The organism is Streptomyces sp. SS7 (assembly GCF_037993025.1).
Taxonomy (GTDB): domain Bacteria; phylum Actinomycetota; class Actinomycetes; order Streptomycetales; family Streptomycetaceae; genus Streptomyces.
Window position 1 is genome coordinate 7,928,186 of sequence record NZ_CP141223.1, and the last position, 57,671, is coordinate 7,985,856.

Below are 57,671 nucleotides of genomic sequence, written 5' to 3' on the forward strand. Positions count from 1 at the left end.
GACAGCGGACGTCGTTCACCGCGTCGAGCTGACCGGCGGCATGGACAGGTACGACTGGGCCATCAACGGTCGCCGGTTCGCCATGGAGAACCCGGACGCCGACCCGTTCCTGGTCGAGACGGGGCAGCGGGTCCGGCTGGACTTCGTCAACACGACGCAGATGTGGCACCCGATGCACCTGCACGGCCACACCTTCCAGCTCGGCAGCGGCGGCGCCCGCAAGGACACCACGATCGTGCTGCCGAAGAAGACGGTTTCTGTCGTGTTCGACGCCGACAACCCCGGGCAGTGGATGCTGCACTGCCACAACGTCTACCACGGTGAGGTGGGGATGATGGCCCTCGTCGCGTACCGGGCCTGACGGCCCACCGCGGCGTAGCCGAAGCAAACAGGCCAATCGTATGGCTCATTGACTCGACGACTCGGGGAGTCGGTGGATCGACGTCGTCGAGCCGTTAGGATCACGGCATGATCACGGCTCGGTCGCCCCGGCGCACAGCGCGCAACCGCGTGTCCGCCGGGCTGCCGCGTGTCCTGGCCCTCGCCGTCATGCTCTTCGGTGTCCTTCTCGCCCACGGCGTGCACGTCGAGGGCTCCGGAGGACACCTGCCGACCGGCGCCGCAGCCGCCCCGGGCCTGCCCGGGGCGGAACGCGGAGTCCAGGGGGAGATAGCCCTCTTCGCTGTCGTGGCGACGGACGGCGACGACGACGGTCATGCTTCGCCGAACCCTGCCGAGCACTGCGCTTCCGGGCAGACCCAGCAGGGAACGACAGCGGTGTCTCCCTGCTTTGCCGTGTCGGTTCGCGAACCGGTCACTGCCGTCCGTTCCGGTGTGAAGCCGGGTCGTGCCGGTGCGGAACTCCACGGGGCGTCGGCGCAGGCCATCAGAGCTGCCGTGGTCCAGCAGGTCTAGGAACCGCGGCACCCTCCACTCGGCCGTTCCGCCACCGCACCCGTCCATGCCGGTCGGGAAGCCGGGTGCCTCGGCCGGTGTCCTGCGCAACGAGATCCTGCACGACGAGATCCTGCGCGCCGAGACAGCCCGTCCGCCCGAGGCGAGACCCGCATCACGGTCAGGTTCGTCGAGGCGCCCTTCCCCCACCACCCATGCCCGCCGCATCCCTCCCCCCGGATGGAGGGCGGCGGACGCACGGAGGACCTGTGCCACCCCGTTCCCCTGCGGTCGCGCGTGCCCGGAGCGCTCCGAGCGGCTCGTCAAGGCCGCGCCGAATCGTCACCGTGATCCAAGGTGTCCTGCTCCTGGCGATCATTCTGTGCGCCGTGGGGCACGGCGGGACCGCCGAACCGCAGCACCGACGGATGCCCAAGGCCGTCGCGGCTTCGGCGGTGACGTCGGGCGGGGCACAGCCGCACGCGCCGCACCGTGCTCACCCGTGCCCGTCGGATGCGGTCGTCCGCACGACGGCCCCGGCGCTGGACCAGCCGGTTGCCGTTGCCGATGCCCCGTCGGCCATGGCTGCCGGTGTGGCTGCCCTGAGGCGTCCGCTCGTCCTTGACGCGGCGCGCAGACGCCGACGACCACGCAGCGGCCGGGCGGCGCTTGTGCGTACGTCCCGGTGGCGCATCTAGATCTCCCGCACCGCGGTCGGCACGGCCGACCGCCGCGTCCTGACGGCGCCGAGCGCGGACCCGGGTCCGGGCTCGGCGCCGCGACGCGTGATGAATCACCCCCACCGTGCGTTCATCGAGCGAGAGCGAAGCATGCAGTCACTCACATCACTGACGAAGAACCCCCTCACCTCCGGCCGGTCCGCACTGTCGGCGCTGGTCGGGAACACGCCGCTGCTGCGCGTGTCGGAGCCGCTGGCTCCGGCAGGGCGCGGTTTCTGGGCCAAGCTGGAGGGCTTCAACCCCGGCGGCATCAAGGACCGTCCAGGGCTCCACATGGTCGAGCGGGCCCGGGCGCGGGGCGATCTGCGGCCCGGCGGACGGATCATCGAGTCGACCAGCGGAACGCTGGGTCTGGGGCTCGCGCTGGCCGGCATGGTCCACGGCCATCCGGTCACCCTGGTCACCGACCCGGGGCTGGAGTCGTCCATGACCCGGTTGCTGACCGCGTACGGCGCCCAGGTCAACGTCGTCTCCGAGCCCCATCCCACGGGCGGCTGGCAGCAGGCCCGCCGCGAGCGCGTGCAGCAACTGATGCAGCAGCACACCGATTCCTGGTGCCCGGACCAGTACAACAACCCGGACAACGTCGCCGCCTACACCCCGCTCGCCCTGGAACTCGCCTCAGAAATGGGCCACATCGACGTGCTGGTGTGCAGCGTCGGCACCGGCGGCCACTCCGCGGGCGTCTCCCGGGTACTGCGGCAGCTCTACCCGGAACTGGCCGTCGTCGGCGTGGACACGATCGGCTCGACGATCTTCGGCCAGCCCGCGCGGACCCGCCTGATGCGTGGCCTGGGCTCCAGCATCTACCCGCGCAACGTCGCCTACGAGAACTTCTCCGAGGTGCACTGGGTGGCCCCGCACGAGGCGGTGTCGACGTGCCGCCAACTCGCCGCCTCCCACTACGCCACCGGCGGCTGGAGCGTGGGCGCGGTCGCCCTGGTGGCCGGCTGGTTCGCTCGCACGATGCCCGCGGACGCCCGCATCGCGGCCGTCTTTCCCGACGGTCCCCAGCGCTACCTGGGCACCGTGTACGACGACGACTACTGCGCCGCGCACGGTCTGCTGGACACGCCCCCTGCCGCCGAACCGGACGTGATCGGCCGCCTGGACGAGAAGGAGGTCACGCGGTGGACCCGGTGCACCGCGGTGGCCGATCCCCTCACCCTGCGGGACACGCGGCAGGACGTCACCGCGGACGACGACACCGACGCCGCGTCCGACTCCGTGGAGGCGGGCCGGTGAAGGGGCTGCTCGCGCAGGTCCGCTCGTACGAGCGCAGCGTCCAGTTGCTGATGGTCAATCAGTTCACCATCAACCTGGGCTTCTACATGCTGATGCCCTATCTGGCGGCCCACCTCTCCGGCACCCTCGGACTGTCCGGCTGGGTCGTCGGACTCGTCCTCGGCGTACGCAACTTCAGCCAGCAGGGCATGTTCCTGGTCGGCGGGACGCTCGCCGACCGGCTCGGCTACAAGCCGATGATCGTGGCCGGGTGCGTGCTGCGCACGGTCGGGTTCGCCGCCCTCGGGCTGGTGGACTCGCTGGCCGCGCTGCTCGCCGCCTCGGCGGCGACGGGCCTGGCCGGGGCGCTGTTCAACCCGGCGGTGCGGGCCTACCTCGCGGTGGACGCGGGGGAGCGAAGGGTCGAGGCGTTCGCTCTGTTCAACGTCTTCTACCAGGCCGGGATCCTGCTCGGCCCCTTGGCGGGCATGGTGCTCACCGGAGTGGACTTCCGTGTCACCTGCCTGGTGGCAGCCGCGATCTTCGCCCTGCTCAGCATCGTCCAGATCCGCGCACTGCCGGCCCGGCGCAAGGACGTGGAGCAGGAGCGGGGCGGAGCGCGCGAGAGCGTGCTCGCCCAGTGGCGGGGCATCCTCGCCAACCGGCCGTTCCTGCTCTTCTCCGCCGCCATGATCGGCTCGTACGTCCTCACCTTCCAGGTCTACCTGTCCCTGCCGCTGGAAGTGCGACGGCTGGGCGGCGACGGAGAGTTCGGGACCGCTGCCGTGGCGGTGCTCTTCGCGGTGTCCGGGCTGAGCACCATCCTCGGCCAGACGCGGGTCACCGCCTGGTGCAAGGCCCGTTACGAGCCCGGCCAGGCGCTCGTGAGGGGGCTCGTGGTGATGGCCCTGGCGTTCGTGCCCCTGCTGCTCGCCACCGCCGTGCCCGTACCCGGGTCCGGCGCGGGGCGGTGGCTGCTCGCGGCACTGCCGCCGTCGCTCGCCGCCCTGCTGCTGGCCGTGGGCACGATGATCGCCTATCCCTTCGAGATGGACACCATCGTCCGACTCTCCGGGGACCGGCTCGTCGCCACCCACTACGGGCTCTACAACACCGTCTGCGGCATCGGCATCACGCTCGGGAACCTGCTCACCGGCGCCGCGCTCGACACGGCACGCTCTGCCGGGATGCCGGCGCTGCCGTGGATCTCCCTGACCGCGCTCGGCCTCGCCTGCGCGGCCGCGCTGTACGGCCTGCACGCCGCGGGCCGTCTGAGGGCTCTCCCCGAGCAGCAGCCCGCCACGGTGTGACACCGGCCCATGAAGGACGCCGGGGCGGACACTCCGTGCCCGCCCCGGCTGGGCCCCATCCGGCGTCCGGCGCGACCGGTGTGACCGAGAACTCTAGTTGGCAAATCATGGACTGAGACGCGCAGGTCGGGGGTGAGTGGAGAATCCTTGTTGGCAAATCATGAGAGGGATAGTTGGCAAATCATGAATACACTCGGTAACTCTCTGTCACTGGAGGTCGCTCTATCAGCGACGATGCCGGCGAGCGGTTGAGTGTGCCGCACAAGGCTTGCGAGATGATGGACTTTAGTAGCTAAGCCATCACTCGGCCGCGCTGGTCGTGGGTAGGCTGGGGCACCGGCCGCTGTGACTTTGATCGGTCGTTGGCGGATTTGATTTCCAGTTGACGGCTGTTCGGTTTGGTGGCTGTGGGTTGTGGTCAAGTCCGGAGAACGTGCCGAGCGCGTGCGCCGAGCTGTTGTGCTGGTCGGGTGGAGGCGACAAGGGCCCGGATCCGTTCTGATCTGCGTGGGCTTGACCAACTGGTCGTGTCGCACGGCGTTGGTGACGCTGTACGGGGTCGGTTGCGGCTGATGGATGGGTGGCCTTATCGGTGGTCGACGGCTTGCCGGTTCGACGGAGACGAGGTGTTCTGGCCGGTCCGGGACCTGGCCGTGGCGCCGGTACTGTCGTCCGAGCCTGTTCGCCGGTTCACATGGCGGGCCCGTCAACGTCACCGTCCGGGGCTGCAGTTCATGGTGTCCACCGGGCGTCATCACGGGTTCTAGTGCTGGAGGAGGCCTGACCGGTGAACGAGCACGCCCCGCTGCCCCGCAGCCTTCTCCCACTGCCCGGCGAGAGCCTTCCGGGACTGCTGCTGAGGCTGGCTCATCGGCTCGACCAGAGGCCCGCCGACATCGCGCTCCGCGCCGGCCTGGCCATCCGGATCACCGCACAACCGGTGAACCACGTCCTTATGCTGGCGCCCCAGTTCCGGCCGGTGTTCACCCACGTCACCTGGATTCCCGAACGCCGGATTGACGACCTCACGCTGCGTTCCTTCGTTGCCCACTACCCGCCCGTCGCCGAAGCGCTGACCCGGCCAGGAGGAAGCCCGCAACTTCGTCCACGCTCATACTTTCCGCCCTGGCTCCTGGGGGCGAGCACCCGTTACTGCCCCCTCTGCCTGATTGGCCACGGCAGCGAGATCCAGCGGCGGCACGGAGGAGCCTGGAAGACACAGTGGAGGCTGGGCGCGATGTTCGTCTGCCTCGAACACCGGCTCTTCCTCCAGGACATCTGCCCGGCCTGTGGTGTTCCCGCCCTCGGCGGAACCCGGAAGAGACTCGTCCTGTTGCCCGCCCCCACCACCGGCGGCCTGCACCCCGCCCAGTGCCGGAGCATCCGCGCCGACGGAACTGCCTGCGGCCACCGCATGGACAACCCCGACCACCTCAGCGAGATGTCCAGCCCCAGCCCTCGCGTGATCGCACTCCAACAGCACATCCAGGACCTGCTGTCGCCCGCCCACGACCCGGCCGACGCCTTCGCCGTCTTCAGCGACCTGCAAGTCATGTCCGCGATTATTCAGGCAACCTGGCCCGCGACTGCCACCGTCACACCCGAACGCCACCTCGCACAGGCCCTGGACGCCCACATCACCGAGCAGCGGCAGCTGCAATTCGAGACCTTGCCCGGCGTCCGGCGCAGCAACTTCTGGGTGACCCCACCTCTGTCCGCATCCGCTACGGCCTGCCTCTTGGACATTGCCACACGCCTCCTCAACCTGAGGCCTCGCACCGCCCGGCGTCTCGCCATCACAGCCCTGGCCGACCGCATGCCCCTCCCCACCTCCACCGGCTGGGGCAAGACCTGGACCATTCTGCGAAGGGACTGTTCCTCTGCCTTTCGCACACAGATGATCGAAGCGCTGCCCCGCCCCTTCCACCCCCATGGGGCCTCCCCGCTCACTGCCTGGCGACGAGCCCGACAGCCGCTTCTTCCGGCCCGCAGGCGCGGCTACCTGCCCGAGCACATCCCGCAGTGGCTGCCCGACGACTGGTTGACCGCTGCAGGACTCAACCCCTCCGAGCGGTTCCTGGGGCGCAGCGTGGTCTTCCGCCGCTTCGCCGCAGTCCAACTCGTCCAGATGGTCACCGGCATGCTGTTCGAGAAAGCCGCGTACTTCCTCGGCATCCCTGATTCCTGGCACCAGAGCCCCGACCAGCTGCAAAGGCTCACTCCACGCGACAGCTTCACCCATCACACCGACCGACTCCCCGCTGTCATCGAGCAGTTGGGCCGGTACGCCGCCCAACTCACCACGCCCGTGGACCACCGCTCACGACGACTGCGGTTCGCCGACTGGACACTCAGCTCTGAGGACTGGACAACCCTCAACGCATCGCTCGGACGTTCCGCATGCACCCGGCCGCGGGCACCCGACATGCTCAACCACACCTGCGCATCGAGCATGATCTGGACCCGGCTCACCGGCAGCGAGTGGCGCCTCGCCCCCAGCGTCCTGGTCCACTATCTGGACAGCGACCCTGCCGAAATCGACTCCGATCAGGCCACCAAGATCCGCTGGCTTCTCAGCCGTCCAGACACAGCCCACAGCTACTACCAGCGGCTCCGCCAGCTCCTCATCCGACACAGCGATGATCTCATCGAAAACGCTCACACTGTGTGACACAGCGGGCTCCACGGCTCGCCAACTACGGGTCAACGAAGTCGCCAACCAGAAATCAAAGAACCCCAGCGGCCAGCAGATCTAGACCGGGCGCGCCGCCATCTATCGAGCAAAGTCACAGCCGAGGTCCGTGGCGTCATCCGCTTTGGGTCTCTTGGGCGGTGGTGTTCCATGCGAGACCGCCGAGGTCGAGTCGGTGACGGGCACGAGTGACGGCGACGTAGGCGAGACGGGCGTCGGCGTCGCTTACCTCCGGGGCCTGGGCAGCCGTGCTTGTGCCGGGGTCGGTGTCCTGCGGCTGGGGAAAGTCGTTGCCGATCCTGACGGCCGGCCATTCGCGGCCTTTGGCTTTGTGAGCGGTGGAGACGGTGACGTCGGCGTGTGCTTCCTCGGAGAGTTCGGACACGGCGGCGAGGATGGCGTTGGGGCCGTGGGTGTCGATGAGGTCGACGAAGGGCTGCAGGTCGTGGCCGGCCGGATCGTAGGCGGCGTAGTCCTGAAGATCGCCCCAGGAGGCGAACAGCACCAGTTCGGGGTGATGGGTGCGGCGTCCTTCCTTCAAGTTTCTTGCAGCAGAGGCTAGTTGGGCCAGTTGCTGGCCTCCCCGAGTGAGGGCGACGCGGTGTCCTTCGCCGAGCAGGCGCATGACCTCTGTCATGGCGCCGATGTTGGTGCGGCACAGCACGGCGTCGGGGTGGTCGATGCTGCTGACCTCCGCGGGGACACTGGTGGTTCCCGTCAGGCGGATGGGAGCGTCGGCGAGCGCGAGCCACCGGTTGGCCTCGTCGGCGATCCGCGGTCCGAACCGGAAGGAGCGGGTGAGGGTCAGCTGTTCGGCGTCGAAGCCGGTCATCACGTCGGTTGCGCCCCGCCAGCTGTAGATGGCCTGCGCGGAGTCGCCGACCATGACGAGCTGTGCGTGGTCACGCTGTGCGGTGAACACCTGTTCCAGGACCGGGTTGGTGTCCTGGGGCTCGTCGAGGAAGAGGAAGTCGGCCTCGATCTTCGGGCCGGTCAGCGCCCACATCTTGAGGTAGTGGTCGTGCTCGAAGCGGACGACGCCGTGGTCGGGGCGCTGCAGGTCTGCCCAGGCCTTGGCGGCGAAGGGGAGCACGAGTTCGGCGAACTGCCGGTGGTCGGCGGGAGCGTCGAGGCCGCGCAGGCGCGGTACGTGGTGGCGGGCCAAAGCGGTGTCGGCGGAGTGGCAGAAGCGGGTGACCGTGCGCAGCACGTTGTGGGACAGGGTTCTTGGGCTGACCTCGTGGTCGGTGATCCGCGCTGGTCGCAGGATGCCGAGGGCCTGGCCGGTCTTCCAGGCCGGCTGGCGGGGGCTGTTGAGGCGACTGGTGTAGCGGTGGCCGAGTGCGGCGAAGGCGGTGGCGTGGGCGGTGCGGCACTGCACGCTGGAGGGGAAGCGGGCGGCGGCGTCCCGTGCGATGTCCTTGTTGAAGGCCATGTAGCGGCCGCGGCGTTTGGTGTCGGCGGCGAGCAGGCACAGGGTGCTGGTCTTCCCGGTTCCGGCTCCGGCCTGCAGCGCGAGGTGGCGGCCGGAGCGGAAGGTGTCCGCAGCGTGGACCTGTTCGGGGGTGGGGGTGTGCAACTGGGGCTCCGTGGGATGGGGAGGGCCGGTACGAGGCGCAGCGTGTGCCTCCGTCGGCTTGGGGATGCGACGGTGGGTTCAGCGCGGTAGACGCACCTGCAGGAGGAGGCCTGCCGCGCAGGCCAGGACTTCTTCCGAGGTGTGATGGGTGAGCAACTGCTGCAGCTGCGACTCGAGGCGGTGGTGCCGCTGGCGTTGGCTTCGCGTGAGGCCGGCCGTGATCCGCTCGGCCAGGACGTCACCGGGACGCCGGCCAAGCTCGGCTGCCTCCCGGCGGATTCGCGTGTCGGCGCGGCGGCTGAGGACGACATTGAGCAGGACGTGGCCATGGCGGTCGGGGTAGTGAGTGGTCAGCACGTCGATCGGCAGGACCGTGTCCAGCCGGCGCCGCAGGCGCTGCAGGGCACGGCCCGGGCTTTTGCCGCTCTGCACCGTCATCAGCCGGGTGCGTTCGGCGTTCGGGGCGAGCGTCACGCGGTGGCGGGCCCGGTGAATCTCCCGGGCGGTGGCGGGCCGGGTCAGGATGATCTCGACGGCGTACTGATGCGTCACGACCAAACCCGCCGGGTGCGTGGCCGCCGGGGCGGCGCCTGTGCGCGGGCAGGCGGGTACGGATGTGTTCGTGGTGGCGGAGCGGGTCGAAGGGTTCCCAGTCCGCGACGGCGAGGTCACCCGCGGTGGATGCGGCGGCATGGTCCCGACACCGTTGGGTGCGCCAGCGCAGCTGTTCCTGGTACGGCAGCGCGGACAGGCTGTAGACGGCCATGACATCCGACGGCAGCGTGAGCTGACCGTGGCGCACGGTCACGGGTACCAGGGTCCACACCCCCTGCAGCGCACCGGGGCCGAGGATCTCTGCGGTGCAGCGGGTCCGGCGCCGGGTCTGGGCGACGCACTGGATCTCATCGACGGGGCGGGAGGCCAGATAGCGGACGAACAGCATTTGCACGACGGGCCGGGCCGGACGGCAGACGGCCTCGCCCGACGGCCCCTTGGCCGGTGTGGCTGGAGGAACGAGGACTCCCGTGTCGAGCAGACGGCGGCTGCGCAGGGCGAGAGCCCTGCGCAGCCCGGACAACTGCGGCATGGCCATCGGCGCCGGGAGGGCAGGGCACAGCAGGTCATGGGCCAGCCGGCACCAGCTGCTCCCGTCACCTGCGGGATGGGCAATGCCGCGGCTGACGTGCCAGCGGCAGGACTCCGGCACCCCGGTCACCGGCAGTTCGATCGGATGCAGCTGCACCAGTCGGTAGTCGGCGCGCAAGTAGGACTCGACTGTATTGCCGCATGCGCGGCAGGAGGTGGTCTGGCCGCAGCGCAGCAACCGGCTGGCGCTATCGGGGGCGATACGCAGGGACCGCCGCTGAGGCGCGCTCGCGCGGCTGCCGGCCCAGCGACGTGCTGAAGGAGAAGAAGAGGAGCACATGCGGGCGAACCTGCCAGCCGACACGCCGTATCGGCGACGCCCGGCCCTGATGATCCCCCGGGCAGAGCAGAGTTGGGCAACAGCAGTGCGAACCACTGCTCGCACATTCGATATGGCATTGCCGGATCGGGTGAATTGCCGCCGGTGCCGGACGGGCCCGGATCAGCTGTCGGGGCTGCCGTCGGCTCCGGGCAGGTCGTGCTCGCGGCAGAGGGTGGCGAAGAGCTCGTCGAGCGGTGTGTCCAGGGCATGTGCGAGGGCGTGCCATGTCTTGAGGGTGCCGACGGTGCGGCCCTGCTCGATCTCGATCACAGTGCGCCTGCTCAGGCCGCTGCGGGAGGCGAGCTCGTCGTAGCTCCACCCGCGCTCAGCCCGCAGACGCCCGAGCTCCAGTCGGAGGGCGTCGAGGTCCGGATCGGGTGGCAAGATCGTCACCAGACCATCCGACGGTGCAGACCCCTGCCCTGTCAGTGCAGACATCTGCCCTGTTTCTCCCGATGGCTCCACCGGCGGGAGGGCAGGGGTCTGCACTACGGTGTCGGCCGTCCCGCCGTACCGCGCGGTGGGGCTGGCGCCGGACCGGGAAGGGAGGGATACACGCCCATGAGGCTGCGCACCCTGTGTCCTCAGGCGGCGCGGAACTGGACGGTGGAACTGCGATGCCAGACCGGCGGGCTCGTTCTCGTTTGCCAGCACTGTCCCCAGGACGGCCGGCGGGTCACCGCGCAGTCCGCGCGCTCGGCGGCCCTCGCTCACCTCGCCCGGCATGCCCGCGGTGACCTGAGGGCGCCTCACCTGCGGATCTGTCAGTGTCATGAACGCGGCTGCCGTTGGCACCGCCGTCACCGCGGGTGCGCGGGGCCCATCCGCCTGCTCCTGGCTTGCGAACGCGGTGGCCGTGTCTGGCGCCTCGCCGACGCCTGCGGCGCCTGCGCCGCGGCAACCGCCCAGGCCGCCATCGTGCCCGACACCGTGCTGGCCGCACCCTTCCGCCTGCCTTCCGCGCGGCCGCGCGGTCCCCGGCCCAGCCGGGGGCCGGGGGAGCATGTCCGCGTGAGCGAGATCCTCAGCTATTTGGCCGCGGCCCTGCCCGCGGACGTGTCCGCCGGGGCGAGGCTCCTCGCCCTGCAGTGCGCCCTGCGCATGAACGCGTACCTGCACGTCGAACTCCGTGCGGGCCTGCTGCGCAGCCTTCGTATCGATCCGGTGCAGGCCTGCCGTGAGTTGGAACAGGCGCGGTGGGCAAGCATGGTGAACGGTCCCGGAGCGGCCGGGGTGGCTGCGGAGCTTCGCGACGCCACGCTGCTCGCCCAGTCACCGGCCCGCCCCGACCGGCGGCGCGCGGCCGACTGGGCGTTGCGCACTGGGTCCCCTGCCCGGATCGGTGGGGCAGAGCCGCAGCTGCGGCTGTCGGGCGTCTATCTCGTGGCGCGCAGCGATCCGTCCTCGGGAGAGGGGCTGAGTGAATGCGACCGGATCATTCGTGACTGTGGCCTCCGCGACCAAGGGTTCCACGGTGTGCTCAGCCGTCTGACGGCGAACGGCGTTCTGGAAGGGTGGCGGATCTGCCCGGATTCAGGCGACGTGCACTGGACGCTTGCACTGGGGCGATGACCGGCAACCCCTTTGCGAACCGTCAATCGTCGGCCGCGGCGGTCACCGCCGGTTCAGCAAGAGCATCCTCCGGTCCTTGTCCGGTGGAACCCCCAGGTATCGTCGTTTCTGTCTGCTATCCATGCGGCATATCCCGTCAGTCACAAGGGCATCAATGGGGACGCCGTGCTCTGCACTGCCCGCATGCGCCGAGAAGAAGTGTCACGTCGGCAGGCCGACGAGCCACCTTCTGCTCCTGCGGTAGGTCAGTGACGTCCATGAGGGCGCCTCGGCGGGTCGTATCCCCACAGGTGGCCGCACGATGCCGTAGCGTGCCGCGCCCGCTGGTCCTGGGGAACCGACGGAATGCGCTGGTCAAGAGATATGCCGCGCTGGCGAAGATCGTCTCCCGCGATCACCAAGATCTGCTCCCACGTGGCAGGTGAGTGGCCTGCTCGTCGGCCGACGCCGCCTGCGGGCAAGCCCGGTCACCAGTACCTGCTCAGCAGGTCGTCGATACCCTGGCGGAAGCGAAGTGGCCAGCGGTGTACAGCAGCCGAGCGGGCAGCGCACGCTCGGTCGGCGGCTTCGTGCCGCCCGGTGACAATCACAGGGGTGTGATCGCCGAGAGCGCGGAGCTGTCCGTCATAGAGGCACCCTGCGTCGCAGCCCTCCAGGTGTTGGTCGATGGTCCCGGTGGTCAGGTGGTAGAGGTGGGCACCGGTGTCAGCGATGCCGCTCGGCGCCGTGACCATGGTGAGGAACTGGTTCAGCTGTGCGGCGGCCGCGCTCGCGGAGAAGACGAAGACGTTCTCTTTCCGACGCAGCGGATGATTCCCCGAGAGGCCCTTGATGTAGGCGGGGGCGTCGAGCAGTCCGTCGCGTTCCACGGAAACGTGGGCCGGGTCGTACTGACCCAGGCATTCCATGCACGCGCGGCCCGGTGCGGCAACGTGGGCACGCCAGTCGGTGCCCTTCAGACGCCCACCGCGCGCATCGACCGAGATTCCACCGTCCACGACAGGGATGAGGTGGGCGTAGGCGAGGAGGTTGAGGGCGGCGCGTGGCCAGGGCCGGTCGACGCAGGAAAAGAGCAGGTCACAGTCTGGCAGCGGCGAAGCCGTCCGGTTCCACGACGCTCAGCTCGTACGGCGTGACTCGGATGTTCGCGCCGGTGGCCGATTGCCGTGCAGCGCGCGTGGCGATGTCCACTTTGTAGGTCAGATCGCGCTGGAGTTCGCCTGCGGCGAGGATTCGCACCAGGAACTTCACCGTGGACAGCAGTTCTCCGCGGCGCGGGTGGCGGGCGGTGAGGTCCATTGCGGAGAACGCTCCGCAATGGATGCGCAGGGCGAGACGGTGGCGGTGGAAGCCTGGAGATGCCCTCCTTTCCTGCGCTGATGCGTGTCGTGAGAACAGCAGTCATCGCAGGAAAGGAGGGCATCTCCAGGGTGGATCCAGGCTCAGTGGGCCATCACGGGCTCGCCCTCGGACGGCTCCAGGGCCCGGTTCGGGATCAGGAGCGCGGCGATCACCGCACCGACCACGAAGAATCCGGAGCCCCAGGCCAGGGTGGCCGTGTAGCCCTCGACCCCGGCCTGTGCCGCGGCCAGCGCGCTGGGCTTGTGCGACGTCAGGTAGTCGGTCGCGGCCGACGAGGCAACGGTGGTCAGCAGCGCCGTACTGATCGAGCCGCCCACCTGCTGACCGGTGTTGATCAGCGCCGAGGCGACACCCGAGTCCTCGTGGTGCAGGCCTGAGGTCGCCCCCTGGAACGCGGTGGTCATCACCGCGCCGATGCCGAGACCCATCAGGATCATGCCGGGCATGATGTGGGCGGCGTAGGTGCTGTCCAACTCGATCTGGGTCAGCATGGCCATACCGACTGCGGCGACCAGGAAGCCGGCGGTGATCACGATCTTAGGGCCGACCCTGGGCAGCACCAGCACAGGCATGGTGGTCGACGAGGCGACGACGGCCGCGACCATCGGCAGGTACACCAGACCGGTCTTGATCGGCGAGTAGCCGAGGCTGGCCGCGAAGTAGTAGGTCAGGAACAGGAAGATCGAGAACATCCCCATGCCGATGACGAACACCGCCATGAACGAACCACCGCGGGTCCGGTCCAGCACGACGCGCAGCGGCAGCAGCGGATGCGCGACCCTGGTCTCCAGCCAGACGAACACCGCGAGCAGCACCGCGCCGGTGATCATGGAGCCGAGCGCTACCGGGTCGGTCCAGCTGGTGGACTCGACGTGCGCGAACCCGTAGACGACGGCGAACAGCGCGGCACTCACCACCAGGATGCCAGGAATGTCGAGTTTGGGCTTCTTGGTGATCGCGGGCTTGGCCAGCAGCAGCAAGGCACCGATCAGGGCGGGGACCGCGAAGACGACGTTCACGTACATCACCCAGCGCCACGACGCCCATTCGGTGAGCATGCCGCCGACCAGCAGCCCGACCGCGCCGCCCGCCCCGCCCAAGGCACTGAAGATACCGAAGGCCTTCGCCCTTTCGGACGGTTCGGTGAAGGTCACGCTGAGCAGGGAGAGCGCCGCGGGCGCGAGCAGTGCGGCGAAGAGACCCTGGGCCACACGTGCCGCGACGAGGATCTCGAAGCTGCCGGCCGAGCCGCCGACGACGGACGCGGCCCCGAAACCTGCCAGGCCGATCACGAAGAGGGTACGTCGGCCCAACAGGTCACCCAGTCGGCCGCCGAGGAGCAGCAGGCTGCCGAACGCCAGCGCGTAACCCGTGATGACCCACTGCCTGCTGCCGTCGCTGAAGCCAAGATCCTGCTGCGCCTCGGGCAGCGCGATGTTCACGACGGTCGCGTCGAGCATGACCATGAGCTGTGCCATGCCTATGACGGCCAGCACCCACCAGCGCACGGCATGTGAGCCGCGAAGGCCCGAGTCTTTCTTCCCGGAGGCGGGCGCCTCGTGGTCAATGCTGGTACTCATTTTCTTCCCTTGCTTGGTGGGCATGACTGAAAGCCGTCTGGAATCTGATGGGTTTCCTCGCCGGTGAAGGTGAGGGTGGTGGCTGGGGATTTCAGCCCTGGAGGGCCGCGTCGGTGTCCGCGATGGCCAGCTTCTTGTTGATGTCGATGCCTGCCAGTGCTCCGGCCGCTGCGGAGGCACCGACCTGGGCGACCGGATCGGTGACGTTGCCGGCCACCCACACACCCGGCACCTCGGTGGTGCCGTCCGGGCCGGAGGCGAAAGCGCGGCCCACATTCGGCAGGTCCCGCACCGGCAGGCCCAGTCCTTCCAGGCCCTGGGTTCGGGCCTGCATCTGCGGGACGACCGCGAGGACGCGGCGGGCCACGACCTGGCCGTCGGCCAGGCGCACCCCGGCGAGGGCGCCGTCCGCGTCGTCGACGATCTCGGTGACCGGGGTGTCGATGACGCGGATGCCGCGGGCGGCGAAGCGGGCGCGGGTGTCCTCGTCCAGGTCGGTGCCGTGGGTGAAGTAGGTGAGGTCCTCAGTCAGCTGCCGGAACAACAACGCGGGGCCGATGGAGGCCGGGCTGGTGGCGAGGATGCCGATGGGCTCGTCGCGCACTTCCCAGCCGTGGCAGTAGGGGCAGTGCAGCACACTGTGTCCCCAGTGCTTGGCGAGCCCGGGCACCTCAGGGAGCACATCCTTCAGGCCGGTGGCCACCAGGACGCGGCGGGCGGTGATGCGGCGGCCGTCGGCCAGGGTGACGGTGAACCGCAGGTCCCCGTCTGCCGCCGGGGCGGCAGGCTCGGCCGAGACCACCTTGCCGTGGACGACGCGTCCCCCGTACTGGCGCACCTGCTCCCGGCCCCGTCGAAGGATCTCGGACGGTGGGGTGCCGTCGAGGGCGATGAGGCCGTGCACGGCATCGGCGGGCGCGTTGCGAGGGGAGCCACTGTCGATCACGACGACCGAGCGGCGGGAGCGGGCCAGGATCAGTGCACCGTTCAGCCCCGCGGCGCCCCCGCCGATCACCACCGCGTCGACGGTCCCCTCGGCCAGGGCGTCGCTCGCGTACGCAGAAGTCGTCATAGCTGTCGCCTCCTGCTTTTCCTTTTCGGTCATGGTTCGCTCAACCCTTCGAGTTCCGGGTGGTTTGCAGGGGCCAGCTGTTCAGGAAGTCCAGGAAACAGGCGGGCACGCAGCCCATTCGGTGAGCTCAGGACCGTTGTGTACTGGACTGTCAGAAACCTAAGCGGTTCTGTACTGAGATGTCAAGTAAGGCAGGTCGCCCCTCGTTCGCCACGATGATGCCCGGAATGTCGAGTTTGGACCTCTGAGTGATCGCGGGCTTGGCCAACAGCGGTAAGGCGCCGATCGGGGCGCTCGATGGCTACGGGCCCGTAGATGCCGGCGGAGTCTTCGCCGGGGCGAACAGCAGAAGACCGCAGGGCCACGCTCTGATCGAGACTCAGCTGGTGCTGGAGCGCCGTGCCGAGTACCCGATCAAGTGCCGCGGCGGTGCCGACTGAATCCAAGCTGCGCGGAGCAGGCGGTGCAGCATGGCCCGGGGGGGCGACGGTCGGCCTCCCCAACTCACGCTCCAGTACGGCCCCGCCCATCCGGGCCAGCCAGCCGCCTTCGGGTCCTGGACGCCTTCGTGCGGAAGCTCATCTACAAGTGGGCAACCCGCACACACCCACAAGCCGAAGCCCCGGTCACCGCCCGCCACCTCGGCATGTTCAGCAGGGCCAGGCGAGGCCATGGGGGGCTTCGGCGGCCGCGACAACCGCCGCTACCTCGCCAAGTTCTCCTGGACCAAGATCGTCTGGGGCTCGTCGAGGGGCCAGGGACGGATGAACGTCGGCGGTGAGAACCTCGCAGTGAGCGCCGCCCACCCCGCCCGCTGTAGCGGGCGGGGTGGGCGCTGAGGTGAGAGGCGAAGCCGGGTCAAGGGACGAGGCGGCGACGGCGGTGAGCCGTGGGCCTCACAGTTCGTCCTTGATGTTGGAAGTAACGGGTCGGATGGCGAGCGCGACCATCAGGACGGCGGCAGCGGCCGAGCGGTCGCGGATGTCGCCCCAGCCGACCGTGTGCACCCAGTTCAAGGCGCCGCCGGGGTTGGTGAAGACCCGGCTGATGCCGCGCCAGTTGCGGATCAGCTCGATGTAGCGGGCCATGCGGGTCTGGCCGCCGGTGGTGAGCTGATGGCCGAGGTCGGCGGCGATCGGGCGGAAGCGGGTGCCCTCAGAGATGGCCATGATCAGGCGGAGGATGCCGGCCGACTTGTTCCTCACGTAGTTCGCCGGCGCATGCGACGGGTTCTGATGCAGGTCGAAGACGGCCTGCCGGAGGTTCTGGTGGCTCAGGCTGAGGTCCTCCAGCGACGTGTTGGCCGATCTGGCGAGGTCGTTGTAGTTCTCGTGGCCGTTCATGTCGCCGTACTGCGTAAATCCGTTCTGCGTGGGGCTCAGGACGGCCGCGGGTATGTCCTCGGGGTGGTCGCGGCTGAGCGGGATGTACACATTGCCGGCCTGGGGCGAATAGAAGTGCCACCCGACGACGTACATGTCGCTGACTCTGATGATCAGGTGGATGGTCGCACCGGCTGTCGTCACCGTGAGGTCGATGTACGCGTGGTCAGCGCCGGCGCCCGGGGTGACGTCGACGGCGAGGTTACGGCCGCCCCGCTGGACGTTCTCCCGGTGACCGCCGTGCGCGTCGATGATGGACCGCAGGTGGCTGATCGTGTGGGCGTAGCCCTCCCCGCTGGCGTCGACGTCCCAGTGGGCGAGGTACCAGGTCGAGGCCGAGAGTTCGGTGTCCTTGGTGCTCAGGTTGAGAGTGCTGGACGCCTTCGAGGACGTCGAGTGCGTATGCGAGGGGTCGGCCAGCGCGAACGCGCCGACCACGAGAGCGGGCACGGCGAGCGACGTGCCCACGCGCTGCAACAGACGAGAGGCCATGGGAGGTCTCCGTTACGTGAGAGAGGGACGGGTTCCGGAATTCCGGATTCCTGTCGATCGTCAGGGCCGGAATGTTGTCCGGCGAGCCCCTTCCATCACCCAGAACAATCCGGGGGCACAGCGAAGTGCCCGCCGGCGTCGGGCCGGCGGGCACTTCGGATCTCAGGGGTGCCGCCACGGGTCAGTGGCAGTCGCTGTACTTGTTGGCACGCCCGTGGAGGATGAAGCGGAACTGCGGCTGCTTGCTGCTGTTGAGGACGTTCGCCGTGCCGTCGTAGTAGTAGTCGTGGTCCACGAGGGCCCGGTAACCGTAGCCGCCCCACACCTGGGAGGTGTGGTAGCCGTTGCCGTCCTTGACGGTGTTCCATGTGAAGCTGTCCAGCCAGAAGTGCGGGTTGACCCGCACCACGCGCATGATGGGCCTCGCGCCGAACCATTCCGTCCTGCCGGCCGGGACGCTCATGCCGACAGTGCGCGACCAGCCGACGGACTTGCCGTAGGACCACGAGTACGAGAACTCGGCGCCGGCGCCGACATCGAACAGCTTGCCGATGGAGCGCTCGCCAACGATGGAGCCGCCCACCGTCTTGGTGGTGATCGTCGTGGTGGTGTAGCTCTGGGAGACGTTGTAGTTGAGGGGGCCGCCGTTGTCGCAGTTGCTTGCCGTCTCGGACCAGGCTGTTTCGTCCCCCTCTTTCGTCCAGGAGGACGACTGGGGGTAGTAGCAGTGGCCCTTGAGAATCTTCCAGTTCGGGTTCAGGTAGTACTTGATCGATCGAGCCGGGCCGACCTGGTCGTAGACCGGGGACCTGTATTGGTAGCTCTTGTCGTAGAGCTCGTGCGTGGCGGTGTTGTAGAACCAGACGCTCTGGCCGCCCCGGTTGGAGCCGTCCTGGCAGATGCTCGGGAGCAGGTTGTCCCATTTCCCGTTGAGGTCCGTCTCGTTGGCCGCGCTCGCGGGCGTGGCGGAGGCCAGGCCCAGGCCACTGAACGCCAGGCCGCAGGCTGCGACGGTGAGCAACCACTTCTTGACAGGGGTGCGGATCATTTTCGAATTCCTTAGCTCGGTGACCAACCGTGCGTGAGATCGAGAGGTGATGATCAGTGCGGGTGAGAGTGATCTTTAGCGGCCGTGAATTGTCCGGCAACCCGGTTCATGGGCGTAAACAAACAGGTCAGCGACGCGTTCCCTGGAATCCGGCCCGTCGTGTCACGCGCGCGATCGCGGGAGCTGGAACGGCATACGTGTCACGCCACGCCACGGTCAGGGAACGCCAGCCGTCAGGGAATGCAGTGGTCACTGTGGACGGGGTGTGTCGCAGACGGGGTGGTAGGGCGCGTCGGGGATGTACAGGTGCCATTGGGCCGCGGTGAAAGTGGTGCCGGTGCGTGCGCAGGCCTGGGTGATGGCGTGGGAGGGGGTGATGGGGTACCGCTGAAGCGGGGTGTGGTCGCTGGTGGCGTAGAGGGTGGCGCTGTCGGGGCTAAAGGCGAGGGAGCGGATCGGCTCGCCGGGGGTGGGCAGGTTGCCGCCGAGGGGTTGTTGGGTGGCGGTGTCCCAGAGCTGGAGGGTGCCGGAGTCGCCGGCGACAGCGAGGGTCCTGCCATCGGGGCTGAAGGCAAGGGCGTTGACCGCTTCAGGGGTGTCACCGAGCGCCGCCGGGAAGAGGTTCGGCAGGACGCCCGTGCGGTGGTGGAGGGTTCCGTCCCACAGCGCCACGCGGCCGGTCATGTCACCCGCCGCCATGCGGGAGCCGTCCGGGCTGAAGGCCACGGCGTTGATCTGCTCGCCCTGGCTGAGGGTGCGCCGGGTGACCGGGCCGGACGGCAGCTCGGTGAAGTCCACGTCTCCCGCGAGCAGCCGGCCGTCGGGGCGAACGGCCAGGTGGACACTGCCGAGGTCGTTGAGCATGGCCGCTCTGCTGCGGCGTGCGGTGTTCCACACCTCGCCGCTCACACGACCGATGCCGCGCGTCCTGGAGGCCGGCAGTGTCCGGCCGCCGGGACCGAGCACGACCATAAGGACCGCTTCGGTGGATGACTGGTGCGCCAGGTCCAGCGTGGTCCGTTCGCGGTTGCGGGTCAGGTCCCAGATGACAAACCGTTGAGGGGAGGTTTCGCGGCCCGGGGCGGAGACGCTGTAGGTGAAGGCCGTGCTGTCGGGGCTGAAGGCCATCAGCGACATGGTGTCCTGTGTGTCCAGCTCCACGGCCGGCTCGGCGGGATCGAGCGACGCGGGCAACGGGGGCGAGGGCAGCGTACGGATCAGGTGCCCGTCACGGGTGTCGCGCAACTGGAACCGGTAGCCGCTCCCGGACGGCTCGGCGGTCGCGAGCGTGCCGCCGTCCGGGCTGAGCAGCGCGTTGTCCAGGGGGTAGCTGCTCCACGGGGCGGTGAGGGCCGCCCCGAGGTCGAGGGAGTGGACGGTGCTGCCTTCGAGGTAGCGCAGAATCGGCCGACCGGGATCCCAGGCGAGACCGCCGCGGAGCAGCTGGCCGTTCAGAGGATGGCGGAACACCGGGGCATTGGGGGCGGACAGCCGCCACGCCATGATCTCGTCATGTCCTGAGACCGCCAGGAATGCCCCGTCGTGGCTGAAGGCGATGTTCTGGATGTCCGGTTCGGCGATATCGGCGAATTGCCGTCCGGAGGCGGTGTCCCAGACGCGCACGCCCACGGACGAGACGGCGGCGAGCCGGGCGCTGCCGTCATCGAACGCGAGCCACGAGTTGTCGTCGTCACAGTGGTTCGCTCCGGGACTTTGCCAGCCGCCGGGGAGGCTGCGGTGGCGGGCGATGTCCCGGACCGTCATCGGACCGCCTCGGGGGCAGACGGCCACCAGCCGACCGTCCGAGCTGAGGGCCACGTTCGTCGGGTCGGCCGCCGCCGTCCGGAACAGCACCCGGCCGTCCGCGACGGAACGCATCTGCACCTGATCGTCTTCGAGGTGGCTCACCAGGTAACTGCGGTTGCTGGAACCGAAGCTGGGAATGTCCGACGACGGCAGACGCTGCCCGGTACCGGTCCACTTCCCGGCCGACACGTCCCACAGGCCCGCGCCGCTGTCCGCATCGACGGCCAGCACCCGGCCATCCGGACTGGCCCCTGTCACCTGGCCGTCCGGCAGTAGCCCCGAGGCGATACGGCGGTGCGTGACCACGTCCCAGGTCCGCCACTCCCGGCCGTTCGAACTGAGCAGCGTACGGCCGGAATCGACGAGCAGGCGCACGGCTCCGCTGCCGAACCCGGAGTCGGTGAAGGCGTCCAGTTCGGTCTGGGCGGCGGCGCCGAGCAGAGCCGAACGGGTTTCGGGGAGAGGGGCGATCCGCCAGGCGGCGACGCTGAGCAGCATGGCGGTCCTGGGGTCGGTCGTCCGCGTCGCGTCGGCCACCGCGGCGACCCGGCGGGCCGCCGTGTCGGTCGCTTCCTGCCGGCTGGTCCCGTGCTGCTGCCAGGCGACCAGGCCGGCGATCAGCGCCACAGCCAGGGTGGCGGAGAGCGCGGCACGAGGCGACGTGCCCTACGGGTGGTCTGGGTGGCGGCCCGGCGTTCGGCTTCGCGGGCATCGAGCGCGGCGGTGAGGAACGCCCGCTCGGAGGAGGTCAGCTCGCCGTGCTGCCCGGGCCCCCCGAAGAACTCCTCAGCGCGTACCAGGTGGGTGCCCCGGTACAGGGTTCCGGGGTCGCGGCCGAGTTCCTGCCAGGTGCGGGCGGCCTCGGTGAGGCGCCGGTGGTGGCGCAGCCGCTCGCGGTCCTCGTCGATCCAGCCGCGCAGCCGCGGCCAGCAGCTGATCAGGGCCTCATGGGCGAGTTCCACGCCGTCCGCGTCCGCGGTCACCAGCCGGGCGCGGGCCAGTTCCTCGACGACCGCGGGCACCTCGGGGTCCGCCCACTCCTCCAGTTCGGCACGCTTGACCGGGCGGCGTGTGTCCGCGGCGTCCTGTCCGGGTTCGATGAGCCGGAGCAGCACCTGCCGGGCCGTCCTTGCCTGGGCGGGCGACAGCTGTCCGTAGACCTGCTCGGCGGTGGCGGCGATCGCGCCGAGCACGCCGCCGACCGCTTCGTAGGCGGCCATCGTCAAGGTCCGGCCCCGGCGCCGCCGCCAGGTCTCCAGCAGGGCGTGCGAGAGCATCGGCAGCCCGCCGGGCTGATCGGCGACCTCTTCGACGAGCCTGGCGGTCAGCGCCCGCTCCACCAGCAGCCCGGCGGCCGCGGCCGGCTTGACGACCGCCTCCCGCAGCTCCGCCGGTGTCATTGGCCCGACCAGCAGTTGGGCGTCTCGCAGCGCGTCCACGAGCCCCCGGTGTTCGGCGCACCGCCCGTAGAAGTCCGCCCGCACCGCGATGACCACCCGCAACCGGCTGCCCGGCTCCCGGGCGGCCAGGAGCAGATCGAGAAACCGGGCCCGCTCGGCCCGGTCCCGGCACAGCGTGAATATCTCCTCGAACTGGTCGACGACGACCCAGCTGTCCGGCTCGCCCTCCTGCGGGGTCAGCAGCCGGCCATGCGTCGTCGCCGGAGTGGCCCCCGGTGTGAGCACCCGGAGTACGGCCGTGCCGCCCAGCTCCCGCACGGTCCGCTGAAGCAGCGGTATCAACCCGGCCCGCAACAGCGAGGACTTCCCGCTGCCGGACGCACCGAACACCACCGCGAACCGGTGCTCATGCACCAGATCCGACAACTGCGCCACAAGCCGGTCGCGGCCGAAGAACAGCCCGTGGTCACCGGGCTCGAACCGCACCAGCCCCCGGTAGGGCGCCTGCTGCTCCTTCTCCTCCTCGCGTGCTGCCGCCTCCTCGTCCGCTGCTTCCTCGGCCGCGGCCTTCCACCGCAGCTCCCACTCGGCCGAGTCCGCCCCGCACGCCTGCGCGTACGCCAGCACCACCGCCAGCGACGGCAGCCGCTCACCCGACGCCGCCTGCGCCAGCACGCTCACCGAGAAGTCCGTCCGCCCGGCCATCACCCGGTACGTCGGCTTCCCGGCCGCCTCGCGCAGCACCCGCAACTCATGAGCGAGACGCTGCAGAGCACCGGCCCGAGGATCCACCGGTCGCTCAGGGCGTCCCATAACCGCTCCGTTCACTCGCCTCGCACATGGCGCTTCCTCATGTCCTGACGGGAATGGGCGCGGGTGCCGGTCGTTTTGGGGTCAGGCGGCGTCGAGCAGGATGCGTGCCATCTCGTCGGGGCGCTCCAAGGCGGAGAAGTGGCCGGTGCGGGGCACGGTGATGCGGTGGACGTCCGTCAGCGCGTCGGCCACGCGGTCTCGTTCGGCGGGCTTGGACCAGTCGTTCTCGCTGTAGACGAGGGTGACGGGTGCCGACACGCGCGGATAACGCTCGCGGGCCCGGTCGAATCCCTTGAGGCTGCGGAAGATCCCTCGGCCCACCTTGTCGTAGCCCTGGCGGCGGCCGCTCCTCAGCAGCTCGGTGATGAAGTCCTCGGGCAGCTTGGACTTGTCGACGTAGCCGCCCTGCAGAATGGCCCGGAAGATCGGCCGCGGCTCCTGGGTGGCGAAGAAGGGGCCCAGCACGGGCATCCGCACGCTGGAGATGATGAGGCGGGCGATCAAGTTTCCGCGTTCGCCTCCTTGGGGGTAGTCGTAGCTGTTGAAGGCCACGACCCGGCTGACCCGGTCCTTCAGGTCGATCGATGCCTGCAGGGACAGGGCGCCGCCGAGCGATTCGCCCGACAGGGTGACGTCGTGCAGGTCCAGTCCGCGGACGAATTCGACGACCGCGGCCCGCAGCTGCGGCTCCTCGTACTGGGCGCCGGGGACGATGTCGGACCATCCCATCCCGGGCAGGTCCAGCGCGTAGACGGTGTAGTGGTCCCACAGCAGCGGGATCACGCGCTGGAAGTAGTCGAGCTGACCGCGCACAGTGTGCATCAGCACGAGGGCGGGGCCGGTGCCCACCGTGTAGTAGCGCAGCCGCGAACCGTCGGCCCGGGTGAAGAACCGCATCTCGCCGCGGCCGTCGCTCCAGGTTCTCGCGTACGTCGCGTCGGGAGACTCGTTGCGCTCCATGGTTCTGTCCTTTCAGGCGAGGAGAATGCCGCAACACGGGCAATCCGCTCATTTCTTTGATCTGTGAAGTTGATCAGGGCGCAAAGAGGTACGGTCGCCCGAAGTGTCCTGTCTCAGCGGCCCGCGAGGGCCGTGCCGGTGATCCGGTGAAGCGTCGGCCGGTAGCACTGCTCGGCCATGACCCGCAGCCCGGCGCGGATGTTCTGCAAGAGGCCCTGGTCGGCCAGGCTCAGCGCAGCGTGTCCGCCCAGTTCGCCGGCACACGCCCCGCCGGGCCCGGCGCGGGCTGGTCGGCAGGGTGGGCGTCCGGGGGAGCCAGGTCCGGACCGGACTCGTACAGCTCGGACGTCTCGAAGTTCCAGAACCAGGTCTCCCCCGGCTCGTAACTGCGGATCACCGGATGGCCGGTGTCCCGGAAGTGGCCGGTGGCGTGCTTGGCGGGTGAGTCGTCGCAGCAGCCGATGTGACCGCACTGGGCACAGCGCCGCAGATGGAACCACCAGCCGCCGTCGGCGTCGCACTCGACGCAGCCGGCACCGCTGGGCGGGACGCTGGGGTCGATACCGGTGTCCTTGGTCATGAGGGCTCCTGGGCCGGGTCGGGAGAGGTGTCGGGCTCGGTGGCGGTGAGGGGGAGCAGCACCTGGAAGCGGGTGTCGCCGGGTACGGACTCGACTTTCAGGTCACCGTGGTGCTTGTTGACGACGATCCGCCAGGAGATGTCCAGCCCCAGCCCCGTGCCCTCACCCACCGGCTTGGTGGTGAAGAAGGGATCGAAGATCCGTCCCCTGACGTCCGGCGGCACTCCGGGTCCGGTGTCCCGGAACTCCACGAGCAGCCGGTCGTGTTCGAGGGCGGTCCGGACGGTCAGCGTCCCTTCTCCGCCGGCGCTCTTGATGGCGAAGACCGCGTTGTCGATCAGGTTGGTCCACACCTGGTTCAGTTCGGCCGGGTAGGCCGGAATCCGCGGCACCGAGCGGTCGTACTCCTTCACGACCTTGACCTGTGGACCGATCTTGCCCGACAGCATCAGCAGCGTGCTGTCGAGGAGTTCGTGGACATCGGCGACCTGGTAGGGGGCGCGGTCCAGCTGCGAGTACTGCTTGGCGGCGTCGACGAGGTGCGAGATACGGCTGGTGGAGTCCTCGATCTCGGACATCAACAGCTCGGCCTCGACCGTGTAGGTGAGCCACCCGATGGCACTCTGCAGGATCTCTTCCTGGTCGCATGCCGCCGCGATCTGCTCCAGCCACTCGACGTCGAGACCGCCCTGCACGAAGGTCGGCGCGATCTGCCAGCCGTTCGGGACACCGTGGTCGTCCAGCCAGTCGGCGAGTGCGTCCTCCCGGTCGGACGCTTCGAGCGGGCCGAGTGCCGGCGCCTTGGAGACCCGCTCGGCCGTACGCTCCTGGAGGTCGACCAGGGCCTTCAGGGCGTCGCCGTGGTAGGGGCCCGAGGCGATGACGCCGAGCTTGGTGCGCATGTGCGCGACCCGGTCCCTGAGCGATGCGGTGGCCCGTACGGCGGCCGCGGCCGGGTTGTTGAGCTCGTGGGTGAGACCTGCGGACAGCGAGCCCAGCGCGAGCAGCCGTTCGCGCTGCCCGACGGCCCGCTGAAAGGTCTGCGAACCGAGAAAGAGCCCCTCCAGGAGATGGATCGCCATCGGGAACCACTCGTGCATGAAGTGCGCGAACGCTTCGGCGGGCAGGACGAAGAACCGCGTCGGCTCGGTCACCCGCAGCGAGTTCATGTACCGCTGCGGCTTCCCGTCCCCGACGTACGCCATCACGGCCCCCGCGTACACCCCTGGCTGGGACGTGCGGCTCACCTCGATGTCGTCGCTGCCTACCCGGCGCGACATGACGACCGCGCCCTCGATCATCACGTAGAAGCAGGCCGCCGGGTCACCTTCGGTGAACACCGGCCCGGGCTCGAACAGTTCGACCCGTCCCTCGCTGCACAGCCTGTCGATCTGCTCGGCGCTGAGCTTCTCGAAGAGGAACAGTGAGCTGATCTCCGCCGCATTGCACGGCATCAACTGCCCGCTCATGACTGTTCCCGATACCGGTGGACGAGCATCACGGCCATGGCTCCCTCTCCGACGGCGGACGCGACCCGCTTGGCGGACTCCGCGCGCGCGTCCCCGGCGACGAACACGCCGGGGATGTTGGTTTCCAGGTGGTACGGCGGCCGGTCCAGCTCCCAGTTGGCCGGTGGCCGCCCGTCGGGGGTGAGGTCGGGCCCGGCCAGGATGAACCCGCGCTCGTCCCGCAACACGGTGCCCTCCAGCCAGTCGGTCAGCGGGGCCGCGCCGATGAACACGAACAGCCACTGGGCGTCGACCCGCTCGGTCTGACCGCTCGTCGTGTCGCGCAACGTCAGCTGTTCCAGTTGGTTTTCGCCGTGCGCGGCCTCGACGACCGTGTGGGCCCGTACCGAGATGTTCGGTGCCTCGGCGATCTGCTGGATGAGGTAGTGCGACATGGACGCGGTGAGGTCCGCGCCGCGCACCAGCAGCGTGACCGACTTGGCGCCCCTGGCCAGGTACATCGCCGCCTGCCCTGCTGAGTTGGCGCCGCCGACGATGTACACGTCGTGCCCCTGGCAGGCGGCAGCCTCGGTGAGCGCGGAGCCGTAGAACACCCCGCGGCCCGACAGCTCGTCGGCACCCGGCGCCTGAAGCTTCCGGTAGGACACACCGGTTGCCAGGATCACGCTGTGCGCCGCGATCTGCGACCCGTCTGCGAACCGTACGAGCCGCGCCGCCCCGCTGCTCTCCAGACCGGTCACCTCCCGCGCGGAGAGGATCTCGGCGCCGAACTTTGTGGCCTGGCGTCGCGCCCGGTCGGTGAGCTGGCCACCGGACACCCCGTCCGGGAAGCCCAGATAGTTCTCGATCCGCGAACTCTGTCCGGCCTGTCCGCCGGTCGCCGACCGCTCCACCAGCACCGTACGCAGCCCCTCCGAGGCCCCGTACACGGCCGCGCCCAGCCCGGCCGGACCGCCGCCGATGACGACCAGGTCGTAGAAGTCGGCCGTGGGTGTCGTCGCCAGCCCCACGTGCGCGGCCAGTTCGGGCACCTCCGGCTCGACGAGCGCCGTACCGTCCGCCGTGATCACCACCGGCAGCCGCTCCCCGTCCGCTCCGGCCGCCGCGAGCAGCCGCTGCCCCTCGGGCTCCTCCGTGGAGTACCAGCGGTAGGGCACCTGGTTGCGGGCGAGGAACTCCCGGACGTCCGAGGAGCGCGCCGACCAGCGGTGGCCGATCACCTTGGTGGCCGGGACGGGCCGGTAGTCGCTGGACCGCCACGCCTCCAGCAGATCGTCGATCACCGGGTAGAGCTTCTCCTCGGGCGGATCCCAGGGCTTGAGGAGGTAGTGGTCGAGGTCCACGACGTTGATCGCGTCGATCGCCGCGTTCGAGTCCGCGTACGCCGTCAGCAACACGCGGCGGGCCCCCGGATACACGTCCAGGCCCTGTTCGAGGAACTCGATGCCGTTCATCTGCGGCATCCGGTAGTCGGCCAGGATCACCGCGACGAGATCACCGCGCAGCTTCAGCTCCCGCAGCGCCTCCAGCGCGGACTCACCGGACTCCGCCCGCACGATCCGGTACGACGCGCCGTAGCGCCGCCGCAGGTCACGGGCGACGGCCCGGGACACCCCGGGATCGTCGTCCACGGTCATGATGACGGTCCGCGCAGCGTCCAAGGGCGGTCGAACGAGAGGTGGCGATGCCGGCTTCGGTGTCTCTGGGTTGGACATGTGCGTCTCCTCGGGCGCCGCCCCGTACTGCGGGGTCAGCCGGCCAGTCGGTTGAGCTTGCGGATTTGTCCGTCGAAGGCGCGCGAGGGCACGATCCGGCGCAGGAGGCTGACGCGTTTGGCCATCGGGCCGGCGGTGTACCGGAGCTTGGGCCTGGAATCGGTGGCGGCCGCGACGATCTCCTTCGCGACAACGTCCGGGCCGTCGGCGTTGCGCACGGCCGTGGCCAGCACGTCTCGGGAGATCTCCCGCTGTGCGGCGTAGACCGGCAAGGGCGAGTCAGGTGCCATGCTGCTCGCCTCGAAACTCGTGCTGGTGTAGGCGGGCTCGACCAGCAGCACCCGGACGCCGTGCTCGCGCAGTTCGTGGTCGACGGACTCGGAGTAGCCCTCGACCGCATGCTTGGTGGCGGCGTAGACGGCCATGAAGGGGGCCGGGATCAGACCGAGGACCGAGGAGACGTTGAGTACGCGGCCACTGCCCTGGGCGCGCATGTGGGGCAGTACTGCGTTGGTCATCCGCATCAGGCCGAAGACGTTGATGTCGAAGACCTCCTTGGCCTGGCTGATCGAGCTCTCCTCGCCGGCGCCGACCGCGCCCACGCCTGCGTTGTTGACCAGGACGTCGATCCGGCCGAACCGATCGATCACCTCCCCGACCAGGGAGCGGACCGACTCGTCGCTGGCCACGTCGAGATCGAGGAACGTCACCCCGGCGAGCGGCTCCGCTTTCGCTGCGTTGCGGCTCGTGCCGACCACCGTGAAGCCGGCGCCCACCAGGGCGAGCGCCGCCGCCCGCCCGATCCCGGAGGAGGCGCCCGTCACGAGGGCCACTCGGTGAGCTGTCTGCATGGTGGTTCCTCGGGTTATGGGCATGGCCCTGTCGGGCACTGTCCGGCGAGCTCAGGACGGTTGTTTACTGAACAGTCCGGAACCTATGCAGTTCTGTACTGGCTTGTCAAGAAGTGTAGGTCGGCTTTACCTTCTTTGTATGGCCAGACCACGCAGCTTCGACCGCGACCACGTCCTGCATGCCGCCGAGCGGCAGTTCCGCACCGCCGGCTACAACGGCACGAGCGTCGACGACATCAGCGCAGCCACCGGCCTGGGCCGGGGCAGCCTCTACGGTGCGTTCGACGGCAAGCACGGCGTGCTGATGGAAGCGATGACCGGCTACTTCGGCCGGCTGGCGCAGGGTCCGCGCAAGATGCTCGACGGACCGGACGAGGGCGCCCTGGAACGACTGCACCAGTACTTGCTCCGCGCCGTCCACGGGGTGCCACTCGCCGCGGACGTACCCCCCGCCTCCGACCGGGCGGGGGCGGCCTGCTTCGCCGCCAAGATGGCCCTGGAGGTCGGCGCCTCCGACCCCGAGGTGAAACGCCTGGCCAACGAGTGCTTCTCCGTCGTCCGGGCGGCGGTGGCCGATTGTGTGCGAGCGGCGCAGCGCAACGGCGACCTCGACCCCGACGCGGATCCCGACGACCTCGCGTACCTTCTGCTGACCGTCATCCGCGGCAGCGATGTCGTGGGAGCGTACGGCCACAGCCCCGAGCGCCTGACCTCGATAGCGGAGAGCGCGTTCGCCCTGCTGCCTCGCCCGCAGCACCACTGACAAGGGCACGGCGCCGTCCGCGCCGTAGCGACGGCGTCAGCCCGTGTCCCGTACGCGGTGCAGCAGGCCCATCAACTCCCCGTACCGCAGGACGTGCGTGCGAGACCCAACCGTGCCGCAAGAAGGAAGCTGTGGAAAAGCACCGAGACACCGAGGCCATGCTGGCCCTGCTCGACGCGATGGACCAGATGCCGAGCGCAAGCCTGCTGCGGGCCCGCTCCTATGAACTGCTGTCTCTTGTCCCGGGCTCGTCTGTCGTGGACGTCGGCTGCGGTGCCGGGCGGGCCGTCGGCGAGCTGGTAGAGCGTGGCGTCCACGCGGTGGGCGTGGATCCCGATCCGTGGATTCTGGCCGCGGCCCGGGAGCGGTGGCCGGGGGCCGAGTTCTGGGAGGCGGGGGCGGAGGATCTGCCGTTCGCCGACGGAAGTGTGCGCGGCTACCGTGCCGACAAGGTCTTCCAATTTCTTCAGGAGCCGTGGCGCGCGGTGGCGGAAGCGCGGCGCGTCCTCTGCCCGGGCGGCAGGATCGTCCTGGTCGGGCAGGACTGGGACGCCATCATGGTCGACTCTGATGACGCGGCACTCACCCGCACGATCGTGCACGGCCGTGCCGACCTCCTGGGCACGCCCCGCGCCGGGCGCCAGTACCGCAACCTGCTCCTGGACGGCAGCTTCGACGACGTCACCGTCGAGGTGCACACGAGCGTGTTCACCGATCCCGCGATGCTGTCGTTGGCCACCATGCTCTCCGAGGGGGCCTGCACGAGCGGTGCGGTCGGCCGTGACCAGGCCGATGAGTGGGTCGCCGAACAGCGCCGACGCGCCGAGGCCGGCCGCTTCCTCATCGCCATTCCGTTCTTCGTGGCTGCCGCCTCCGCCTAGAGAGCAGATGGAGCACGGGCTGCGGGAATCCGCCCGTGCGAGACGCCTGGGCATGAGGGTGATGACGGCCCCGGTGTTCAGTGCCTCAGTACCGGATGAGCGGTTCTTGGTCCCAGGCATGGCGGCGTGCGTGCATCAGCCACGCGACGGCCTGTCGACGCCTCGGCGGCGGGACAGCATGACGAAGCCAGAAGCGTCCTTGGGGCGACTGACAGGGCCGGGACGAGCAGTCGCCCGAGGAGAACGCGGCGATCGTCACCGGCCCCGTCGAACGGCCGGTCAGCTCGGCGAGTTCACGGCGGGCCTCCGCGTCGGTCACCGACGACAAGTACCGCGTGGTCATCCCCGCCGACCAGTCACCGTCGCCCGCGCAGTGAAGGACGAAGGCGTCCCCGAGATCGCGAAGAAGCTGATCCTCAAGACCGGTGAGAACGCCGGACAGCACCCCTCGGTCGCCTCCGTCTGCCGCGCGCTCGCCGAAACCGAGGAGGCCGGCACCCGGCCGAGCCGGAGATCATCGCCCCGGACCGACCGACCCGCCTGGAGCTCACCGAGCCCGGCAGCAGGGCTATCGACGCGATGGACACGGTCGTTGAACAGACCGAGGACCAGGCGAACGACGTCCTGGCCGCGCTGCTCGCGCATGCACGACACCCAGGGGAGCACGCATGGTCCCCTGGGTGTCGCACCGCGCGAAGGGCCCGGGGCACACGGAGCCGAACGCCCTGGCCAGGTCGGCCCGTTCGGCCGCTGGAGGGGGTACTTGTCACCTGGTTCGCCGCTCGTCAACAGCGCCCCTTGTTCGCCCGCCCCGACGCCTGAGAGCCGCCCCTCAGGCTGAGGACTCCGGTGTGGCGTCATGCTCTGCTCCGGAGCTCTCACTGGCTCGGGGCGCCCACCAGTTCGCGCAGGCGAGTGTTGTTCTGCAGCACCCACCGCAGGGTCCGCGGTGCGCGCCCGAGCAGGGTTTCCAGCTGGTCGGAGACTTCGTCGTACCGCCCGCTGGCGATCAGACTGGTCTGGATCCTCAGGTGCGCCGCCACGTGCCGGGCCGTACCCGGGTCGCCCAGGTCCTTCTGCAGTGCGGTCTCGTCGAGGAAGGCATCTTGCCAGGTCTCCAATTCCTCAGGGATGTAGACGACCTGGCGTCCCAGCACGGCTGCGTAGTCCTCAGCGAACCCGTACATGTCCTTCAGCTCCGGGCCGGTGAGCGCGTAGGACTTCGAGATGTGCGGTGCGGGGTCGACCAGCGCCTTCACGCACACCTCTGCCACGTCGTGCACGGCGATGGGCGCGAGCCGCTGGTTGCCGAAGGGCAGGCGCAGTTCACCGTTGCTCAGCGGGCCCGCTAGCATCCAGGTCAGATGGGGGTTCTCGGCGAACAGGGTCGCACGCACGTTGACGGTCGGGAGGCCGGACCACTCCAGCACCCGCTCGCAGACCCAGTGCGCCCGCTGCTGCGGTGACCAGTCCGTGACCAGTCCGCCGAGCCAGGAACGCCGCTCCTCATCCGGTGCGGTCATCTTCTCGAACGTCATGTACGACTGCTCGTGGTTGGACATGTGCACGAAGGCCTCGATGTCGCCCTGGGCTCGCGCCGCCGTGGCCATCAAGGTGAGGGCATCGACGTAGTACGGCTGCGGGGTCATGCTGAAGTAGATGCGCTTGACACCCTTCAGCGCGGCGGCCACGTCCGCGAGTTTGAACAGGTCACCGACGAAGACCTCGGCCCCGGCCTCGCGCAGCGACTGCGCGCGTTCGTCGTCCCGCCGCACGAACGCGCGCACCGGGTGGCCCTGTTCGAGCAGCATGTTGATCATCACTCTGCTCACGCCACCGACGTGACCGCCGGCGCCGGTGATCAGAATGGGATTGCGCTCCGACATTGTTGTGTCCTCCATCTGGTTGGGGTGGGTCGGCCGTTCAGGAAGCCGAAGATGTGAAGTCGTCCAGGCGGGCGAGGAAGTCGAGGAGTGCGGCATTGGCCGAGTGGGTGGCGGGCTGGGAGCTCAGGGCTTCGAGATGATCGTGTGGCCGCTTCGGGGCTTGCTTCGGCGGTCTTCTGGAGGGCCGCGTCGGTGTCCGCGAGGACCAGCATCTTGTTGATGTCGGCGCCGGCCAGTGCGCCGCCCGCTGCGGAGGCCTCGACCTGGGCGGTCAAAGGAGGGTCAGCTGTTCAGGAAGCCCAGGATGCGATCGGCGACCGTCTTGGGCTGTTCGACGTGCGGGAAGTGCCCCGCGCCGGGTATGACGATGCGTTCGAAGCCGTTCGTGAACAGGTCGTCCATACCGTCGCTCAACTCCACGGCAAAGCAGTTGTCGTCGGCGCCGTGGAGGTAGAGCGACGGGACGGTGATGGCGCCGAAGGCCCGGGCTTGCAGGGACTGGGGCGCTTCGTCCGCGGGGGGCGTGAACAACTGGCGGTAGTAGCCCAGGACCTCGGTCAGGACTCCTGGAGCACCCAGGGTTTCCTTGAGCGCGGCACGCTCCGCGTGCGGCAGCTCGTAGCCGGGTGACCATTCCCGCCAGAGCCGGTCGATGAAGGCGAAGTCGTCGTGCGCGACGGCCGCCTCCGCCAGGGCTGTCTGGAAGAAGAACATGTACCAGCTGCGTCGCTGCTGGTCACCGTCGGTGACCAATGCGTTCATCAGTTGACGGCCATGGGGAGCCGCCATGGTGACAAGCTTGCGGACACGCCTCGCGTCGAGGCTCGCTGCCCCGTACGCCGCCGCGGCTCCGAAGTCGTGGCCGATTAGATCCGCTTGCTCGCGCCCGAGCGCTTCGATCAGGGTCAGGACGTCCTGGCCGGTCGAGGCAACGCGGTAGGAGCCGTCGGGTGCCGCGCCGCCGGGCCAGTATCCGCGCTGTGCGGGCGCGACCGCCCAGTACCCTTCCTGCGCAAGGCGGTCGAGGATCCCTGCCCAGCTGGCGGCATGGTCGGGAAACCCGTGGAGGCACACAACGAGCGGCCCGCTGCCGGCCTCGAGGATCGGCACCTCCAGTCCGCCTGCCTGAACCGTCCGATGCCGGACGCGGTCGCTCGCCTGGGACCCCCTGGCCGGGGAGTCCTCGCCAAAGGGCGGTCGCTGGGTCATCTGTGTCATGAGTTCAACCCCCAAGCCGCCTTCGCGGCGTCGCGGTCCGGCAAGCCCGGACCAAGTAGCAAGTAAGCGGCGAGTAGCGGGCCCGGACGACCTCGTTCTCCCGCTCGTATTCGAGGAACTCCACTCACGCCGCAGCGGCGGCGATATCCAGACTCTTCATCCGCGCACTGTTGGTCCTCGTCTTGGCGAGCAGCCGGCCGGCGATCGGCAGCCGGGCGATGCGGATCATCACGGACCGAAGCAGCAACTCGGCGCGGTTGCCCGGGGTGAAGAAACCGCGCTGGCTCACAGCGCTGCCGCGGTGGTGGTCGATGAACGGGCGCAGGTGGTCCTCCCAGTCCCGCAGCGCTCGTGGCACGTCGTGCGGGTGGCGTTCCAGCACGGTGCCGAGCAGGTCCGCCCCGGCCAGGCCGGTGGACGCCCCCATGGCGGAGTAAACGGTCAGGCACCACGCGGCGTCGCCGACGAGCACGACTCGACCGCGGTGCCAGTGGTCGAGGTGCACCTGCTCGGCGGAGTCGAACAGGTGGTCCGGGGCCTTCTCGAACTGGTCGAGCAGCCAACCGAGCGTGGAGCCGGTGGGCTCGGGGCCGTAGGCGGCGCGCAGCGAGTCGATGGCCGGCCGGGTGAACTCGGCGTCCACGTCGTCGGTGCGGTAGGAGAACATCACCGTCGGCAGACGGTCGGCGAACGGGAACACCCACACCGATCGGCCCGCCTCGGCCATGGTCAGCCCGTCCCTGGGACGGTAGCCGGGTATCGGCTCGGGCAGGCTGTACACGGCGATCATGTAGTTCAGCCGACGGATCGGGCTCTGCTCGGGCTCGAACGCAAGCCGGCGCACCGTCGAGCGCAGTCCGTCTGCCCCGACCACCAGGTCGAAACGTTCGACGGTCGTCGTCTGCGTCGTCAGGTCGCGGATCTCGACGTCCACCCCGCCGGGGTCCTGGTCCAGCGCGATCGGCACGGTCGAGTACCGGATCTCGACCTCGTCGGGCAGGGCGGTGAAGGCCGCGTCTTCGATGTCGCCCCGCACCACCAGTCGAGACCCGCCGAACACGTCGGCGTAGCTCAATCCGCGGCGGCGCCGACCCGTGCGGTCGACGTCGTAGCTCACGCTTTCCGGAGCGACGCGATTCGGCACCGCATCGGCGAAGCCCAGTCGTTCGGCGGCGGCGAGCCCGGTCCCGAACAGGGCGATGAAGTATCCGCCGCGGCGCCGCTCGGGGGCCTTCTCCAGCACCACTACGTCCCAGCCCGCGCGATGCAGTCGCAGCGCGGAGGCGATCCCGCTGATCCCGAGGCCGACCACCAGGGCCCGCTGTGGCGATGTCGTGTTCCTGCCCATGGGATTGCGCTCCGACATTGTCGTGTTCTCCATCTGGTGGGGGGTGGGGGCGGCCGTTCAGGAAGCCGAGGATGTGGAGTCGTCGAGACGGGCGAGGACGTCGAGGAGCGGGGCATTGCCTCAGCGGGACGCTCCTGCTGCTTGCTTGCTGGGCATGACTGAAACAGGGTGAAAACTGATCGGTTTTCAGACAGGAAGACAGGTCGGCTTCCTCGCGACGAAGGTGAGGCGAGCGGTGACGGGCCGAGATCTCAGGTCTTCAAGATCACCCTGTGGCCCCTCGTGGGCTTGCCTCGGTGATCCCCTGGAGGGCCGCGTCGGTGTCCGCGGTGGCCGGCATCCTGTTGATGTCAGCGCCGGCCGCCGCGAGGCCCCGACCTGGGGGACCAGATCGGCGGCGTTGCCGGCCACCCACACGCCCTCGGAGCCGGCCGTTCGGCCTTCAGGTGCGCGCGGACGTCTGCAGGAACAGCTCAAGGAGTGCCAGCAGCGTCTCGGGAGCGTACTCGGTCGGGAAGTGGCCGGCGCCCGGAATCTCGACCACAGGTGCGTCGGGGTAGCTGAGCCTGAACGACGGGATGACGTACTGGGGCAGCAGTGCGGTGTCCCGCATCCCGACCGCCAGCATGGCCGGCACGGCGCGCAGCGCGGCGACGGCTTCCATGGGCGGCGGCCCGGGCGGGGGACCCTGGGGGCCCTCAAGGACCTGCCGGGGGAAGGCGATGACACCGCGGCACTCCGCCGGGGTCGGGAAGGGGCTGGAGTAGGCGCGGATCCAGGTCGGCGTGGCGATCTCGGGCCGGGCGACATGCTGCAGGTCGATCATCAGGTGGGCGATGGTGTGACCCGCGTTGCCGAGGATCTGCTCGAACGAGCCGTCCGGGAGCGCCGAGTGGGCCCACTGGAACCACCGGCTCTCGACGCCGTTGGCCTTCATGAGAGGGGCGATGTCGTCTGCGAGCGGCAGCACGGTGTTCGTGGCGAAGATCCGGGAGATCCGGTCGGGGTGGCGCAGCGCGAACCCGGTGCCGATGGGGCCGCCCCAGTCACGGAGCACCAGGGTGATGTCCGTGAGGTCGAGCGTGTCGACGAGCAACGATTCGAGATTCAGGATGTGTTCGCTCGCGTCGTACGTGCGATCCTGCGGTGTCTCGCTCTTGCCGAAGCCCATGTGGTCGGGGACGACCACGCGATGGTGACGCGACAGCGGCCCGATCAGGTGGCGCCACTCGTAGCCCCACGTGGGCTCGCCATGCAGCATGACGATCGTCTGATCGGGGCGTGAGGGGCCCTCGTCGACATAGTGCTGGCGGAAGCCGGCAGCCTCGTTGAAGCGGGCGGGATACGGCCACGTGCCGTCGAACGTCTCGTCAGCAGCAATCACGGGATATCGCGCCTTCCGGTGCGGTGTTGTCCGCACTGACCGCGGTCATGAGGTCCTCCGAAGTATTGGTTCTGAAGCAGCCTTCACCGGCTGGCTCGTTCTTGCGCCGAGCTGCGCGCCACGCCCCGAACCTCATGAGTTCAACCTCCAAGCCGCCTTCGCGGCGTCACGGTCCTGCGCGCCCGGACCAAGCCGGTCCGGTGAGCTCAGCACGGTTGTTTACTGAACAGTCCGAAACCTAGATAGTTCTGTACTGGGTTGTCAAATACGGTGGGTCGGCTTTACGTTCGGCGCATGGCGAGACCACGAAGCTTCGACCGCGACCACGTCCTGCATGCCGCCGAACGGCAGTTCCGCGCCTCGGGCTACAACGGCACGAGCGTCGACGACATCAGCGCCGCCACCGGCCTGGGCCGCGGCAGCCTCTACGGAGCGTTCGACGGCAAGCACGGCGTGCTGCTGGAAGCGATGTCCGGGTACTTCGCCCGGCTGGGGCAGTTTGCGCCGAAGGCGCTCGCCGGACCGGACGAGGGCGCCCTGGAACGACTGCACGCATACTTGCTCCGCGCCGTCCACGGGGTGCCACTCGCCCCCGACCTACCCCCCGCCCCTGACCGGGCGGGGGCGGCCTGCTTCGCCGCCAAGATGGCCCTGGAGATCGGCGCCTCCGACCCCGAGGTGAAACGCCTGGCCAACGACTGCTTCTCCGTGGTCGCCACGGCGGTGGCCGAGTGCGTGCGAGTGGCGCAGCGCAACGGCGACATCGACCCCGACGCGGACCCCGACGACCTCGCGTACCTACTGCTGACCATCATCCGCGGGAGCGATGTCGTAGGCGCGTACGGCCACAGCCCCGACCGCCTGACCTCGATTGCCGAGAGCGCGTTCGCCTTGCTGCCTCGCCCGCGCCACACCTGAGAAGGGCACGGACGGCCTCGTTGCACAGGCAGCTGATGCGGTCGGCTTACTTCGACGCCGCGGAGACACGGCCCGCAGGTTCACGCGCCACCGGGCGCTCGCCTGGGCGGTCGGCGAAGAACTGCGCTCGATTCCAGCAGCGTCACCCGGCGCTCGCGGCACACGACAACTGCCACCACAACCGCCACGGTCCCCGGCGATACCACTCAGGGTGGATGCCAGTGCCTAGGTCGGCAATCGAAAATATTTGCCACATACCGGAATGAGTAATTATCAATCAGGCTAATCGCGCCAGCTCGGAACTGGATCAAGGGGTGTCGTGTCTGACGAAGCCCCGGAACTACCAGGCTGGAGGGTGGTTGGCGATTCGGCTACGGCGCAACTTGGCCAGAGCGCGACTTTGGGTAATTGTCCGGCATTGTGAACCGGTGAGAGAGACGCGGGTCGGGTAGACGTCTGTCAACGGGATGACGGTGGTTGAATCCCGCCCGCGAGTGCGGCGGCCTCACGGGTGATCATCCTGGTTCCCCCTCCTCAGTCGTCGTTGCTCCGGCTGATTCGGCGGCTTCTCAGCAAGCCGGTGCGTTCGGTGCGGTAACCGACGGCTGTCAGTGCCCTGATGCCGCGATCTTCGAGGCCGCGCCACTTCTTGCCGCTGGCTTCGACGGTCTCGCGCACGGCCTTGCCCATCCCCTTGGGGACGGACCCCATCAGTTGCGACAGGTACTGGATGGCAAGTTCGGCGGATCCTTGGTTGGCTTCGAGCATGGGCAGGAGGATCATTTGGATCAGGTCGCGGCGGGCGGCTGGATTCGTGACGTTCGCGGCCCTCCACAGGTCGAGAACGGCGCGGCGGTCGGGATTCTTGGATGCACGGGAGTACCGCTCGATCAGCAACTCGGCCGTCAGGGCATCCGGGAGCCTCCCCCACCCGGCCGAGGTCAGCATCTGCACAGGCAGACGGGTACCCGGACCTGCCAGCAGGCCCTGCCAGAAACTGACCTGGTCCTGGGCGGACAATGCAGCCAGCTGTGACGCGACTGCCTGAAGCAACGCGGCGTTGGTCTGCATCGGTGACGGTTGCCGCAGGCCAGCCGAGACCGCTTTGAGCAGCTCCGATGCCGAAGGCTGTTCAAGCGCGATCCACTCGGCCAGTGTTTCGCCGGCGTAGTCGGGACAGCGTCGGGCGTAGTCGGCCATGGCGGCCGCTGTCGGCAGCGGCTGAAGACTGTCCCTGTCCATGCCACCGGTCACCAGGAGATGGCGCGCGCGGACCTGCAGGCGAGTGTGCTCGTTCCCGGGCATCCAGCCGCCCTCGTCAAGTGCAGCCACCAGAGCGCGGGCTTCCTCGGAGTCCAACGAAGCGGGACCCGGAGATCCCAGGTCACGCAGGCAGTCGTTCAGGAGGGAGGCGATATAGGTCAGGATCGCACTGTCGTGTTCGACCAGGAGGTCATCGCCGTCGGTGAGCAACTCGGTGACAGCTGCGGCCTGGTGGCGTACGAAGGTCGCACGCTTCAGTAGCCCGCTCTCCTCCAGTGGTCGCAGCACGTCGAGCAGCCGGAGCTGCTCCGTGGCCTCCGCGTCGGTCGAAGGACGGGACAGCGAGGGAAGGACGAAAGGCGTGATATGTGCATGTTGGCCCGGGGGCTGGTCGTCGAAGAGCCGCATGAAGCTGCCCGCGGCGCGGCCGACCTCCTCGGGCTTCAGCGTGTTGCCGGACTTGCTGGCCAGCGCCCACAGCTTCTTCAGCGAAGTGTTGAACTCGTCGGGCATTTCGGTGATGGGTGATCGCGGATCGATCAGCCCAAGCCACGTCGGCCAGCAACTGATCGAACGTCGGTGAGCGCTCGCCAGTACCGCCCGAGTCAAGGCAGTCTCCCGTACGGCGGGGATGTCGTCAGCGTGCCGTTCCACGATGTCCCGGCCCGGTTTGCTGTCCAGTGCCAGCAATAGTCCTACTACAGCGTGCGCCGCATCGGGGCATTCCTCGCACCAGTGCTCCAGAAGCTCCTCCAGCCGCCGCATCGCCTCGTCGGGCGACCGCGGCTCCGTAGAGGGAGCCGCGGGGACGGATTCCGACTGGTCTTGCGCTTTCGTCCATTCCTCGTGTTTCTCGATCAGTGCCCGCAGTTCCTTGGCGAGGTAGGGCCCGACCTGCTCCATGAGGATCGCGGCTTGAGACGAGGAGAGTTCGGCGAGCATGTCGGCCATGTCTTCCTCCTCGCCCAGCAGATGCTGCGACACCAGCTGTTGCACGAGGCCGGGATCTGCTGCCAGGGCTGGCTCGACGTGACGCATCACCATGCTGGCTGTGGCGGAACTGTCTCGGACGGCAGAGTGCCGCAGAACGATCGTGCGCATCTCGACTGCCGCCGGACGGTCACTGGACAGCGCCAGCCGCCAGCATCCGGGTAGTACCCCGTCCGGTAGTGCGTGCGGGGAGTTCGTGAGGATCGGGGTGAGTGTCTCGACTGCGGTGTCCGCGGTGCCGTCCAGGGAGACGGCTGCGTCACCGCAAACGGCCAGGACAGCGTGGGCGACGTTCTCCTCCTCCAGGCCGATCGCGTCCCGGGCCTGCTGCAGGAGCAGGGCCAGCGCGGCAGAGCGGTCTTCGACCGGAAGCTCACCGACAGAGGAAAGGACGCCGTCAAGTTCGGCGTTCTGGGCCTGCCGCTCCAGTGTCTCGGCCACAGAGGCGGAAAGTCCGAACACGCTACCGCTGGTCTCCATGAAGATCAGGTCCCTGCCCGGGCCCGCCACGTTGCGTGTCTTCTTGAGGTAGGCCACGAGCTGCTGGCCGTGGTGTCTCCGGACGTCAGCGGCCTTCTTCTCGTCGTTGTCGTCTTCGTTCTCGTCAAGGTCCTCAGAGTCACTGAGATGCTGGTCGACGGCTGCGGCGAGGTTCGCGTAGCGGCGGGCGGCTTCCTTGACCTGCTCACTCACGAGGAAGCCCAGATCGGTCTCGGGGTTGGCATCCAGCGCCAGTACGAATGCGCACAACCGATGGTCCAACAGGAGGTCCCTGGCGAACAGCGGAAACTCCACCCGGAGGCAGACCAGTTTGGCGATCTCCTCGACCCGCTTGGCGGGGTCGATCTCCAACAGCCCGTCCGCGGCCCGTCGCTGAGCCAGTCGGTACGTAAGGACGAAGGTGTTCAGCAGCGCCTTGACCCGGCGGGGACTGCGCACATGCGAGGGCACGAGAACGCTCACCACCAAATTGACGTCCACCGTCGCCCATACGCCGCCCCGCCCTCGAACCAGGTCGGCGGCGAAACTTGTCACCTTGGGCACCAGCAGAGGAGGCAAACTGAGCTGGTACTGGAACACCTTGTCCAGGTAGCCAGTTCCGCTGCTGTAGTACGGGTTGACGGTGTCTGCAGGAGTGGCCTGTTCCAGAGCACGCGTGAGTGCCTCTTCCAAGACCTGCTGGTCAGCGGCGACGACGAATACGCAGCGGTCAGCCCCCAGGAACGTGCGCAGGGCGTCCAGCGTCGCTACGACGTCGGAGGGCTTACAGCGGTCCAGCTCGTCGACGAACACGACAAGCCGATCTACGCGGGAGCGCGTGACGAGGTCGGCGAAGAGTCTCTCGAACTGCTCGTCACTGTCAGCCGCTTCCGTCTTGTGCTCGCGTGTCAGGGTTCGCGAGACCAGCACCATCAGAGACGTCAACAGTGCTGCCGGCGCGATGCCTGCCTTCAGCGCTCCAGCCAACATGTTTGCGAACGTCGGCCGGAAAGCCCCGCCGTGCAACCAGGCAAAGAGCGCCATGGCGACGGCGAAGAACGCGACAACGGCACCGAACATCCAGCCGAACATCTTCAGGAGGCGCCACACGGCACCGCGCTCGAACTGAAGCCGCACGGCGACCCGTCCGCCGTAGAGCTCCTCGTGGAACTTCTTGTCCTTGATCCCCAGGGCGGTGGCGACCGCGATGATGAAGTTCCGGCGCAGCGGGTTCTCCGCGTACTTGAAAGCGTCAAACCGCACAAAGCGTACGTCCGACTGCTTCTCAAGGAGTCCCTTGAGGAGATTGGCCACCCCCGACTTTCCGCTACCCCACGGCCCCCATACAGCAATGTTGGTCGGTGTGGGAACGGACAGCACCACGTCGTACAGCTGCTCGGCGATGTGACCGTGAGCTAGCCGGTCCCCTTGGGCGTTGTCGACTTCGCGGTCCCGGATCAGGTCGTCCGGCTCTATGCGGTTGCTGTCCCTCGGCGTCACTGGTGCCCCGTTCTCGGGCTCTGTGCCCACGTCCTCCTGAAGTGCACGGTCTGTACCGGTACTTCATTCCGGCCACACAATAAACGGCACCACTGACAACAGGTCGCTCCCGCAGCGTGATCGGCTGTCCGGCACTTCCCTAGTCGGCATTGCTGGAGCCGTTGTCGGATTGGACTGCTGGCCCGGCCTGCCGTGCCACAGCCAACTCATGGACCCACACGTTCCCCGTCCGATCGCCGAGCTCAAGCTCCGTCACTGGTACGCCATCGGGGGAACTCCGACGTGCGGTCGCACCCGTCCGTCGCGCTGATGGTCGCCGGGGCCAACGGGCAGGCTCGCCGCATCGCCCCCGGCCTGTTTGGTGCGGACACGACCGACGCCCAGAGGTCCGAAGCTCGCCTGACGCTGCTGGGGGCGATCACCCGATGGACGCAGCACGGTGCCGATGCCGTCCAGCAGCAGACCGCCGGCCCGTTCTCGCTCGGTGTGGATGCCCGGCTGTCGTCGGGCTACCGGCTGTGGCCGAGCGAGGTGCAGCAGCTCCGCGAGATCGTCAGCGGACCACAACTACGACGCGCGTTCGTAGTCGACCGGGTGCCGGTGCAGCGCACCGACCGTGAGCACCACCCCGGCTGCGACTTTTTCTTCTCTCGCGGCAACGGCATCGACTGCTCGTGCGGGTTGAGCTGAGTGTCAGGCAGCGGGAAGCGCGGCGGCAGCAGCAGCGATCTTGGCGGCGACGGCGTCGAGCGACGATTCCTTTGTGCTCAGCCCGGAATGGGATGCGAGCATGGGGCTGACGTCGTAGAGCTCGTCGAAGGTCACCCCGTGCGTCACGGGCACGACGCGATTGGTGTTGAGCAGGACGGCGAGTTCCTTTTCGGCGATGCCCTCGTTCTTGATGCTCTCGAGTAGGGATGGCGTGACCAGCACGATGCCGATGCGGGAGTTACGAAGCCCCTTGTCGATCTCGCGCATCTGCAGCGAACCGAGCGGGATGTCTTCCTCGCTGAACCACACCGTCGCGCCACTGGTCTTCAGGTGGCCGTAGAGCTCCTTCGCGCTGCCCTCACGGTCGTTCCAGGCGTGGCACAGGAAGAGGTCTCGCTTGTCCGGGTACGTCTGGGCCTGTGCCGCAGCCTTCTCGGCGTAGGGCTCGACCGCCTGCCACTCGGTCGGGGTGTACGACACCGTCCTGCCGGACCTGGTGCGACGCGAGGTCCCACCTCCGGATGAGCCGTACGACGAAGACCGGCCTCCGCCGCCGCTGCTGTACGAGGAGCCCGACGGGTATGACGACCGGGAGTATGACCTTCCCCAGTTGCTGCACGCTGGGCAGTTCGCGGCTCCACTCGCGGTGCGGTGGCCTCGGGAGGGTGCTGTGCATTGCGCCATGGCCCCATGGTAGGGGGAACCACCGACACAGTGTCATAGTTACTGCACAGCCTTCCCGCCTGACGCCTATCCGTGACGGAACTCCACCACGTCGTCGGACAGGTATCGAGTCCTGCAACTGCGTCAAGTAAGCGTGCCCTGGCTGCCGCGATCGAGAACAGAGCAGGCGTCTCCTAACCTCGCGCTTTCATGAAGCCCGGTGTCCGACGGGTGGTCGGGTAAACGAAAAGTGCCTCTGACCAGCAAGAATGAGGATTGTCGAGGTCCTTGTTCCTGCCACCGTCGGAGGCACTTCCCAGGTGAAGAAGCGTATCGGTTCCTACCCTCGTGTCCGCGTTGGGGGCGGTGGCCGGACCAGTGGTCTCCCAGGCGGGAGGCATCCTGCTGGTGGAGACGGTCCGCAAGCCCGGGCTGGATCAGGCGATATGGGCGGCCCTGACACCGTGGCGCAGGCCGCGTGTCGGCGTACACAGTGACGTGGCCTTGGCAGGATTTTCGTAGACGGAGATCATCTGGGTGCTGAGGTCGGCCGGTCCGTATACCGGCGGCGGAGGTGGGCGATCAGGACGACTCGATGGCGGAGGAGCGGGACGCCGGCGCGTCCTGCCATCAGGCGTTTCTGGAGTTTGACGTCGGTGATGCGGCCCTCGTTGACGCCGGAGTTGTAGGTGGTGGCAATCCCCTGGGCGACGACATGCTGGTCTTCGCGTAGGGCTCCGGCGATACCGGCGAGCGGGCGCAGTCCGCTGTGGGAGAGCCCGTCGAGCCAGGACGGCAGTGAGAGATGACTGCTGTTCCCGCGCATGCCGATTGCGTCGAGTTGTGCGCGCTGCTCGGGCTGAGCTTGTCGGCGCGGGGCCGTGGCGTGGTGGAGCGTGGTCCTCGATCGTGGGCGTTGACCCCATGGGGCTGGATGAGTGTGGTGTGGGCGGCGACGTCGCCGGAGTCGGGACTGTTCGATCCGGTTGAAAGGTCCCTGTGTGTCGCGCGGCCGCCCGCAGTGCGGGTATTCGGCTTCCAGATGGATCCGACACGCGGTGCAGGCGAAGACGATGGGCAGGTGCTAGATGTATTGACCCGCAGCGTTGTTCACACGGCTGATCGGTGGCTGGCCGCCGAGTGCGGTGTGGCAGCGGTGGTGGTTGTAGGTGTGCAGGAAGTCTGCCAGGAATGGATGCATCACGGCACCATCCATCAGGCGCCCGCGCGAGCAGCCGGGCCAGGGTCATCGAAAACCTTGTTCCGGGGCCGTTTCGCCCGTGTGGTCTTCTTGTCGGCCGTCTGCGGAGCGGCCGGGATGACGGGCTCGTCCGGCGGCTGCTCGGGCCAATCCCGCCGGAGCACGATCTCGTCCAGCAGGCTCTCGTCGATCATTTCCTTCCCGGACTCCATGGCTTCCTGGGCACCGTCTTCGAGCAGGCGTCCCAGCAGGCCGATGACACCGCCGGTGCGACGCATCAAGTACTCCGGCATACCGCTGCCGGTGAGCATGCCGTGCGTCGCGTTCATCAGTCGCAGGTGCTGCTCGATTCCCTCCAGGTGATCGACGAAGGCCTGAATCTGCTTCGGGGTGGTGTAGCGGAACCGGTCGATCTCGATGAGCTCGAAGCGGTGTTCCGTCTGGGTGACCTCCAAACCGTGGATGCGAGTCGACTCCAGCTGCGGCATCTCCCACTGCAGGGTCTTCTTGTTCCACGTGGCCTCACGCAGCAGCCCGATGCCGGAGATGTTGACGCCGGTCAGGATCAGAGTGACGTCCAGGCTCATAAAGGCCCGCATCAAGTCGAGGACGTCCTGGTCATCGGCTCTGTGCATCCGCAGCCGGCTGATGTCGTCCAGAATCAGAGCTTTGACGCCATGGTCATAAAGGGAGTCGGCGACCTGCCGTACCAGTTCCGGCAGCGTGGCCGACTTGCGGGTCGGGGCGCGGAAGAAGCCTAAGATCGACGTGCAAAGGCTTTTCGGGGTTGCTGTCACCGGGGTCGAGACATAGACGATCGGTGCGTGGAGATCACGTGTGCCCGGCAGAGCCTGGGGGTTAAGGTGGCCGTGGAGTTCCAGCCACTGCTTTTCGAAGACGGCCCCGGCTGAGCAGACAGACGCGGTCTTGCCGTAGTTGCCCCAGCCGCTGATCATGACGCCGGCGCGGGTCGGGTCGTTCTTCTTCCTCGTGTTGCCGCTCAACCGGCGCCGGATCAGCTTGCCGACCTTGTCGTGCATGGGGGTGTCCTGCAGCGGGAGGTTCGCGTTCGTCAGCTCCCGGTAGAGGTCGTAGTCGTACTGGCGGCTCTCAGGGAGCATCGACCACTGCTGCGGGGAGATCGTCGGAGCGGGGACGAGTACGTCGTAGTGGGTGCGGTAGTGCTGCCAGCCGGCGTAGGTGTCGAGGGGCGGGCGGCTGCCCAGGATCAGCTCGGCGATCCTGGCTCGTGAAGGCAGACCGTCCAGCGGATCATCGTGAGAGAGGGCTCGGGTCACGTGTCGTCCTCCTGGACAGGTGTATCGGCTTCCGAGTCGTCGGGGGGCGGAGCCGGAACATGGGACGCCGGTTCAGGGCCTCGTGCAGCGTTGCCGGGGCCACGGGCTTGACGTCGGCGAGGGCTTCTTCGCGTCGTCGACGGCGGTCGGCGTCGACCGCGTGGTCGATCGTGCGGGCGTGCTCGGCCCAAGCCGCGGGCATCTCAGGGGGAGCTAGCTCATCCGCGATGGCGGGTGCGGCGGGGCGGTCAGCGGCCGCAGCCTGTGCGCGGGTGATCTCGCGGGCTTGGGCGACGCGCTGCTTCTTTCCGGCCTTCCTCTTGGCCTGGCTGGGCCATTGGTCGACTGGGGTGACCGAGCCGAGGATCCCGAGCAGATGTTCCAGGAGCTCGCTCTCGGAATGGATCCTGATCTTGTTCGCCCTCACGCGTGTCAGCAGGGCGTCGGCAGTCTTGTCCGAGAAAGCAGGGATCTCACCTTCGGGCGGCAGTCCTCTCCAGCGCAGAATGTGCCAGGTCTCGTGGGCGGCAGGGTCCTGGAAGAACACCTGCCGGCGGTCCCTCCGGTCACTGCGGACAACCCACTTGCCCGCGTGTTTGCCGCCCCGGGCGGAGGGCTGCTGGAAGCGCGGCTCGTCGAAGACCGGGTGGTGATACCAGAGCCCGAGGATCTTCACCCCGCGACGAGGATGGATCTTCACGTGGTGTTTGCGCAGGACCTTGTAGTAGAAGCTCGGTTCGGGGAAGTCCAGGTCGAAGCCGCCCTGTTCCATCGCGGCAGCGAACAGGGTGTTGGGGCTGTGGTCTTCACCCGGCGCCCAACTCGGGGCGTATTCGCCTAGTTTACGGTTCTGCCAGATCTGGACGATCCAGGTCGCGATGATGTGCTCGGCTTGCGCGAGCGTGAGGCTCGCATCGCGTTCCGGGTCGGCCCCGCGGTCCGCGACGTCACCGCCGGTGAATCCCAGCAGGTGCTCGAAGAGCATGGTCTGGATGGTGAGGAACTGGCGCTCGACCGCGAACTTGTCGGTCTGCCGCAGGACGCGAGCAGGCAGGATCCGGCAGCCGATCTCCGTTTCGGCTTCCACCAGGTCGTGATTCTTGTAGGGGCCGCCGTGGTCGGTGGTGACCGTCTCCGGGGCGAAGAACGGCAGAGCGGCGACACGGTGACCGGTGAACTCGGCGATCACCTCGGCCGGCACCCCTGCGTAGGGCCATTCCATGTCCTCGCCCCAGCCGTCCCGCATCGGAAGCGGCAGCATCACGTCCCGCAGCAGCATCGCGATGTCGACCGAGGTGTCGGACTGGAGCGTAAGCCGGAAGGCCGGCAGCCCGTGCGTGTAGAGATCGAGTGCGAGCGTCAGCGTCGCGGTGATCGCGTCGCCGAACACGGTCTCGCGCAGCTTCACCGGCATCGGGGTCGAGTCCAGCACCAGAACCTGGCCCGGCCTGTGGACCACCACCCGGCCGGAGACCCCGGCCTCCGCGGCCGCCTCCGCCGTCCGCCCGTAACGCGGCCGAGCTCCGCCGGGCCCGAACCACTCCTTCCAGACGGCCGCGAGCGTCCAGCGTGAAGGGATCTTCTCAGTGGGAAACGTCGGGAACCGCTCACGCATGTACTGGTGCATCAACCGGTGCTTGGCACCCTGGCTCAGGCGGGCGCGTGGGCCGCACTCGGCCTTTACTGCGAAGATCGCCTCCCGGATCTCCTTCGTGATGGTGCGGTGCCCGCTGCGTCGCCGCGTCCAGCGCCCGTCCGCGCAGGCCAGCAGGAGACTGTCGCCCGCCAGTCCCGACAGACGTACCAGCGTCCGGTAGCTGAGGTGCTGCAGACCGCACCGGACCGCCTCCGGACGGGGCATCGCCTCTATCTCCGCAGCCTTCGCGTACCGACGCTGAGTCAACGTCGTGCGGTCCGGGTCGTAGGCCGGCCGGGGCTCACCCGGCAGGGCCCGAGCCGGGTGGCCCTCCCGGAACCCCGTCTCGGCCTCCAGCACGTGCGCCGCCCGCAGCCGGGCCCGCTCCAACTGGTCCTTGGTCAAGTCGGCCAGTGTCCTCGGCTGCCGGGCGACCGGCGGCGGGCGCCCGGACTCGACTGCCGGAAGACGCCGCAGGTCAGCATGGTTGATGAGCCAACGGAACGAGCGGGTCTCCGTGCGGCCGTCGTCATCCACGAGGACGAGCCGGCCGAGTTGACCGTGGACGTCGTCGACCGTCCACTCGACGCCATTGAGCGCGACCCGCCTACCCGGCGCGATCTGCAAGAATCCCCTCGCTGCCATCACACCGCCCAGATCAGTGAGCTGTGGCGCAAGGGACTGCCCAGGTCAACGCCGAGCTCGCGGTGCCAGAGCAGCCGGACGATGTTCGCCCGGCCAACGGAAGGCACGCTGGTCGCCTCCGCCAGGTCGGAGAACGTCATCGCCTGCTCCTTCTGCCCGCTGATAGCGGTGAGCAGCTGCTCGCGCATGCCGAGAAGGTCCCTCGCCGGCCGCCGGCGCGAGGACAGGTGGTCAAGGACGCTCCAGACATGTGGTCGCCAGCCCGCGACCACCGAGTAGCGCCAGCCGCAGGCAGCCGCCACTTCCCTGGCCGCCGCGAACTTCAGCGCGTCCTCTTCCTTGATCAGCTCCATCGGGCGGACGTCCAGCAACCACATCCCACCGCCGATCACGGCCAGGAAGTCCGGGATGTGCCAGGCGCGCCCGCCCGCATGCTCGAAATCAAGCCGGAACGGCTGCGACAGCACTTCCGATGCCCTCAAGAAGTCCAGCGCGACCAGCAGGCTCACTTCCTTCAGCGACTCGAAGCCATGCTTCCCGCCCGCTGACGCCATCGCCTCCAGGCCGGGGCGGTGCCGCTGCTTCGCCCGCCACGTGAACCCCCGCATCGGCCGGGACGACATCACCGGTACGTGAGCCATGTCCCGGACCGGCCAGCAGACCTCGTCGGTGCCCACCTGCCACGTCGAACTCCACCGACGCGGCCAGTCGTCCCCGAGCCGCAGCTGATCCCGCAGTCCGGCGTCCCCGTCGTACGCCGTGACAAGGTGGTCCAGCTGACTTGAATCCGACGGGATCTTCGCTCTCGCTGCCTCGCCCACTCATCCAGAGAAGCACCACTCGACCGGCGACGGGGGCGTTTCGCTGGTACTGCCCGCAACACAGCGTGACGGGACCAAGATTTGCCAACCAGCGTTCTCCATGTGCCAACTAAAAATCTCCGTCGCAACCGGCACCCGGGACGCCCCTCCGGAGATTGCATAAAAGTGCAGCGAAACGTATAGTCATGCCATCCAGGAGGAGGAGTCCATGGCGGTACGTGCGGCAGTGGCCGGAGCGAGCGGGTATGCGGGCGGCGAAGTGCTGCGCCTCCTCCTCGCGCACCCCGAGGTCGAGATCGGCGCCCTGACCGGCAATTCCAACGCGGGCCAGAAACTGGGCGCGCTCCAGCCGCATCTGCTCCCGCTGGCCGACCGGGTCCTCGAGGAGACCACGGCCGAGGTCCTCGCCGGACACGACGTCGTCTTCCTCGCCCTCCCGCACGGACAGTCCGCGGCCGTCGCCGAACAGCTCGGCCCGGACGTCCTCGTCGTCGACATGGGCGCCGACTTCCGGCTCGCCGAGGCGGCCGACTGGGAGCGGTTCTACGGCTCCCCGCACGCCGGGACCTGGCCCTACGGCCTCCCCGAACTGCCGGGCGGCCGCGCCGCGCTGGAGGGGTCCAAGCGCATCGCGGTCCCCGGCTGCTACCCGACGGCCGTCTCGCTGGCCCTCTTCCCGGCCTACGCCGCCGGCATCGCCGAGAACGAGGCCGTGATCGTCGCCGCCTCCGGCACCTCCGGCGCGGGCAAGGCGCCCAAGCCCCATCTGCTCGGCTCCGAGGTGATGGGCTCCATGTCGCCGTACGGCGTCGGCGGCGGCCACCGGCACACCCCCGAGATCGTGCAGAACCTCAGCGCGGCGGCGGGGGAGCCGGTCTCCGTCTCCTTCACACCCACCCTCGCGCCGATGTCCCGCGGCATCCTCGCCACGTGCAGCGCCAAGGCCAGGCCCGGCGTCACCGCCGAGTCCGTCCGCGCCGCCTACGAGAAGGCCCTCGCCGACGAGCCCTTCGTGCACCTGCTGCCCGAGGGCCGGTGGCCCGCCACGGCGTCCGTCCACGGTTCCAACGCCGTTCAGATCCAGGTCGCCTACGACGAGAGCACCGGTCGCATCATCGCGATCAGCGCCATCGACAACCTCACCAAGGGCACGGCCGGCGGCGCCGTCCAGAGCATGAACATCGCCCTCGGGTTCCACGAGAACACCGGGCTTTCCACGATCGGAGTCGCACCGTGAGTGTCACGGCAGCCAAGGGATTCACGGCGGCCGGCATCGCCGCCGGAATCAAGGAGAACGGCAACCCGGACCTGGCCCTCGTGGTCAACACCGGGCCGCGCCGCGCCGCCGCGGGCGTCTTCACCTCCAACCGTGTGAAGGCCGCGCCGGTCCTGTGGTCCGAGCAGGTGCTCAAGAGCGGGCAGCTCTCCGCCGTGGTCCTCAACTCCGGCGGCGCCAACGCCTGTACGGGCCCCAAGGGCTTCCAGGACACCCACGCCACCGCCGAGAAGGCCGCGGACGTGCTGGGCGTCGGCGCGGGCGAGGTCGCCGTCTGCTCGACCGGCCTCATCGGGGTCCTGCTCCCCATGGACAAGCTGCTCCCGGGCGTCGAGACGGCCGCGGCCCAGCTGTCCGGACACGGCGGCGAGAAGGCCGCCATCGCCATCAAGACCACCGACACCGTCCACAAGACCTCCGTCGCCCAGGGCGCCGGCTGGACCGTCGGCGGCATGGCCAAGGGCGCGGGCATGCTCGCCCCCGGCCTCGCCACCATGCTCGTCGTGCTCACCACCGACGCCGACGTCGACGCCGGGACCCTGGACCGGGCGCTGCGCGCCGCCACCCGGGTCACCTTCGACCGCGTCGACTCCGACGGCTGCATGTCCACCAACGACACCGTGCTGCTGCTCGCCTCCGGCGCCTCCGACGTCACCCCGGAGTACGAGGAGTTCGCCGCCGCCGTACGCACCGTCTGCGACGACCTCGGCCAGCAGCTCATCCGGGACGCCGAGGGCGCCAGCAAGGACATCCGGATCGAGGTGGTCAACGCGGCCTCGGAGGACGACGCCGTCGAGGTGGGCCGCGCCATCGCCCGCAACAACCTCCTCAAGTGCGCCATCCACGGCGAGGACCCCAACTGGGGCCGGGTGCTCTCCGCCATCGGCACCACGCGGGCCGCCTTCGAGGCCGACCGTCTCAACGTCGCCATCAACGGCGTCTGGGTCTGCAAGAACGGCGGCGTCGGCGAGGACCGCGACCAGGTCGACATGCGCTACCGGGAGGTCCACATCGTCGCCGACCTGGCCGCGGGCTCCGAGACCGCCACCATCTGGACCAACGACCTGACCGCGGACTACGTCCACGAGAACAGCGCCTACTCCTCATGAGCAGCCCGACGCGCAAGCACACCGCGCTCCCCAAGGCCCAGATCCTCATCGAGGCCCTGCCCTGGCTCACCCGGCACAACGGCAGGACGGTCGTCATCAAGTTCGGCGGCAACGCCATGGTGAACGAGGAGCTGAAGGCCGCCTTCGCCCAGGACGTCGTCTTCCTGCGCCACGCCGGCCTCAACGTCGTCGTCGTGCACGGCGGCGGCCCGCAGATCAGCGCCGCCCTCGACCGGCACGGCATCGTCAGCGAGTTCAAGGCGGGCCTGCGCGTCACCACCGAGGACGCCATGGACGTCGTACGGATGGTGCTCGCCGGACAGGTCCAGCGCGAGCTGGTCGGACTCCTCAACCAGCACGGACCCCTCGCCGTCGGTCTGACCGGCGAGGACGCGCACACCATCACCGCCACCAAGCACCGGCCCGAGATCGACGGCGAGCTCGTCGACATCGGGCGGGTGGGCGAGATCACCGCGATCGACACGGGCGCGATCGAGGCCCTGCTCGCCGACGGCCGGATCCCGGTCGTCTCCTCCATCGCCCGCTCCCAGGACGACGGACATGTCTACAACGTCAATGCTGATACGGCGGCTGCGGCACTCGCTGCGGCGCTGGACGCCGAGACCCTCGTGGTCCTCACGGACGTGGAGGGCCTCTACGAGAACTGGCCCGAGTCCGACGAGGTGATCAGCCGTCTGACCGCCTCCCAGCTGGAGAAGCTGCTGCCCGACCTCAGCGCCGGCATGGTCCCGAAGATGGAGGGCTGTCTGCACGCCGTCCGCAACGGTGTGCGGACCGCCCGGGTCATCGACGGGCGGGTGCAGCACTCGATCCTGCTGGAGATCTTCACCGACGAAGGAATCGGCACGATGGTCGTGCCCGACGAGCAGCAGGGGGAGTCCGCGTGAGCAACCAGGAACTGACCACCCGGTGGCAGGGCTCGCTCATGAACAACTACGGCACCCCGCGGCTGCCGCTGGTGCGCGGCGCGGGCGCCCGGCTGTGGGACGCCGACGGCAAGGAGTACGTCGACTTCGTCGGCGGCATCGCGGTCAACGCGCTCGGTCACGCCCACCCGGCCGTCGTCGAGGCGGTCAGCAGGCAGATCGCCTCCCTCGGCCATGTCTCGAACCTGTTCATCGCCGAACCCCCCGTCGCCCTCGCCGAACGGCTCCTGCACCACTTCGGCCGGGACGGCAAGGTGTTCTTCTGCAACTCCGGCGCCGAGGCCAACGAGGGTGCCTTCAAGATCGGCCGGCTCACCGGGCGGCCCCACATGGTCGCCACCCACGGCGGCTTCCACGGCCGCACCATGGGCGCCCTCGCGCTCACCGGCCAGCCCGGCAAGCAGGAACCGTTCCTGCCGCTGCCCGGCGAGGTCACCCACGTCCCGTACGGCGACGCGCAGGCGCTGGCCGCCGCGGTCACCGAGGACACGGCACTCGTCATCATCGAGCCCGTCCAGGGCGAGAACGGCGTGGTCGTGCCCCCGGCCGGCTATCTGAAGGCGGCCCGGGCGATCACCGCGGCCACCGGCTCGCTCCTCGTCCTCGACGAGGTGCAGACCGGCATCGGCCGGACCGGGCAGTGGTTCGAGTACCAGGCCCACGAGGGCGTCCTGCCCGACGTCGTGACGCTGGCCAAGGGGCTCGGCGGCGGGCTGCCGCTCGGTGCGACCGTCGCCTTCGGGCGGGCCGCGGACCTGCTGCGGCCCGGCCACCACGGCACGACCTTCGGCGGCAACCCCGTCGCCTGCGCGGCCGGCCTCGCCGTCCTCGACACCATCGAGAACGAGGGGTTGCTGGAGAACGTCAAGCGGCAGGGCGAGAAGGTGCGGGGCGGGATCGAGTCTCTCGGCCACCCATTGATCGATTATGTCCGGGGTGCGGGTCTGCTCCTGGGTATCGTGCTCTCCGAGCCGCTCGCGCCCCAGGTGCAGCAGGCGGCTCAGGAGGCCGGATTCCTCGTGAACGCGCCCGCCCCCGACGTCGTCCGGCTGATGCCGCCGCTGAATCTCGGCGACGACGCGGTGGAGGCGTTCCTCGGGGCGCTGCCCGGCATCCTCGACACAGCCAGCGGGGACGGATCCGGAGAATGAGACGACGATGAGCCAGGCCCAGGACCACGAGCAGGGTGGGGCGGGCGGGCCCGCCGTGCCGCAGACCCGCACCGCCCGCCACCGCCGGATCGTGGACATCCTCAACCGGCAACCCGTGCGCTCGCAGAGCCAGTTGGCGAAGCTGCTCGCCGACGACGGGCTGAGCGTGACGCAGGCGACGCTGTCGCGGGACCTGGACGAGCTGAACGCGGTGAAGATCCGCAACACCGACGGCGACCTCATCTACGCGGTGCCCAGCGAAGGGGGTTTCCGGACCCCGCGGGCGCCGCTCGGGGGGTCGGCGAAGGAGGAGCGGATGCGTCGGCTCTCCCAGGAGCTGCTGATCTCCGCGGAGGCCTCGGCGAACCTCGTGGTCCTGCGCACCCCGCCGGGTGCGGCGCAGTTCCTCGCCTCGGCGATCGACCAGGCGGAGCTGCACGACATCCTGGGCACCATCGCCGGCGACGACACACTGCTGCTGATCAGCAGGGAGCCGACGGGTGGCCAGGCGCTGGCGGAGCACTTGCTGAGGCTGGCTCAGAACGGTCATTGAGCCTGGTGGTCGCGGGGATCGGCCGACCGCGGCGCAGCGGGGGCCGTTCGCGCCGTTCCCCGCGCCCCCTGGGGGGAGCGAGGGTGCCGGAGCCGATCTCCCAGAAACTGACCCCGCCGCTCCAGTGCCCGGCCGCCAGGGTGCGTCCGGCCGGGGCGGTGGCGAGGCAGGTGAACGATCCATCCTCGGGGACGAGAGCAGTTCCGTCGGCGCGCGCAGGATCTCCGGCGGTCCTGATCCGTCCAGATCGTGAATCTGGACGGTCCCGTCGGCTTTCGTCGAGGCGAGCATGGCTTGGCCGAACGCAGGGACGGAGACACTGACGCTGGGGTGGGGGAGGCCGCTGCCCTGGGCGTCGTTGCGGACAGCGGCGTCGAACGAAGCCGCCGGGCAACCGTCCGCGTCCCAGACCCGGATACGCCCGTCGTTGCACCCCGCCGTCACGTATCCAGCGGCCGAGACGGTCAGCGAGAAGACGCGGTATGGGCCCCGGGAGCGGTCGCGGAACTCCGACAGCAGGCGCCCTTCGCCGTCTCAGCGCCGGACCGTGCCGTCCCAGTCGCCGGTTGCGACCCAGGAAGTCCACCGACCTCGCCGCGCGCGTGGCCGCCGCCCGCTTGACCCGGGACGAGTGATCTCGGCGAATCCGGGTCGGACGGAGCCGCCCTCATCGGTCCGTTTGCGCTCCCGTCGGTCTGCGCGGCTACTACCGGAGCCACTGGCGGATCATGAAGGAGCAGTGGCCTCACGTCCTCGCCGACAAGTGCGTCGTACCTGCCGAGCAGGGGCTTCGGGCGGGCGAAGCGACCGGGGTCGCCAACCGACTGCCTCGCCGGCCGTCGGCCCGCCCGCTCACTCCGGTGGGCCGACGGCCGGATCGTGGTGGCGCGCGATCAGGGCCCGCTCTTCCGCCGATATGAGGGCGTGCACCAAGGGGCGGTGGGATGCCAGCGCATGGGACAGTGCATCGAAGACGGTCACCGGCAATGGTTGTGCCCTCTCGCTGTCACCGAACATGAGCTGGATGAGCTGTGCCAGAAACTGCAGGATGTCGTCGTGTGCGTCGCCGGGGACTCGTCCCCTGTCCTGGGCGAAGGCCGTGAGAAGGGCGTGCACGGCCGACACCAGGTGAGGGTGGCGCATGTCCATCAGCAGCCGCGTTCCCTGGAGCGCCCGGTCGTAGAGATCGCCGAGTTCCCTGTCGCTCATGGCCGTGCGATTGGCCAGCAGCAGTTCGAGCAGGTCGTGGGCGAGCGATGAGGCCGGAGCACCGTCGACCGGACTGAACATGGTCACGGCCTGGCCGAGCCACCGGAATACCGGGTCCAGGGCATGCCGCATCACCGAGTCATTGGTTCCGCCGGACACGGCCGTTTTGTGCCACAGCTCGTCCCAGTACGACCGAGACCAGCCTGGGCCTGCGCTGCCTCGCGGGTAGCGGAAGTGCCAGTTCATGTCGAGGGGCTGCGGTGGGGTGCCTGGCTCTGAGCGAAGCGCTATCTCCAGGGCCCGGCCCTCGTCGTCCCACGTGTGATGGACGTCGAGGGACAGAGCGAAGTCCGTCCATTGGCTCTCGTTCATCGCCGAGCGCCACAGCAGGCAGTGCCGGTGCCAGGCACCCGGCGGGTCCGCGGAGCCCGGGAACAGCTCGACGGCGGAGCAGCGCTCGGCGAGCAGCACCGTCAGAAGCACGAGGTTGGAACCGTACAGGCCGTGGCGTGTCGTCGTGCGCAGCAGGGCGGGCCGGTAGGCCGGGTGCTGGTCACCGGTGCGCGTCGTGTGCTGGGTCAGAACCTGGATGAGGGTCCGAGTCAGCCGGCGCCGTTCCGCCCCGGGCAGCCTGCCGGTCAGCGACCGCGCGAAGCGCAGCATCTGCCGGGACGCCAGGGAGGTGTAGGAAAGCAGTGCGTAGGCGAGGTCGTCGTCGATACGGGTGTCCCCGAGAGAGAGCGCGGGACGGGGTGCGAGCAGGTCGGTGAGCAGGTGCAGGGTGAGGCGTACGGCCAGATACTCGCCGAAGGTCGCGTGCAGGAACTCGTAGGTGGCGAGTACCTGGCCGTCCCGCACCGACTGGGCTCGCTGGACGAAGAAGAAGCGGCCGAGCGCCGTTTCGGCGGCGGTGAGCGGGGTGCGGAATCCCGGTGGCCGCACCGGCTGCCTGCCCAGTACGGCGGTGAGGTCCTGCTCGAGTTCGTCCGCCGACACCCACTGGCGACCCCGGTTCAGCTGGGCGAAGGCCACGAGCGACAGGCGCTGCAGTTCCTGCTCGACGAGGGCGGCCGTCTCCTCGTCGGAGACGGCGTGGAGTGTCGTCTTGCCGACCTCGCGCCGGGCGAAGGAGGACAGCAGTTGCTCGTACAACTCGGTGACGTCGAAGTCGTCGTCGGCGCGCCGCAGAGCACCCTCGGCAGCGTCGTACAGCGCGAGCATCGTCAACAGCAGGGGCTGAGAGGCGAGTTCGGCGTGCCGTTCGAGGTGGTGCCAAGTGAGCGGGCCGCGGCCGTGCGCCGAGAGTCCGGCCGTATTGGCCTCGTTCCACACAGCCAGCCAGGTCGCGATCTGCTCGACGCGGAAGGGCTCCAGGCGCAGGACGACCATGCCGGTGGGGTATCGGGCGCGGTCGGCCACGGAGGTCCGGCTCGTCACCAAGGCCAGCACGGGCCGCCCTTGATCCGCCTCACGCCGCTGGAACTGGGCCACGCGCTCCAGGAAGTTGGTTTGGTGGACGCCGGTCGTCTGCAGCAACTCGTCGAAGCCGTCCAGGAGCAGAACAGGAGTACTGCCACCTGCCGCGCGCACCAGTTCCGGCCAGCTGACCCGTTCGCCGGTGGAGGCGCGGATCGCCTGTTCGATCTGGTCCTGCAGTTCGTCCTCCACCCGGACGTCCCGCAGCGGCACGCGCACGGGGAGAAAACCGACGGAGGGGAGCCTTGCGGCGAGCACCCGGGTGAGGACGGATTTGCCGGCACCGGGCTGGCCCAGGATCAGCAGGGGAGCCTCGGCGAGCTGAGGAGAGGTGAGGGCCCCGGCCAGGTAGCGGGTGAGGTCTCGGCGGAGGGGCAGTCGCCCCCACCACTCGTGGTCGGCCGGTGCGGCCTGCCCGGAAACGGCACTGACGCGGAAGTCCGGGTCGAGGTAGAGGTCCTGAAGGGTGGGAATCCTGATGCCGTCCGGCGCCGACGCGGCGTCCAGCACAGGGTGAGCGAGCGCTGCCCGGTGAGCGCGCGCCAGCGCGGAGGCCACGTCGACCGGCGGGCGCAGCGCCTCGGTGGTGCGGGTGAGGAGAGTCTCGATCCCGGACAGGGCACGGCCGACGTCCGTGTGGATCGCCTGCTGCGCCACATGTGTGACCCAGAAACCGAATTCGGGTGCCTCTTTGGCGAGCTCGACGTACAGGCTCTGGTATCGGTCATGCGCCGCGTGCGGCAGGTCATCCATGAGAGCCGCATGGGCCCGGAGGCGCCGCAACGCGTCCATGTGCTCCCAAAAGGCAAGGCCTTCGAGGAAGGCGTAGAACCTGCGGGCGTAGTCCGCGTAACTCGTGAGCAGCATCGCGGTGAGCGCCGAGGCCGGTATGTGCGGTGCCGGGCAGGGCAGGTCCGTGGCGAGCAGCAGCGACACAAGGTCCGGCGTCTGCGGGGTCGAGCCCGATTCGGTCCGGGCGAGGGCGAGTTGCTCGTCCCGGGTCAACCGCACCTCGGCGAGGGTGAACGGAAGCTCCAACTCCTCCATCGCCTCGAAGAAGGCCACCACGACGATGACGGTGTGCGCCGCGCGCAGCACATCGGTCCGCTCCGCACGCCCCTGGGTACGGCCCAGACGGGCGCCGACGCCGCGAATCGCGTCGCGTCCGAGGCCGAGGAGTCGTCCGTTGGCGTCGGCCATGCCGATCACCGTGCCGCTGACCCCGGCGGTCGCCAGATTCAACGCCCCACCGAGCGCCCGATCCAACGCCGCCAGCCGCGGCGGCTCGGCACCGAGAAGCACCAGAGCGTCGGCGAACGCCAGGAGTCTGCGTGCCACCATGTCCCTCACTCCCGCATCTCTACAGGCCCGGCCGATGCCGACGCTACCGCGCGCAATCCCCTGGGGTGCACCGCCGATCATCTCGTGCTGCACAGGGGCCGCATCCTGCATCCATCGGGGCTGTTACCGTCCGAAGGCGTCCGGGCCATCACCACAGAGCGGACTGACCCGACCGGCTCGCGACCGTGTGGCGCAGGTTGGAGATCAAGGCGAGGCGCAGCGGGTCAGCGACCGCGGATGACACCCGCGCAGCCTGGGAAAGCCCAGGTCGGTCCAGAGCCTCGTTGTTCTCGTCCAGCTCGGGCGCATCCGGGTCGCGCAGCGGGCGCAGGTCCCGGCCGGGGCTGCTGGCCCTGATGTTGAACAGGTAGCGGCCCAGGAAGTCGATGTGCCGGTCCTTGAGCGGGGAGAGGCGGGCGACATCCTCGTCCTTGATGTCGTGGCCCTCTGCGCGGAGTCGGGCGACGGCGGCATCCGGGTCGCGGGTGTTCCACAGGACGACGGCGTTGAGGATCAGGCCGAGCGCGGCGAGCTTGTCCTCCTGGCCCTCGTGGTACGCCTGGCGGATCTGGCCCCGGCCGCCGTGGCAGATAGCACGGGCCAGGCGGTGGCGGGACTCCTGCACGGTGAGCTGCCGGTTCATCAGCCGCCGGTAGGTGTCGTCGACCGGGTCGACCACGGCGAGCAGGTGCATGGTCTTGTCAATCCGGCCGTACTCGCGAACGCGGAATCGTCGTCACGTGCCTCGCCCGGCCACCGCTCGTGAGCCGCGGAGCGTGCCACCCGGTCAGGTTCGTAAGCTGCGGGCATGCGTGCCGCCCGGGGCGGCACGGGTGGGCGCGGCGGCACCCCGTCAGCGCCGGGCTGCGCGGCCCGCCCCGGCTCAGCCCAGACGCCGGGCCAGTCCCCCCGTGCACCGCACCTCGTCGCCCGCCGTGATCAGCAGGGCCTCGACGTCCGGCAGGGACTCCAGCCAGGCCAGCGCCTCCCGGGA

44 protein-coding genes and 5 pseudogenes (2 of these 49 running past the window's edge) are annotated in these 57,671 nt (G+C 69.0%); 17 read left to right on the top strand and 32 right to left on the bottom strand.

What is annotated here, in order from left to right; genetic code table 11:
* The 5 genes from U5640_RS36485 to U5640_RS36505 form a co-directional block, all read left to right on the top strand.
* Positions 1 to 361, top strand: the final stretch of a protein-coding gene (locus U5640_RS36485) for a multicopper oxidase family protein (protein WP_340382358.1). It extends 1,220 nt beyond the left edge of the window; only the last 361 of its 1,581 coding nucleotides appear in the window; its start codon lies off the left edge, out of view; the stop codon is at positions 359 to 361.
* A gap of 107 nt (positions 362 to 468) precedes the next feature.
* Positions 469 to 915, top strand: coding sequence for a hypothetical protein (locus U5640_RS36490; protein WP_340382360.1), 447 nt, complete (start codon positions 469 to 471; stop codon positions 913 to 915).
* An 809-nt stretch (positions 916 to 1,724) separates the two neighbouring features.
* Positions 1,725 to 2,879, top strand: a complete 1,155-nt coding sequence (locus tag U5640_RS36495; protein WP_340382362.1) for a PLP-dependent cysteine synthase family protein — start codon at positions 1,725 to 1,727, stop codon at positions 2,877 to 2,879.
* Positions 2,876 to 4,168 (top strand): MFS transporter, encoded by a 1,293-nt coding sequence (locus U5640_RS36500; protein ID WP_340382364.1) that lies wholly within the window; start codon positions 2,876 to 2,878, stop codon positions 4,166 to 4,168. Before U5640_RS36495 ends, U5640_RS36500 begins: the two co-directional genes overlap by 4 nt.
* A 787-nt stretch (positions 4,169 to 4,955) precedes the next feature.
* Positions 4,956 to 6,839, top strand: a complete 1,884-nt coding sequence (locus tag U5640_RS36505; protein WP_340382366.1) for a TniQ family protein — start codon at positions 4,956 to 4,958, stop codon at positions 6,837 to 6,839.
* A 136-nt stretch (positions 6,840 to 6,975) separates the two neighbouring features.
* On the opposite strand, the gene U5640_RS36510 is transcribed toward U5640_RS36505, so the two are convergent.
* The 4 genes and pseudogenes from U5640_RS36510 to U5640_RS36525 all read right to left on the bottom strand — a co-directional run bounded on the left by U5640_RS36510 (position 6,976) and on the right by U5640_RS36525 (position 10,300).
* Positions 6,976 to 8,439 (bottom strand): UvrD-helicase domain-containing protein, encoded by a 1,464-nt coding sequence (locus U5640_RS36510; protein ID WP_340382368.1) that lies wholly within the window; start codon positions 8,437 to 8,439, stop codon positions 6,976 to 6,978.
* A 78-nt stretch (positions 8,440 to 8,517) separates the two neighbouring features.
* The gene (locus U5640_RS36515) at positions 8,518 to 8,991 is read right to left on the bottom strand and encodes a hypothetical protein (RefSeq protein ID WP_340382371.1); all 474 of its coding nucleotides are present in this window, start codon (positions 8,989 to 8,991) and stop codon (positions 8,518 to 8,520) included.
* A 535-nt stretch (positions 8,992 to 9,526) separates the two neighbouring features.
* Positions 9,527 to 9,865: pseudogene (locus U5640_RS36520) on the bottom strand (DUF6083 domain-containing protein); the annotation flags it as partial.
* Positions 9,866 to 10,027: 162 nt separating this feature from the next.
* A complete protein-coding gene (locus tag U5640_RS36525; RefSeq protein WP_340382373.1) occupies positions 10,028 to 10,300 on the bottom strand; it encodes a helix-turn-helix transcriptional regulator in 273 nt (90 codons plus the stop codon).
* 618 nt (positions 10,301 to 10,918) lie between these two features.
* Between U5640_RS36525 and U5640_RS36530 the strand changes: the two genes are divergently transcribed.
* Positions 10,919 to 11,479, top strand: coding sequence for a hypothetical protein (locus U5640_RS36530; protein ID WP_340382375.1), 561 nt, complete (start codon positions 10,919 to 10,921; stop codon positions 11,477 to 11,479).
* A 467-nt stretch (positions 11,480 to 11,946) separates the two neighbouring features.
* Here the strand turns inward: U5640_RS36530 and U5640_RS36535 are convergent, their stop codons facing one another.
* From U5640_RS36535 to U5640_RS36550, 4 genes and pseudogenes are all read right to left on the bottom strand, one after another.
* Complete coding sequence (locus U5640_RS36535) at positions 11,947 to 12,477, bottom strand: hypothetical protein (protein ID WP_340382377.1); 531 nt, start codon at positions 12,475 to 12,477, stop codon at positions 11,947 to 11,949.
* Positions 12,478 to 12,679: 202 nt separating this feature from the next.
* Positions 12,680 to 12,880: pseudogene (locus U5640_RS36540) on the bottom strand (hypothetical protein); the annotation flags it as partial.
* Between the two features lie 41 nt (positions 12,881 to 12,921).
* A complete protein-coding gene (locus tag U5640_RS36545) occupies positions 12,922 to 14,421 on the bottom strand; it encodes an MFS transporter (RefSeq protein ID WP_020134208.1) in 1,500 nt (499 codons plus the stop codon).
* A 91-nt stretch (positions 14,422 to 14,512) separates the two neighbouring features.
* Positions 14,513 to 15,493, bottom strand: coding sequence for an NAD(P)/FAD-dependent oxidoreductase (locus U5640_RS36550; RefSeq protein WP_340382381.1), 981 nt, complete (start codon positions 15,491 to 15,493; stop codon positions 14,513 to 14,515).
* A 671-nt stretch (positions 15,494 to 16,164) separates the two neighbouring features.
* Here U5640_RS36550 and U5640_RS36555 point away from each other — a divergent pair.
* Positions 16,165 to 16,332 carry a hypothetical protein gene (locus U5640_RS36555; protein WP_020134205.1) on the top strand — a complete coding sequence of 56 codons (168 nt, stop codon included), beginning with the start codon at positions 16,165 to 16,167 and terminating at the stop codon, positions 16,330 to 16,332.
* 57 nt (positions 16,333 to 16,389) lie between these two features.
* Here the strand turns inward: U5640_RS36555 and U5640_RS36560 are convergent, their stop codons facing one another.
* The 9 genes from U5640_RS36560 to U5640_RS36600 form a co-directional block, all read right to left on the bottom strand.
* Positions 16,390 to 17,367 (bottom strand): ribosome-inactivating family protein, encoded by a 978-nt coding sequence (locus U5640_RS36560; protein WP_340382384.1) that lies wholly within the window; start codon positions 17,365 to 17,367, stop codon positions 16,390 to 16,392.
* A 181-nt stretch (positions 17,368 to 17,548) separates the two neighbouring features.
* Complete coding sequence (locus tag U5640_RS36565; protein WP_020134203.1) at positions 17,549 to 18,415, bottom strand: hypothetical protein; 867 nt, start codon at positions 18,413 to 18,415, stop codon at positions 17,549 to 17,551.
* A 249-nt stretch (positions 18,416 to 18,664) separates the two neighbouring features.
* Positions 18,665 to 20,848, bottom strand: a complete 2,184-nt coding sequence (locus U5640_RS36570; protein ID WP_340382387.1) for a WD40 repeat domain-containing protein — start codon at positions 20,846 to 20,848, stop codon at positions 18,665 to 18,667.
* Positions 20,839 to 22,434 (bottom strand): helix-turn-helix domain-containing protein, encoded by a 1,596-nt coding sequence (locus U5640_RS36575; protein WP_340382389.1) that lies wholly within the window; start codon positions 22,432 to 22,434, stop codon positions 20,839 to 20,841. The genes U5640_RS36570 and U5640_RS36575 overlap by 10 nt, the downstream gene beginning before the upstream one ends.
* An 81-nt stretch (positions 22,435 to 22,515) precedes the next feature.
* Positions 22,516 to 23,394 carry an alpha/beta hydrolase gene (locus U5640_RS36580; protein WP_340382391.1) on the bottom strand — a complete coding sequence of 293 codons (879 nt, stop codon included), beginning with the start codon at positions 23,392 to 23,394 and terminating at the stop codon, positions 22,516 to 22,518.
* Between the two features lie 229 nt (positions 23,395 to 23,623).
* A complete protein-coding gene (locus U5640_RS36585) occupies positions 23,624 to 23,974 on the bottom strand; it encodes a UBP-type zinc finger domain-containing protein (RefSeq protein WP_340382393.1) in 351 nt (116 codons plus the stop codon).
* Positions 23,971 to 25,443 carry an ATP-binding protein gene (locus U5640_RS36590; RefSeq protein WP_340382395.1) on the bottom strand — a complete coding sequence of 491 codons (1,473 nt, stop codon included), beginning with the start codon at positions 25,441 to 25,443 and terminating at the stop codon, positions 23,971 to 23,973. Before U5640_RS36590 ends, U5640_RS36585 begins: the two co-directional genes overlap by 4 nt.
* Positions 25,440 to 27,080 (bottom strand): FAD-dependent oxidoreductase, encoded by a 1,641-nt coding sequence (locus U5640_RS36595; protein WP_340382397.1) that lies wholly within the window; start codon positions 27,078 to 27,080, stop codon positions 25,440 to 25,442. Before U5640_RS36595 ends, U5640_RS36590 begins: the two co-directional genes overlap by 4 nt.
* A gap of 113 nt (positions 27,081 to 27,193) precedes the next feature.
* Complete coding sequence (locus tag U5640_RS36600) at positions 27,194 to 28,009, bottom strand: oxidoreductase (RefSeq protein WP_340382399.1); 816 nt, start codon at positions 28,007 to 28,009, stop codon at positions 27,194 to 27,196.
* Between the two features lie 139 nt (positions 28,010 to 28,148).
* On the opposite strand from U5640_RS36600, the gene U5640_RS36605 reads away from it, so the two are divergent.
* Positions 28,149 to 28,772, top strand: coding sequence for a TetR/AcrR family transcriptional regulator (locus U5640_RS36605; RefSeq protein ID WP_340382401.1), 624 nt, complete (start codon positions 28,149 to 28,151; stop codon positions 28,770 to 28,772).
* A 158-nt stretch (positions 28,773 to 28,930) separates the two neighbouring features.
* On the top strand, positions 28,931 to 29,653 hold the full coding sequence (locus U5640_RS36610; protein ID WP_020134194.1) for a methyltransferase domain-containing protein: 723 nt from the start codon (positions 28,931 to 28,933) through the stop codon (positions 29,651 to 29,653).
* A 339-nt stretch (positions 29,654 to 29,992) separates the two neighbouring features.
* Here U5640_RS36610 and U5640_RS36615 read toward each other — a convergent pair whose 3' ends face one another.
* The 5 genes from U5640_RS36615 to U5640_RS36635 form a co-directional block, all read right to left on the bottom strand.
* Complete coding sequence (locus U5640_RS36615; protein ID WP_340382403.1) at positions 29,993 to 30,298, bottom strand: hypothetical protein; 306 nt, start codon at positions 30,296 to 30,298, stop codon at positions 29,993 to 29,995.
* A gap of 233 nt (positions 30,299 to 30,531) precedes the next feature.
* On the bottom strand, positions 30,532 to 31,554 hold the full coding sequence (locus tag U5640_RS36620) for an NAD(P)H-binding protein (RefSeq protein WP_340382405.1): 1,023 nt from the start codon (positions 31,552 to 31,554) through the stop codon (positions 30,532 to 30,534).
* A 267-nt stretch (positions 31,555 to 31,821) separates the two neighbouring features.
* Positions 31,822 to 32,757 carry an alpha/beta hydrolase gene (locus U5640_RS36625; protein WP_340382407.1) on the bottom strand — a complete coding sequence of 312 codons (936 nt, stop codon included), beginning with the start codon at positions 32,755 to 32,757 and terminating at the stop codon, positions 31,822 to 31,824.
* Between the two features lie 124 nt (positions 32,758 to 32,881).
* Positions 32,882 to 34,138: an FAD-dependent monooxygenase gene (locus U5640_RS36630; RefSeq protein ID WP_340382409.1), complete on the bottom strand. Its 1,257-nt coding sequence runs from the start codon at positions 34,136 to 34,138 to the stop codon at positions 32,882 to 32,884.
* Between the two features lie 409 nt (positions 34,139 to 34,547).
* On the bottom strand, positions 34,548 to 35,489 hold the full coding sequence (locus tag U5640_RS36635) for an alpha/beta fold hydrolase (protein WP_340382411.1): 942 nt from the start codon (positions 35,487 to 35,489) through the stop codon (positions 34,548 to 34,550).
* Positions 35,490 to 35,783: 294 nt separating this feature from the next.
* Here U5640_RS36635 and U5640_RS36640 point away from each other — a divergent pair, with 294 nt between their 5' ends.
* On the top strand, positions 35,784 to 36,407 hold the full coding sequence (locus tag U5640_RS36640) for a TetR/AcrR family transcriptional regulator (RefSeq protein ID WP_340382413.1): 624 nt from the start codon (positions 35,784 to 35,786) through the stop codon (positions 36,405 to 36,407).
* A 534-nt stretch (positions 36,408 to 36,941) separates the two neighbouring features.
* Here the strand turns inward: U5640_RS36640 and U5640_RS36645 are convergent.
* On the bottom strand, positions 36,942 to 40,670 hold the full coding sequence (locus U5640_RS36645) for a P-loop NTPase fold protein (protein WP_340382415.1): 3,729 nt from the start codon (positions 40,668 to 40,670) through the stop codon (positions 36,942 to 36,944).
* Between the two features lie 252 nt (positions 40,671 to 40,922).
* On the opposite strand from U5640_RS36645, the gene U5640_RS36650 reads away from it, so the two are divergent.
* Positions 40,923 to 41,330, top strand: coding sequence for a hypothetical protein (locus U5640_RS36650; RefSeq protein ID WP_340382417.1), 408 nt, complete (start codon positions 40,923 to 40,925; stop codon positions 41,328 to 41,330).
* Between the two features lie 3 nt (positions 41,331 to 41,333).
* On the opposite strand, the gene U5640_RS36655 is transcribed toward U5640_RS36650, so the two are convergent.
* Entirely contained in the window at positions 41,334 to 41,831 is a 498-nt protein-coding gene (locus tag U5640_RS36655; protein ID WP_340382419.1) for a toll/interleukin-1 receptor domain-containing protein, read from the bottom strand.
* A 503-nt stretch (positions 41,832 to 42,334) separates the two neighbouring features.
* Here U5640_RS36655 and U5640_RS36660 point away from each other — a divergent pair.
* Positions 42,335 to 42,506, top strand: a pseudogene (locus U5640_RS36660) (IS1380 family transposase); the annotation flags it as partial.
* Positions 42,507 to 42,543: 37 nt separating this feature from the next.
* Here the strand turns inward: U5640_RS36660 and U5640_RS36665 are convergent.
* The 5 genes and pseudogenes from U5640_RS36665 to U5640_RS36685 all read right to left on the bottom strand — a co-directional run bounded on the left by U5640_RS36665 (position 42,544) and on the right by U5640_RS36685 (position 47,471).
* Positions 42,544 to 42,840 carry a hypothetical protein gene (locus U5640_RS36665; protein ID WP_340382421.1) on the bottom strand — a complete coding sequence of 99 codons (297 nt, stop codon included), beginning with the start codon at positions 42,838 to 42,840 and terminating at the stop codon, positions 42,544 to 42,546.
* A 258-nt stretch (positions 42,841 to 43,098) separates the two neighbouring features.
* Positions 43,099 to 43,203: pseudogene (locus U5640_RS36670) on the bottom strand (IS481 family transposase); the annotation flags it as partial.
* 26 nt (positions 43,204 to 43,229) lie between these two features.
* Positions 43,230 to 44,513, bottom strand: coding sequence for a TniB family NTP-binding protein (locus tag U5640_RS36675; RefSeq protein WP_340382423.1), 1,284 nt, complete (start codon positions 44,511 to 44,513; stop codon positions 43,230 to 43,232).
* A complete protein-coding gene (locus tag U5640_RS36680) occupies positions 44,488 to 46,128 on the bottom strand; it encodes a hypothetical protein (RefSeq protein ID WP_340382425.1) in 1,641 nt (546 codons plus the stop codon). The genes U5640_RS36675 and U5640_RS36680 overlap by 26 nt, the downstream gene beginning before the upstream one ends.
* Before the next feature lie 665 nt (positions 46,129 to 46,793).
* Positions 46,794 to 47,471, bottom strand: a complete 678-nt coding sequence (locus U5640_RS36685; RefSeq protein ID WP_340382427.1) for a TnsA-like heteromeric transposase endonuclease subunit — start codon at positions 47,469 to 47,471, stop codon at positions 46,794 to 46,796.
* A gap of 352 nt (positions 47,472 to 47,823) precedes the next feature.
* Here U5640_RS36685 and argC point away from each other — a divergent pair, with 352 nt between their 5' ends.
* From argC to U5640_RS36710, 5 genes are read left to right on the top strand one after another with little or no spacing between them, the layout of a single operon-like run.
* Positions 47,824 to 48,852, top strand: coding sequence for an N-acetyl-gamma-glutamyl-phosphate reductase (gene argC, locus U5640_RS36690; protein WP_340382429.1), 1,029 nt, complete (start codon positions 47,824 to 47,826; stop codon positions 48,850 to 48,852).
* On the top strand, positions 48,849 to 50,000 hold the full coding sequence (gene argJ / locus U5640_RS36695; RefSeq protein ID WP_340382431.1) for a bifunctional glutamate N-acetyltransferase/amino-acid acetyltransferase ArgJ: 1,152 nt from the start codon (positions 48,849 to 48,851) through the stop codon (positions 49,998 to 50,000). The genes argC and argJ overlap by 4 nt, the downstream gene beginning before the upstream one ends.
* A complete protein-coding gene (argB, locus tag U5640_RS36700) occupies positions 49,997 to 50,908 on the top strand; it encodes an acetylglutamate kinase (protein ID WP_340382433.1) in 912 nt (303 codons plus the stop codon). The genes argJ and argB overlap by 4 nt, the downstream gene beginning before the upstream one ends.
* Entirely contained in the window at positions 50,905 to 52,098 is a 1,194-nt protein-coding gene (locus U5640_RS36705; RefSeq protein WP_340382435.1) for an acetylornithine transaminase, read from the top strand. Before argB ends, U5640_RS36705 begins: the two co-directional genes overlap by 4 nt.
* A gap of 7 nt (positions 52,099 to 52,105) precedes the next feature.
* The gene (locus U5640_RS36710) at positions 52,106 to 52,651 is read left to right on the top strand and encodes an arginine repressor (protein ID WP_340382437.1); all 546 of its coding nucleotides are present in this window, start codon (positions 52,106 to 52,108) and stop codon (positions 52,649 to 52,651) included.
* Positions 52,652 to 53,503: 852 nt separating this feature from the next.
* Here the strand turns inward: U5640_RS36710 and U5640_RS36715 are convergent.
* The 3 genes and pseudogenes from U5640_RS36715 to U5640_RS36725 form a co-directional block, all read right to left on the bottom strand.
* The gene (locus U5640_RS36715; protein ID WP_340382439.1) at positions 53,504 to 56,770 is read right to left on the bottom strand and encodes a hypothetical protein; all 3,267 of its coding nucleotides are present in this window, start codon (positions 56,768 to 56,770) and stop codon (positions 53,504 to 53,506) included.
* A gap of 199 nt (positions 56,771 to 56,969) precedes the next feature.
* Positions 56,970 to 57,401, bottom strand: a pseudogene (locus tag U5640_RS36720) (Tn3 family transposase); the annotation flags it as partial.
* 159 nt (positions 57,402 to 57,560) lie between these two features.
* On the bottom strand, positions 57,561 to 57,671 hold the 3' end of the coding sequence (locus U5640_RS36725; protein WP_340385545.1) for an FAD:protein FMN transferase. Its footprint extends 630 nt past the window's final position; the window shows 111 of its 741 coding nt (coding positions 631–741); its start codon lies off the right edge, out of view; the stop codon is at positions 57,561 to 57,563.

Excerpts from the sequence above, each read along its gene's own strand:
- U5640_RS36495 (WP_340382362.1), top strand. The coding sequence starts at position 1,725 with ATGCAGTCACTCACATCACTGACGAAGAACCCCCTCACCTCCGGCCGG.
- U5640_RS36710 (WP_340382437.1), top strand. The coding sequence starts at position 52,106 with ATGAGCCAGGCCCAGGACCACGAGCAGGGTGGGGCGGGCGGGCCCGCC.
- U5640_RS36630 (WP_340382409.1), bottom strand. The coding sequence starts at position 34,138 with ATGGAGAACACGACAATGTCGGAGCGCAATCCCATGGGCAGGAACACG.
- U5640_RS36555 (WP_020134205.1), top strand. The coding sequence starts at position 16,165 with ATGGGGGGCTTCGGCGGCCGCGACAACCGCCGCTACCTCGCCAAGTTC.
- U5640_RS36580 (WP_340382391.1), bottom strand. The coding sequence starts at position 23,394 with ATGGAGCGCAACGAGTCTCCCGACGCGACGTACGCGAGAACCTGGAGC.
- U5640_RS36625 (WP_340382407.1), bottom strand. The coding sequence starts at position 32,757 with ATGACACAGATGACCCAGCGACCGCCCTTTGGCGAGGACTCCCCGGCC.
- U5640_RS36640 (WP_340382413.1), top strand. The coding sequence starts at position 35,784 with ATGGCGAGACCACGAAGCTTCGACCGCGACCACGTCCTGCATGCCGCC.
- U5640_RS36545 (WP_020134208.1), bottom strand. The coding sequence starts at position 14,421 with ATGAGTACCAGCATTGACCACGAGGCGCCCGCCTCCGGGAAGAAAGAC.
- U5640_RS36575 (WP_340382389.1), bottom strand. The coding sequence starts at position 22,434 with ATGGGACGCCCTGAGCGACCGGTGGATCCTCGGGCCGGTGCTCTGCAG.
- U5640_RS36610 (WP_020134194.1), top strand. The coding sequence starts at position 28,931 with ATGCTGGCCCTGCTCGACGCGATGGACCAGATGCCGAGCGCAAGCCTG.
- U5640_RS36585 (WP_340382393.1), bottom strand. The coding sequence starts at position 23,974 with ATGACCAAGGACACCGGTATCGACCCCAGCGTCCCGCCCAGCGGTGCC.
- U5640_RS36605 (WP_340382401.1), top strand. The coding sequence starts at position 28,149 with ATGGCCAGACCACGCAGCTTCGACCGCGACCACGTCCTGCATGCCGCC.
- U5640_RS36595 (WP_340382397.1), bottom strand. The coding sequence starts at position 27,080 with ATGACCGTGGACGACGATCCCGGGGTGTCCCGGGCCGTCGCCCGTGAC.
- U5640_RS36590 (WP_340382395.1), bottom strand. The coding sequence starts at position 25,443 with ATGAGCGGGCAGTTGATGCCGTGCAATGCGGCGGAGATCAGCTCACTG.
- U5640_RS36680 (WP_340382425.1), bottom strand. The coding sequence starts at position 46,128 with ATGCGTGAGCGGTTCCCGACGTTTCCCACTGAGAAGATCCCTTCACGC.
- U5640_RS36600 (WP_340382399.1), bottom strand. The coding sequence starts at position 28,009 with ATGCAGACAGCTCACCGAGTGGCCCTCGTGACGGGCGCCTCCTCCGGG.
- U5640_RS36665 (WP_340382421.1), bottom strand. The coding sequence starts at position 42,840 with ATGCGCGGGAACAGCAGTCATCTCTCACTGCCGTCCTGGCTCGACGGG.
- argB (WP_340382433.1), top strand. The coding sequence starts at position 49,997 with ATGAGCAGCCCGACGCGCAAGCACACCGCGCTCCCCAAGGCCCAGATC.
- U5640_RS36550 (WP_340382381.1), bottom strand. The coding sequence starts at position 15,493 with ATGACGACTTCTGCGTACGCGAGCGACGCCCTGGCCGAGGGGACCGTC.
- argC (WP_340382429.1), top strand. The coding sequence starts at position 47,824 with ATGGCGGTACGTGCGGCAGTGGCCGGAGCGAGCGGGTATGCGGGCGGC.
- U5640_RS36490 (WP_340382360.1), top strand. The coding sequence starts at position 469 with ATGATCACGGCTCGGTCGCCCCGGCGCACAGCGCGCAACCGCGTGTCC.
- U5640_RS36620 (WP_340382405.1), bottom strand. The coding sequence starts at position 31,554 with ATGGAGGACACAACAATGTCGGAGCGCAATCCCATTCTGATCACCGGC.
- U5640_RS36565 (WP_020134203.1), bottom strand. The coding sequence starts at position 18,415 with ATGATCCGCACCCCTGTCAAGAAGTGGTTGCTCACCGTCGCAGCCTGC.
- U5640_RS36615 (WP_340382403.1), bottom strand. The coding sequence starts at position 30,298 with ATGCGCGAGCAGCGCGGCCAGGACGTCGTTCGCCTGGTCCTCGGTCTG.
- U5640_RS36560 (WP_340382384.1), bottom strand. The coding sequence starts at position 17,367 with ATGGCCTCTCGTCTGTTGCAGCGCGTGGGCACGTCGCTCGCCGTGCCC.